General features: G+C 61.4%; 51 protein-coding genes and 5 tRNA genes (1 of these 56 running past the window's edge). 38 read left to right on the top strand and 18 right to left on the bottom strand.

Translation table 11 applies throughout. The features are described 5' to 3' along the window. The 3 genes from AAZU54_RS08075 to AAZU54_RS08065 form a co-directional block, all read right to left on the bottom strand. On the bottom strand, positions 1 to 2,844 hold the 5' portion of the coding sequence (locus AAZU54_RS08075; protein WP_434726944.1) for a dermonecrotic toxin domain-containing protein. Its footprint begins 1,638 nt before the window's first position; the window shows 2,844 of its 4,482 coding nt (coding positions 1-2,844); the start codon lies at positions 2,842 to 2,844; its stop codon lies off the left edge, out of view. Then, positions 2,798 to 3,196: a hypothetical protein gene (locus AAZU54_RS08070; protein ID WP_434726943.1), complete on the bottom strand. Its 399-nt coding sequence runs from the start codon at positions 3,194 to 3,196 to the stop codon at positions 2,798 to 2,800. Before AAZU54_RS08070 ends, AAZU54_RS08075 begins: the two co-directional genes overlap by 47 nt. 68 nt (positions 3,197 to 3,264) lie before the next feature. Further along, the gene (locus AAZU54_RS08065) at positions 3,265 to 5,070 is read right to left on the bottom strand and encodes a sigma-54-dependent Fis family transcriptional regulator (RefSeq protein WP_434726942.1); all 1,806 of its coding nucleotides are present in this window, start codon (positions 5,068 to 5,070) and stop codon (positions 3,265 to 3,267) included. Positions 5,071 to 5,304: 234 nt separating this feature from the next. On the opposite strand from AAZU54_RS08065, the gene AAZU54_RS08060 reads away from it, so the two are divergent. The 6 genes from AAZU54_RS08060 to AAZU54_RS08035 are packed head-to-tail and all read left to right on the top strand — an operon-like array spanning position 5,305 to position 11,218. Then, the gene (locus AAZU54_RS08060; protein WP_434726941.1) at positions 5,305 to 6,399 is read left to right on the top strand and encodes an ABC transporter ATP-binding protein; all 1,095 of its coding nucleotides are present in this window, start codon (positions 5,305 to 5,307) and stop codon (positions 6,397 to 6,399) included. Further along, entirely contained in the window at positions 6,399 to 7,496 is a 1,098-nt protein-coding gene (locus AAZU54_RS08055) for an ABC transporter ATP-binding protein (protein ID WP_186555017.1), read from the top strand. The genes AAZU54_RS08060 and AAZU54_RS08055 overlap by 1 nt, the downstream gene beginning before the upstream one ends. Then, positions 7,493 to 8,356, top strand: a complete 864-nt coding sequence (locus tag AAZU54_RS08050; RefSeq protein ID WP_186555016.1) for a carbohydrate ABC transporter permease — start codon at positions 7,493 to 7,495, stop codon at positions 8,354 to 8,356. Before AAZU54_RS08055 ends, AAZU54_RS08050 begins: the two co-directional genes overlap by 4 nt. A 4-nt stretch (positions 8,357 to 8,360) precedes the next feature. Further along, complete coding sequence (locus AAZU54_RS08045; protein ID WP_186555015.1) at positions 8,361 to 9,161, top strand: carbohydrate ABC transporter permease; 801 nt, start codon at positions 8,361 to 8,363, stop codon at positions 9,159 to 9,161. 12 nt (positions 9,162 to 9,173) lie between these two features. Then, the gene (locus AAZU54_RS08040; protein ID WP_186555014.1) at positions 9,174 to 9,446 is read left to right on the top strand and encodes a DUF2160 domain-containing protein; all 273 of its coding nucleotides are present in this window, start codon (positions 9,174 to 9,176) and stop codon (positions 9,444 to 9,446) included. Positions 9,447 to 9,481: 35 nt separating this feature from the next. Then, positions 9,482 to 11,218 (top strand): ABC transporter substrate-binding protein, encoded by a 1,737-nt coding sequence (locus tag AAZU54_RS08035; protein WP_186555013.1) that lies wholly within the window; start codon positions 9,482 to 9,484, stop codon positions 11,216 to 11,218. A gap of 142 nt (positions 11,219 to 11,360) precedes the next feature. On the opposite strand, the gene folD is transcribed toward AAZU54_RS08035, so the two are convergent. After that, on the bottom strand, positions 11,361 to 12,215 hold the full coding sequence (folD, locus tag AAZU54_RS08030; RefSeq protein ID WP_405128769.1) for a bifunctional methylenetetrahydrofolate dehydrogenase/methenyltetrahydrofolate cyclohydrolase FolD: 855 nt from the start codon (positions 12,213 to 12,215) through the stop codon (positions 11,361 to 11,363). 270 nt (positions 12,216 to 12,485) lie between these two features. Between folD and AAZU54_RS08025 the strand changes: the two genes are divergently transcribed. The 6 genes from AAZU54_RS08025 to AAZU54_RS08000 all read left to right on the top strand — a co-directional run bounded on the left by AAZU54_RS08025 (position 12,486) and on the right by AAZU54_RS08000 (position 14,146). Continuing rightward, positions 12,486 to 12,562: transfer RNA gene (locus AAZU54_RS08025), tRNA-Arg, on the top strand. A gap of 42 nt (positions 12,563 to 12,604) precedes the next feature. Beyond that, positions 12,605 to 12,680, top strand: a tRNA-His gene (locus AAZU54_RS08020). 57 nt (positions 12,681 to 12,737) lie between these two features. Next, positions 12,738 to 12,822, top strand: a tRNA-Leu gene (locus AAZU54_RS08015). A 43-nt stretch (positions 12,823 to 12,865) separates the two neighbouring features. Continuing rightward, a tRNA-His gene (locus AAZU54_RS08010) sits at positions 12,866 to 12,941 on the top strand. Between the two features lie 58 nt (positions 12,942 to 12,999). Next, a tRNA-Leu gene (locus tag AAZU54_RS08005) sits at positions 13,000 to 13,084 on the top strand. 282 nt (positions 13,085 to 13,366) lie between these two features. Next, the gene (locus tag AAZU54_RS08000) at positions 13,367 to 14,146 is read left to right on the top strand and encodes a class I SAM-dependent methyltransferase (protein WP_186555011.1); all 780 of its coding nucleotides are present in this window, start codon (positions 13,367 to 13,369) and stop codon (positions 14,144 to 14,146) included. Here the strand turns inward: AAZU54_RS08000 and AAZU54_RS07995 are convergent. Continuing rightward, positions 14,125 to 14,379 (bottom strand): hypothetical protein, encoded by a 255-nt coding sequence (locus AAZU54_RS07995; protein ID WP_434726940.1) that lies wholly within the window; start codon positions 14,377 to 14,379, stop codon positions 14,125 to 14,127. The genes AAZU54_RS08000 and AAZU54_RS07995 overlap by 22 nt on opposite strands. Positions 14,380 to 14,448: 69 nt before the next feature. Between AAZU54_RS07995 and AAZU54_RS07990 the strand changes: the two genes are divergently transcribed. From AAZU54_RS07990 to AAZU54_RS07955, 8 genes are all read left to right on the top strand, one after another. Further along, positions 14,449 to 14,997, top strand: a complete 549-nt coding sequence (locus AAZU54_RS07990; protein WP_312151376.1) for an alpha/beta hydrolase — start codon at positions 14,449 to 14,451, stop codon at positions 14,995 to 14,997. A gap of 98 nt (positions 14,998 to 15,095) precedes the next feature. Beyond that, positions 15,096 to 15,401: a DUF6388 family protein gene (locus tag AAZU54_RS07985; RefSeq protein WP_186555010.1), complete on the top strand. Its 306-nt coding sequence runs from the start codon at positions 15,096 to 15,098 to the stop codon at positions 15,399 to 15,401. 242 nt (positions 15,402 to 15,643) lie between these two features. Continuing rightward, on the top strand, positions 15,644 to 16,957 hold the full coding sequence (gene tig, locus AAZU54_RS07980; RefSeq protein ID WP_186555009.1) for a trigger factor: 1,314 nt from the start codon (positions 15,644 to 15,646) through the stop codon (positions 16,955 to 16,957). Between the two features lie 91 nt (positions 16,958 to 17,048). Next, the gene (gene clpP, locus AAZU54_RS07975) at positions 17,049 to 17,690 is read left to right on the top strand and encodes an ATP-dependent Clp endopeptidase proteolytic subunit ClpP (RefSeq protein WP_186555008.1); all 642 of its coding nucleotides are present in this window, start codon (positions 17,049 to 17,051) and stop codon (positions 17,688 to 17,690) included. Positions 17,691 to 17,798: 108 nt separating this feature from the next. Continuing rightward, positions 17,799 to 19,082 (top strand): ATP-dependent Clp protease ATP-binding subunit ClpX, encoded by a 1,284-nt coding sequence (gene clpX, locus AAZU54_RS07970; RefSeq protein ID WP_186555007.1) that lies wholly within the window; start codon positions 17,799 to 17,801, stop codon positions 19,080 to 19,082. A gap of 153 nt (positions 19,083 to 19,235) precedes the next feature. Next, complete coding sequence (gene lon / locus AAZU54_RS07965) at positions 19,236 to 21,632, top strand: endopeptidase La (protein ID WP_186555006.1); 2,397 nt, start codon at positions 19,236 to 19,238, stop codon at positions 21,630 to 21,632. A 154-nt stretch (positions 21,633 to 21,786) separates the two neighbouring features. Then, positions 21,787 to 22,059 (top strand): HU family DNA-binding protein, encoded by a 273-nt coding sequence (locus tag AAZU54_RS07960; protein ID WP_186555005.1) that lies wholly within the window; start codon positions 21,787 to 21,789, stop codon positions 22,057 to 22,059. A gap of 182 nt (positions 22,060 to 22,241) precedes the next feature. Beyond that, positions 22,242 to 24,113 (top strand): SurA N-terminal domain-containing protein, encoded by a 1,872-nt coding sequence (locus tag AAZU54_RS07955; protein ID WP_434726939.1) that lies wholly within the window; start codon positions 22,242 to 22,244, stop codon positions 24,111 to 24,113. A gap of 160 nt (positions 24,114 to 24,273) precedes the next feature. Here the strand turns inward: AAZU54_RS07955 and AAZU54_RS07950 are convergent, their stop codons facing one another. Beyond that, a complete protein-coding gene (locus AAZU54_RS07950; RefSeq protein WP_186555003.1) occupies positions 24,274 to 25,314 on the bottom strand; it encodes a patatin-like phospholipase family protein in 1,041 nt (346 codons plus the stop codon). Between the two features lie 154 nt (positions 25,315 to 25,468). Here AAZU54_RS07950 and AAZU54_RS07945 point away from each other — a divergent pair, with 154 nt between their 5' ends. The 3 genes from AAZU54_RS07945 to AAZU54_RS07935 all read left to right on the top strand — a co-directional run bounded on the left by AAZU54_RS07945 (position 25,469) and on the right by AAZU54_RS07935 (position 27,411). Further along, entirely contained in the window at positions 25,469 to 25,747 is a 279-nt protein-coding gene (locus AAZU54_RS07945; RefSeq protein WP_312152752.1) for a hypothetical protein, read from the top strand. Positions 25,748 to 25,761: 14 nt separating this feature from the next. Beyond that, entirely contained in the window at positions 25,762 to 26,529 is a 768-nt protein-coding gene (locus AAZU54_RS07940) for a CHAD domain-containing protein (RefSeq protein ID WP_312152750.1), read from the top strand. Positions 26,530 to 26,613: 84 nt separating this feature from the next. Further along, entirely contained in the window at positions 26,614 to 27,411 is a 798-nt protein-coding gene (locus AAZU54_RS07935; protein ID WP_312152748.1) for an acyl-CoA thioesterase, read from the top strand. On the opposite strand, the gene AAZU54_RS07930 is transcribed toward AAZU54_RS07935, so the two are convergent. The 3 genes from AAZU54_RS07930 to AAZU54_RS07920 all read right to left on the bottom strand — a co-directional run bounded on the left by AAZU54_RS07930 (position 27,408) and on the right by AAZU54_RS07920 (position 30,353). Then, positions 27,408 to 27,776 (bottom strand): Mpo1-like protein, encoded by a 369-nt coding sequence (locus AAZU54_RS07930; RefSeq protein ID WP_186555001.1) that lies wholly within the window; start codon positions 27,774 to 27,776, stop codon positions 27,408 to 27,410. The two genes, AAZU54_RS07935 and AAZU54_RS07930, sit on opposite strands and share 4 nt — an antisense overlap. Before the next feature lie 75 nt (positions 27,777 to 27,851). Next, positions 27,852 to 29,330: a methyl-accepting chemotaxis protein gene (locus AAZU54_RS07925; protein WP_434726938.1), complete on the bottom strand. Its 1,479-nt coding sequence runs from the start codon at positions 29,328 to 29,330 to the stop codon at positions 27,852 to 27,854. A 225-nt stretch (positions 29,331 to 29,555) separates the two neighbouring features. After that, on the bottom strand, positions 29,556 to 30,353 hold the full coding sequence (locus tag AAZU54_RS07920) for a TatD family hydrolase (protein ID WP_434726937.1): 798 nt from the start codon (positions 30,351 to 30,353) through the stop codon (positions 29,556 to 29,558). Between the two features lie 159 nt (positions 30,354 to 30,512). Here AAZU54_RS07920 and AAZU54_RS07915 point away from each other — a divergent pair, with 159 nt between their 5' ends. From AAZU54_RS07915 to greB, 4 genes are all read left to right on the top strand, one after another. Beyond that, positions 30,513 to 31,919 (top strand): transglycosylase SLT domain-containing protein, encoded by a 1,407-nt coding sequence (locus AAZU54_RS07915; protein ID WP_186554998.1) that lies wholly within the window; start codon positions 30,513 to 30,515, stop codon positions 31,917 to 31,919. A 114-nt stretch (positions 31,920 to 32,033) separates the two neighbouring features. Then, on the top strand, positions 32,034 to 32,471 hold the full coding sequence (locus AAZU54_RS07910) for a DoxX family protein (RefSeq protein ID WP_186554997.1): 438 nt from the start codon (positions 32,034 to 32,036) through the stop codon (positions 32,469 to 32,471). Between the two features lie 215 nt (positions 32,472 to 32,686). Beyond that, positions 32,687 to 32,995 carry a hypothetical protein gene (locus AAZU54_RS07905; protein ID WP_186554996.1) on the top strand — a complete coding sequence of 103 codons (309 nt, stop codon included), beginning with the start codon at positions 32,687 to 32,689 and terminating at the stop codon, positions 32,993 to 32,995. Between the two features lie 80 nt (positions 32,996 to 33,075). Further along, entirely contained in the window at positions 33,076 to 33,564 is a 489-nt protein-coding gene (gene greB, locus AAZU54_RS07900; protein WP_186554995.1) for a transcription elongation factor GreB, read from the top strand. 60 nt (positions 33,565 to 33,624) lie between these two features. On the opposite strand, the gene AAZU54_RS07895 is transcribed toward greB, so the two are convergent. Further along, positions 33,625 to 36,132: an ABC transporter permease gene (locus AAZU54_RS07895; protein WP_434726936.1), complete on the bottom strand. Its 2,508-nt coding sequence runs from the start codon at positions 36,130 to 36,132 to the stop codon at positions 33,625 to 33,627. After that, on the bottom strand, positions 36,132 to 36,815 hold the full coding sequence (locus tag AAZU54_RS07890; protein WP_186554993.1) for an ABC transporter ATP-binding protein: 684 nt from the start codon (positions 36,813 to 36,815) through the stop codon (positions 36,132 to 36,134). The genes AAZU54_RS07895 and AAZU54_RS07890 overlap by 1 nt, the downstream gene beginning before the upstream one ends. A 10-nt stretch (positions 36,816 to 36,825) precedes the next feature. Between AAZU54_RS07890 and AAZU54_RS07885 the strand changes: the two genes are divergently transcribed. The 3 genes from AAZU54_RS07885 to AAZU54_RS07875 all read left to right on the top strand — a co-directional run bounded on the left by AAZU54_RS07885 (position 36,826) and on the right by AAZU54_RS07875 (position 38,878). Continuing rightward, the gene (locus tag AAZU54_RS07885; RefSeq protein ID WP_186554992.1) at positions 36,826 to 37,431 is read left to right on the top strand and encodes an arylesterase; all 606 of its coding nucleotides are present in this window, start codon (positions 36,826 to 36,828) and stop codon (positions 37,429 to 37,431) included. 58 nt (positions 37,432 to 37,489) lie between these two features. Further along, a complete protein-coding gene (locus tag AAZU54_RS07880; RefSeq protein ID WP_186554991.1) occupies positions 37,490 to 37,771 on the top strand; it encodes a hypothetical protein in 282 nt (93 codons plus the stop codon). Positions 37,772 to 37,903: 132 nt separating this feature from the next. After that, the gene (locus tag AAZU54_RS07875) at positions 37,904 to 38,878 is read left to right on the top strand and encodes a L,D-transpeptidase family protein (protein ID WP_186554990.1); all 975 of its coding nucleotides are present in this window, start codon (positions 37,904 to 37,906) and stop codon (positions 38,876 to 38,878) included. A 133-nt stretch (positions 38,879 to 39,011) separates the two neighbouring features. Here AAZU54_RS07875 and oprI read toward each other — a convergent pair whose 3' ends face one another. Continuing rightward, the gene (oprI, locus tag AAZU54_RS07870) at positions 39,012 to 39,263 is read right to left on the bottom strand and encodes an outer membrane lipoprotei OprI (RefSeq protein ID WP_003259780.1); all 252 of its coding nucleotides are present in this window, start codon (positions 39,261 to 39,263) and stop codon (positions 39,012 to 39,014) included. Between the two features lie 503 nt (positions 39,264 to 39,766). Between oprI and AAZU54_RS07865 the strand changes: the two genes are divergently transcribed. Further along, positions 39,767 to 40,048 (top strand): GNAT family N-acetyltransferase, encoded by a 282-nt coding sequence (locus AAZU54_RS07865; protein WP_186554989.1) that lies wholly within the window; start codon positions 39,767 to 39,769, stop codon positions 40,046 to 40,048. A gap of 200 nt (positions 40,049 to 40,248) precedes the next feature. Here the strand turns inward: AAZU54_RS07865 and AAZU54_RS07860 are convergent, their stop codons facing one another. Beyond that, positions 40,249 to 41,325, bottom strand: coding sequence for a 3-deoxy-7-phosphoheptulonate synthase (locus tag AAZU54_RS07860; RefSeq protein WP_186554988.1), 1,077 nt, complete (start codon positions 41,323 to 41,325; stop codon positions 40,249 to 40,251). Positions 41,326 to 41,684: 359 nt separating this feature from the next. Between AAZU54_RS07860 and AAZU54_RS07855 the strand changes: the two genes are divergently transcribed. The 3 genes from AAZU54_RS07855 to cysB all read left to right on the top strand — a co-directional run bounded on the left by AAZU54_RS07855 (position 41,685) and on the right by cysB (position 44,337). Continuing rightward, complete coding sequence (locus AAZU54_RS07855) at positions 41,685 to 42,632, top strand: putative 2-dehydropantoate 2-reductase (protein ID WP_434726935.1); 948 nt, start codon at positions 41,685 to 41,687, stop codon at positions 42,630 to 42,632. A gap of 105 nt (positions 42,633 to 42,737) precedes the next feature. Then, positions 42,738 to 43,235: a universal stress protein gene (locus AAZU54_RS07850; RefSeq protein WP_186554986.1), complete on the top strand. Its 498-nt coding sequence runs from the start codon at positions 42,738 to 42,740 to the stop codon at positions 43,233 to 43,235. Positions 43,236 to 43,362: 127 nt separating this feature from the next. Further along, positions 43,363 to 44,337, top strand: coding sequence for an HTH-type transcriptional regulator CysB (gene cysB, locus AAZU54_RS07845; protein ID WP_186554985.1), 975 nt, complete (start codon positions 43,363 to 43,365; stop codon positions 44,335 to 44,337). Between the two features lie 56 nt (positions 44,338 to 44,393). Here the strand turns inward: cysB and AAZU54_RS07840 are convergent, their stop codons facing one another. From AAZU54_RS07840 to AAZU54_RS07820, 5 genes are all read right to left on the bottom strand, one after another. Beyond that, on the bottom strand, positions 44,394 to 45,128 hold the full coding sequence (locus AAZU54_RS07840) for a phosphoadenylyl-sulfate reductase (RefSeq protein ID WP_186554984.1): 735 nt from the start codon (positions 45,126 to 45,128) through the stop codon (positions 44,394 to 44,396). A gap of 213 nt (positions 45,129 to 45,341) precedes the next feature. Further along, complete coding sequence (pabB, locus tag AAZU54_RS07835) at positions 45,342 to 46,685, bottom strand: aminodeoxychorismate synthase component I (protein WP_186554983.1); 1,344 nt, start codon at positions 46,683 to 46,685, stop codon at positions 45,342 to 45,344. Positions 46,686 to 46,898: 213 nt separating this feature from the next. Continuing rightward, positions 46,899 to 47,879, bottom strand: coding sequence for an alpha-L-glutamate ligase-like protein (locus tag AAZU54_RS07830; RefSeq protein WP_186554982.1), 981 nt, complete (start codon positions 47,877 to 47,879; stop codon positions 46,899 to 46,901). Beyond that, on the bottom strand, positions 47,879 to 49,414 hold the full coding sequence (locus AAZU54_RS07825; RefSeq protein ID WP_186554981.1) for an inactive transglutaminase family protein: 1,536 nt from the start codon (positions 49,412 to 49,414) through the stop codon (positions 47,879 to 47,881). Before AAZU54_RS07825 ends, AAZU54_RS07830 begins: the two co-directional genes overlap by 1 nt. Before the next feature lie 5 nt (positions 49,415 to 49,419). Then, positions 49,420 to 49,956 carry an ATP-dependent zinc protease family protein gene (locus tag AAZU54_RS07820; protein WP_186554980.1) on the bottom strand — a complete coding sequence of 179 codons (537 nt, stop codon included), beginning with the start codon at positions 49,954 to 49,956 and terminating at the stop codon, positions 49,420 to 49,422. Between the two features lie 286 nt (positions 49,957 to 50,242). On the opposite strand from AAZU54_RS07820, the gene AAZU54_RS07815 reads away from it, so the two are divergent. From AAZU54_RS07815 to acnD, 4 genes are all read left to right on the top strand, one after another. Further along, the gene (locus AAZU54_RS07815) at positions 50,243 to 50,959 is read left to right on the top strand and encodes a GntR family transcriptional regulator (RefSeq protein ID WP_186554979.1); all 717 of its coding nucleotides are present in this window, start codon (positions 50,243 to 50,245) and stop codon (positions 50,957 to 50,959) included. After that, entirely contained in the window at positions 50,956 to 51,846 is an 891-nt protein-coding gene (gene prpB, locus AAZU54_RS07810; protein ID WP_186554978.1) for a methylisocitrate lyase, read from the top strand. Before AAZU54_RS07815 ends, prpB begins: the two co-directional genes overlap by 4 nt. A gap of 139 nt (positions 51,847 to 51,985) precedes the next feature. Next, positions 51,986 to 53,113: a bifunctional 2-methylcitrate synthase/citrate synthase gene (prpC, locus tag AAZU54_RS07805; RefSeq protein ID WP_405128764.1), complete on the top strand. Its 1,128-nt coding sequence runs from the start codon at positions 51,986 to 51,988 to the stop codon at positions 53,111 to 53,113. A 158-nt stretch (positions 53,114 to 53,271) separates the two neighbouring features. After that, on the top strand, positions 53,272 to 55,844 hold a 2,573-nt coding region (acnD, locus tag AAZU54_RS07800), incomplete at its 3' end, for a Fe/S-dependent 2-methylisocitrate dehydratase AcnD (protein WP_434726934.1).

Below are 55,844 nucleotides of genomic sequence, written 5' to 3'. Positions count from 1 at the left end.
CAACTGCGCTAGTCGTTGCAGCGCTGCAACCGGAAGATTTTCAGCGGCATCGGTCAGGTTCAGGCGCTGTAGCCGCGCCAGACGAGTCAGCACATTGACGTTTCGTTCGCCATCGAGCGGGAGGAAGTTCTCCGCGACATCTAATGCTTGCAACTCGCGCATCTGGGCGATGGGCTCAGGCAGCCAGCGCAGCATATTGGAGGAAATGTCCAGTAGCTGAACCCGCGGGAAGGCTTGCAGAAAGCCCTCCATGTTCATCGCTTCGCCGCTATGTGAACCGTTGACCATGAGCACCCTGACGTGTTCGAGTTGGCTTGGCAGGTTGGGTAGCGGGCCCAGGTGCTCTGCCTGCAGGATCAGCCCCACATCACCCGGCTGGCCCTCCCGGCGCCAGGCTTGGCGTATCCGCCGCGCAGCCTCGGTACGTGCGGCCCTTCTTTGCTCAAGCGCGCCTACTGCGATGCCCTCGGGATCGTTGATCCAGGTATCGAGCGTGCGGTTGAGCCGTTGCAGGTCGGTGCGTAGACGTTCCAGCAATCTGCTGAACGCGCCTGGGCTGTTGCCTGCTTCCTCGCGCAAGCGCTGACGTAACCATTCACGATCTTGCGGCTCGCGGCTGGGAAACAGCGCATCAAACGCTTGCTCATCAGTTGTCCAGCCTTGGCCGCGGCCGCTGAGTGAGTAACCGATACGGCGCTCTTGTGGCAGCCGCGTTGGTAGCCGGTACAAGGGGCGCACTGGCGCCAGCCCCAGTTGCCTGGCGGTATGCCGCCGATCTATCGAGGCCTTTTCGAACAACGCATCACGCAGGCGCAGCGGTTGATGAATCTCAAGTTTCATTGCGACCCGCTCGGTATCGGGCAGTGCGTTGAGAATCGCCTGGTAGATAGTCATCTTGCTGGCCAGGGCTTGGCCGCGTTCATCATAGGGTTGGTAGCCCTGCGCGCTGCGCACCAGGGTTTTGACCGGCCGGCCCTCGGCGCCGCAGGCCTTGAGCAGCGGGCCATGTGGGCTGCCTTGGCGCAGTTCGAGGCGCACATCGTTGGTCCAGCCGGGTAGTTGCTCAAGCGTGCCGAAGATCAACGCATCACGGTCCTGGGCTGGGCCGCTTTGTTGATAAAAGCGCTGCAAAGCGCGGTCGATGCGCGCTTCACGCAAATACACTCGGGCCGTTTCGGCGATCGACAAGGGCAGCCGGCCGCTCTGTTGCATCTGCGTGACGTCCTTGGCATCAGCCTTGGCCAGGATCTCAGCGCGGGCCCTTGAGCTTAGCGATGGGAAGTCGTGCGCCAGTGCGCTGGCGTCTGTCCAGCGGCTCTCAGGCCCCGCTGCACCCGTTGCATCCAGCGCTTGCAGGCTGTCGAGCAGCATGGCGGGCGCGGCTTGCTGATCGACCATCACGCGGCGTAGCGCCGCTTCGCTGTAGCCACTGCAGCGCAGCGCGCGCAACAGGGTTTCATCGCTCACCGCAGGCTCGCACCTGGCGATACGCCTGAGCAACTTGGCGGTATTCCAGGCCAAAGGTTGCTCGTGTTCAAACTGCCAGGGTATTTGGCCGTTACCGAGCATTCGCGGTTGATACCGATGGCCCTTGGCAGGCGCCAATTGCCAGCCACCTTCAGGGTTTTGCTCCACGGGCAATGCCTTGCCCTCGAGGCTTAGCCAGTGCTTGCCTTGCCAAAGGTGCAGGCCTTGGCCGTCGCTGGCGGTGCCGGCGGGCCATGGGGTTAGCTCGCTGAAAGGCTTGAGATCGCCGTGCCACAAGCGTGAACTTGATTTGCCGGCAAAGCTTGTCCAGTGCTCCAGCGGACCAGGCGGTTCGATTGCCGCATGTGCAGCCCCCAGCACAGCGAACTGCACCAGGCTATCGAACACCTCGAAGAGATGCTCGATGGCCGCATCCGTTTCACCTTCCTCGAGGGCGTGGACCCCTTCGAGAAATTCGTTGACGATCTGCGCGCCTCCTATCACCAACATGACTTGAGCAAGGCCTGGAAGGAACAAACTGACCACGTTCAGCACCGTCAGGCCGACGCCGAACCAACCCAGAATTCGCTCGCGTTGCGCCTGGGCGTCTAATTGCGCGGTCGGGACGGCGAGGGTGACGGCATCGTCAAGTGTGCTCTGAACCTGATTGCTGGCGCGGGCAGTGAAGCAGTTGCCGGGCCACTGAGTGAACGTCAGGCTCAGGCGGGCATTTTTGTCCAAGGTTTCCTGCCACAGCTCATGTGGGGCGGGAAACGCACGCTTGATCCAGCTGAACGACTGGCCTTTTTCCAGTACCGGTGGTGTGGGATGAAGGGTTGCGTAGGGATAGCGCGGATAGAGCCTCTGGCGCAGCCGGGCGATAAAAGTAGGGCGTTGCGCGTGGCTGACGTAACGCGTGAAGAATTGGCGAAAGTGGGTGTTCCATAGCCTTCGAGTCAGCGCGGCTCCAGCGGCCTGCAAGGAGGGATACTGGCGCACTGCGCCCTGCTGATCACCCGGTAAATAAAGAAGGCAGGGTTCGGTTTGCCCTTGGGGCTCGCGGCGCACCAGCAGCGGGCCGCTCAGAGGTACGCCTAAGACGCTCAAGTAGCCACATTGCAGGCGCGCCGAGCCGTGTACTGAAGGGATCTCGACCGCTCCTGCCAGGGCGGCTTCGCCCAGCGCTTGCCCCCGGCTGTCGAGCCGACCCTGCATCTGTGCGCAGCTGAGCTCGGCGGCAAAAGCGGCGTGGTCCTGGGCGCGCAACAGGCTGCGAAAAATGTCGTTGTCGACATGATCGCGCAGGTGGTTCAGATAGCGCTGGCCCAGGTCAAGGTTGCGGATGCCCTTGACGAACCTGCTCGTATCCAGCGCCATCGGCTGAAGGATAAAGCCAAATTGGCGTGTCCGGCTTCAGGTTTTGCAAAGCGGCCTCCAACCAGGACATCGATCGGTGATGGCCCGGGGTGCGATCGCTGAGTACTGCTTGGTCAACCTGGGGCAGCGTCTGGCCGGGATACCAGGACTTAAGAGCGTCGTGCAGCAGTGGCCGGCAGAAAGTCTCGACCGATTGGATAGAGGCCATGGCCTGCTCCAGCTTGCGGGTGGCCTTATGACTGAGCTGCAGACGGCTTTTCAGCGTGCTGCGCTGCGCAAGGGTGCTCTGTTGCAGCCAACTCGGCATTCGTTGATGGATCAAGGCAAGGTGATGAGGCAGTGCGTGAGACATGAGCTGCTCCTGGTGTGTGGAGCAGCGAGGCTAAGCAAACGCCAGTGCCGGGGTTGTGTATCCGGTTACTACCTGTGCCGGACAAGGCTTGAGTGGGCGGGCTCGACACCTTGCTCACGCAAGCGCTTGTATAAGGTGGTGCGGCTGATACCCAGGCTGCGGGCCAGCGAGGAGAGGTTGCCGTTAGCCGAGCGCAGCAGTTCAACCAGGCTGCCGGTTGCCGGCGCATTGCCTGGCAACGCGCAACTTTCTGAAGGACCAGAGTGTGGTTCAGCAAAACCTGGTGGTAGGTGTTCGATGCTGATCGCAGCGGTGCCAGCGAGTGCCAGTGCCACTTGCAGCACGCTGCTCAGTTGCCGCAGGTTGCCAGGCCAGGGGTGGTTGAGCAAAACCTCCATCACTTGGGCAGTCAGCTGCTGGGGTTGCCCAGCCTCGCAATAGCGGGCATGCAGTTGCTCGATCAACTGACGCTTATCGCTACGCTCGCGCAGCGCTGGCAGTGTCAGGCTCAGGCCAGCGATGCGATAGTAGAGGTCTTGGCGAAATGAGCCGTCGCGCACTTGCACGGCCAGGTCGCGATTACTCGCCGAAACCACCCTGATGTCCACCGCCACTGGCTCAGCGCTGCCCAGCGGTTGAATGCTGCGCGATTGCAGCACCCGCAGAAGACGAGCTTGGGTGGCCAGTGGCATGTCGCCGATCTCATCGAGAAACAGGATGCCCAGGTGGGCCTTGCGGATCAGTCCAGGGTTGCCTTTGTGGTGGGCACCGGTAAAGGCGCCTTTGTCATAACCGAACAGTTCCGACTCCACCAGCTCGGCTGGGATCGCTGCACAGTTGACCGCCACCAGTGGTTGCTGGGCACGGCTGCTGGCGCGGTGCAGGGCTTGCACGAAGACTTCTTTGCCGACGCCCGTTTCGCCCTGAACCAGCACCGGGATGTCCTTTTCCAGCAGTAGCCCAGCCTGGGCCAAGGCCTTCTCCACACGCGGGTCGTAGTTGCCGCTGCGCTGACCAGTGCGCGGCTTGCGTGGGGCGTGCCATTGGCAATGCAAGCGGTTGCGCCCGGTCGCTTGCAAGGCAAACGGCTGGCCCTCGGCTTGCGCCAGGATCTCGCGTAGCGGGATCTGGAAGAGCTGCTCCAGATTGTGCTGCAGCGGCACCCGGCCCAGCAGGCTATCGGCCCGGTGGTTGGCGGCCAGTACCCGACCGTGTTCGTCGAACAGCAGCAGGCCGGCCCATGAGCTGTCGAGGTTATCCGGACCACTGTTGAACAGCAGCTGGTGCAATTGATCGGCATGCCGGGCGAGGATCAGCCGGTTCTCCAGGCTCTGGCTCATCATGCGCACCAGGCCCAGGGTTTGAGCGGCGGGCAGATAACCATCGCTGGCCACATCGAGCACGCCAATCAGGCCTCGCTCGGCATCGAACAACGGCGCAGCGGCGCTGGCCATGTAGCGATTCTGGCGCAGGAAGTGCTCGTCCTGGCTGACATGAATGGCTTCGCCGCAGATCAGCGCGGTGCCCAGGGCATTGGTCCCCACGCCTTGCTCGCGCCAGCAGGCTCCAGGGCAGAAACCATGTTGTTGGCGCGGCTCGACAAAACGCTGCGTACCCCAGGTCTGCAGCAGGCAGCCAGCGGCATCGGCGAGCATGACCAGATAGCTGGAGTTGCCCAACAGGTGGCTGTATTGCGGCATGACCTCATCTCGGGTTACGCGCAGCAGGGCTTGCTGGCGTTCGAGCAGGGCGTTCAGTTGCACGGGGGTTAGGCAGTCGAAATCCGGCGCGCCGTGGGGCGCCAGGCCGTGCTCGCGGCAACGCGCCCAGGAGGCCTGGATCAATTGGGCATGGGTCGATGCGGATGCGGCCATGGGCCTGTCCTGTGTGATTGTTGTTTTGTGCCGACCGCAGTTCAGTGTTGTTCAGCGCTGTTCATTGTCAATGCCGGGTCTGTTCAGTTGTGCAGCGAAACTGTTCATTGGTGTTCAGTCGGCTTGTGCTGGCAACCAGCGTTGATGCCTCGCGGCTCGGTGATAGAGCCCTCGCCCCTGGCCTGGCACGGATCTGGCTCTGGTCTGCGCACAACAACGACAAAAGGCCACGCCATGTCCCTGGTGCTCGAGCAGGTCAGCCGCAGCGTCGACAACCAGCCTTGGATTGTCGATGCCAGCCTGCGTTTCGAACCCGGCTCGTTCAACGTGCTGTTGGGTCGCACCCTGGCCGGCAAGACCAGCCTGATGCGCCTCATGGCCGGGCTCGATCGGCCTGATCGTGGTCGGGTGCTGATCAATGGCCAAGACGTTACCGGCGTGCCGGTGCGTCAGCGCAACGTGTCGATGGTCTATCAGCAGTTCATCAATTACCCGACCCTGACGGTCTTCGAGAACATCGCCTCGCCCTTGCGCCAGGCACGTCTGGCGGAGGACGAAATTCGTCGGCGGGTGCAGGAAACGGCGCAGATGCTGCGCATCGAGGCGTATCTGCAGCGCTTGCCGTTGGAGCTGTCCGGCGGCCAGCAGCAGCGCACGGCGATGGCCCGTGCGCTGGTCAAGGACGCCTCGCTGATCCTGTTCGACGAGCCGTTGGTCAACCTCGACTACAAGTTGCGCGAGGGGCTGCGCCAGGAGTTGCGCGAGCTGTTCGCCGCACGCAACTGCATTGCCGTGTACGCCACCACCGAGCCGAACGAAGCGTTGGCCTTGGGCGGTACCACGACCCTGGTTGATCGAGGGCGGATTATCCAGAGTGCAGCCAGCGCCGAGGTCTACCACCACCCTTGTAACGAGCTGGCCGCCGAGCTGTTTTCCGAACCGCCGATCAATCTGGTGCCCGGGCAGATCGCCGGTAACGAAGTCAGCCTGGCCGGCGCGGTGCACTTTGCCCGCAACGCCGACCTGCGCCGGCTGGGCGATGGCCAGTACCGCTTCGGCGTGCGTCCCAGCCATATCACGCTAGTGCCGGCGCATGACGATGACCTGGAGTTGCCGGTGCTGGTGGAGTTGGCCGAAATCAGTGGCTCGGAAACCTTCCTGCATGTGCGCAACGAGCACTGGCGAATGATTCTGCACCTGCCCGGTGTGCACGAGTATCAGGTCGACACGGCCATTCGTGTGTTTGTCCCGACCCACAAGCTGTTCGTCTTCGACAGCGCCGGAGCACTGGTGCAGGCGCCTGGCCTGCGCGAAACGAGGAGCGCCTGATGGCCGAGATTCGTTTGCGCCAGTTGGCTCACAGCTACAGCCGCCAGCCACGCTCATCGGCCGACTATGCCTTGCATGAGCTGGAGCATGTCTGGGAGCAGGGTGGGGCCTATGCCTTGCTTGGGCCGTCGGGCTGCGGCAAGTCGACCTTGCTCAACATCATTTCCGGTTTGCTCAGCCCCTCCCAGGGCGAGGTGCTGTTCGACGGCAAACCGGTCAATGAACTGTCGCCGCAGCAGCGCAACATCGCCCAGGTGTTTCAGTTCCCGGTTGTCTACGACACCATGAGCGTGTTCGACAACCTGGCCTTTCCCCTGCGCAACCAGGGCCTGGACGAAACCCGGGTGCGCGCGCGGGTGGCGGAGATCGCCGAGGTGCTCGACCTGGCTGAGGTACTGAAAAAGAAAGCGCGCAACCTCAGCGCCGACGAGAAGCAGAAAGTTTCCATGGGGCGTGGCCTGGTGCGTGATGACGTCTCGGCGATCCTCTTCGACGAGCCGCTGACGGTGATCGACCCGCACCTGAAGTGGAAGCTGCGGCGCAAGCTCAAGCAGATCCATGAGCAGTTCAACATCACCATGATCTACGTCACCCATGATCAGCTGGAGGCCTCGACCTTCGCCGACAAGATTGCGGTGATGCATGGCGGACGGATCGTCCAGTTCGGCACCCCGCGTGAGCTGTTCGAGCGCCCGCGGCACACCTTTGTCGGCTACTTCATCGGTAGCCCCGGGATGAACCTGATCGAGGTGCGCGCGCAGGCCGATGGGGTGGGTTTTGGCGACGTCCACCTAACGCTGCCAGCAGGCTTGCGCGAGCGTCTGGCGGAGCAGCCGGGCGGGCGCCTGCAGGTGGGTATCAGGCCGGAATTCGTGCAGGTTTGGGAGCGGCCGCTGGACGATACCTTCGAGGCGCTTGTGGTGGATGTGGAGGATTTGGGCACCTACCGCATTGTCACGCTCGATTTGGCCGGCACCCCGCTCAAGGCGCGTATGCCAGAAGATCGGCCGGTGCCACAGGGACGCGCCTGGGTCAGCTTGCCGAGCCAGTGGTTGATGCTCTATGTCGATGATCTGCTGCTGGAGCTGGCGCCATGAACAAGGTGCCGAACAACAAGGCCTGGTGGTTGGTGCTGCCGGTGTTCCTGCTGGTCGCGTTCAGCGCGGTGATCCCGATGATGACCGTGGTCAACTATTCGCTGCAGGACATCTTCGATCAGTCCAATCGCTACTTCGTCGGCACCGACTGGTATCGCCAGGTGCTGCGAGATCCGGCCCTGCACGACGCGCTGTTGCGTCAGTTCATCTATTCCGGTTGCGTGCTGCTGATCGAGATCCCGCTGGGCATCGCCATCGCCCTGACCATGCCGACCAAAGGCCGCATGGCCTCGGTGTGCCTGATCGTGATGGCCATCCCGCTGCTGATTCCATGGAACGTGGTGGGCACCATCTGGCAGATCTTCGGCCGTGCCGATATCGGCCTGCTCGGGGCTACCCTGGCGCAGTTGGGGGTCAACTACAACTATGCCGGTAACCCCTTCGATGCCTGGGTCACGGTGCTGGTGATGGATGTCTGGCACTGGACTTCACTGGTCGCGCTGCTGTGCTACTCGGGCCTGCGCGCGATCCCCGATGTGTATTACCAGGCTGCGCGCATCGACCGCGCCTCGGCCTGGGCGGTGTTTCGGCATATCCAATTGCCCAAGCTGAAGAATGTGCTGCTGATCGCGGTAATGCTGCGTTTCATGGACAGCTTCATGATCTACACCGAGCCTTTCGTGCTCACCGGCGGCGGCCCCGGCAATGCCACCACCTTCCTCAGTCAGACCCTGACGCGCATGGCCGTGGGGCAGTTCGACCTAGGCCCGGCAGCGGCGTTCTCGCTGGTGTATTTCCTGATCATCCTGCTGGTGTCGTGGCTGTTCTACACGGCCATGACCCATGCCGACAAGGACTAGGCCGATGACCCTGCGCAAGACAGTGCCCTTGCTGCTGTACTTCTTCTTCCTGCTGGTGCCGATCTATTGGCTGCTGAACATGTCGTTCAAGCCCAACAGCGAGATCCTCGGCGGCCTGACCTTGTGGCCAGAGGCATTCACCCTGGATAACTACAAGGTGATCTTCACTGACCCCAGCTGGTACACCGGCTACCTCAACTCGCTGTACTACGTGTGCCTGAATACCCTGATCTCGCTGGCAGTGGCGCTGCCGGCTGCGTATGCCTTCTCGCGCTACCGCTTTCTCGGCGACCGGCACCTGTTCTTCTGGCTGTTGACCAACCGCATGGCACCACCGGCGGTGTTCTTGCTGCCGTTCTTCCAGCTGTATTCCTCGATCGGCCTGTTCGACACCCATATCGCCGTGGCCCTGGCGCACTGCCTGTTCAACGTGCCGCTGGCGGTGTGGATCCTGGAAGGCTTCATGTCCGGCGTGCCCAAGGAAATCGACGAAACCGCCTACATCGACGGTTATAGCTTCCCGCGTTTTTTTGTGAAGATTTTCATCCCGCTGATCGGCTCGGGGATCGGTGTGACGGCGTTTTTCTGCTTCATGTTTTCTTGGGTCGAATTGCTGCTGGCGCGCACCTTGACCTCGGTCAACGCCAAGCCGATCGCCGCGGTGATGACTCGCACCGTGTCGGCCTCGGGCATCGACTGGGGGGTGCTAGCCGCCGCCGGGGTGCTGACGATCCTGCCAGGCATGCTGGTGATCTGGTTTGTCCGTAACCATGTGGCCAAGGGCTTCGCCTTGGGCCGGGTGTAGGAGGGCGACGCGATGGAGTGGATGGCCTGGACCTTGCCCACTGCGCTGTTTTTCATCGCAGTGGGCCTGATGCTGTTGGGCATGACCGTGCTTGAGCTGCGCCGGCCGTGCATCGAGCGGCGTGGTTTTCTGCCGATTGTCACCACCCGTGGCGACCGGCTGTTCATCGGTTTGCTGGCCAGTGCCTACCTGCACCTATTGATAATTGGGGTCAGCGACTGGCCGTTGTGGGTGGCCTCGCTGTTGTCGCTGGCTTGGCTGGTGCTGGTGCTGCGCTGGGGATGACTGGCGCCGTGGAATAACTCAATCGGGAGATCACAATGTTCGATAACGACAACAAGCGGCGACATTTGACCCTGGCCGCGGTACTTGTGCTAGGGCTGCAGGGCAACGCCTGGGCCGATCAGTACGAGGACGCGGCGAAGAAATGGATCGACAGCGAATTCAAGCCCTCGACCCTGACCCCGCAGCAGCAGATGGACGAACTCAAGTGGTTTATCAAAGCCGCCGAATCGTTCCGTGGGATGAAGATCAACGTGGTTTCGGAAACCATCACCACCCACGAGTACGAGTCCAAGGTACTGGCCAAGGCCTTCAGTGAGATCACTGGGATTGCGCTGACCCACGACCTGCTGCAAGAAGGCGATGTGGTGGAAAAGCTGCAGACCCAGATGCAGTCGGACAAGAATATTTATGACGGCTGGGTCAACGACTCCGACTTGATCGGTACCCATTTTCGCTACGGCAAGGTCGAATCGATTACCGACATGATGGCCAACGAAGGCAAGGCCTACACCTCGCCGACCCTGGATCTGCAAGACTTCATCGGCATCTCGTTCACCACAGCGCCAGACGGCAAGGTCTACCAACTGCCCGACCAGCAGTTCGCCAACTTGTACTGGTTCCGCGCTGACTGGTTCGATCGCCCCGAGCTCAAGGCCAAGTTCAAGGAGAAGTACGGCTACGAACTGGGTGTGCCGGTGAACTGGTCGGCCTACGAGGACATCGCCAAGTTCTTCACCGAGGACGTCAAGGAGATCGACGGCAAGCGCGTCTATGGCCACATGGACTACGGCAAGAAAGACCCATCGTTGGGCTGGCGCTTCACTGACGCCTGGTTCTCCATGGCCGGCGGCGGCGACAAGGGCCTGCCCAATGGCCTGCCGGTGGACGAGTGGGGGATACGCGTTGAGGACTGTCATCCGGTTGGTTCCAGCGTTACTCGGGGTGGCGACACCAACGGCCCAGCGGCGGTCTATGCGACCCAGAAATATGTCGACTGGATGCGAGCCTATGCGCCCAAGGAAGCCCAGGGCATGACCTTCTCCGAGGCAGGCCCGGTGCCTGCGCAAGGCAACATCGCTCAGCAGATCTTCTGGTACACCGCGTTTACCGCGGACATGACCAAGCCCGGCCTGCCGGTAGTCAACGCCGACGGTACGCCGAAGTGGCGCATGGCGCCTTCGCCGAAGGGGCCGTACTGGGAGGAGGGGATGAAGCTCGGTTACCAGGACACAGGCTCCTGGACGTTCTTCAAATCCACTCCCGAGAAGCAGCGCTTGGCGGCCTGGCTGTATGCGCAGTTCGTCACTTCCAAGACCGTATCGTTGAAAAAGACCATCGTCGGCCTGACGCCAATTCGTGAGTCGGACATCAATTCCCAGGCCATGACCGAGCTTGCGCCCAAACTTGGCGGCTTGGTGGAGTTCTACCGCAGCCCGGCCCGGGTGCAGTGGACGCCGACCGGCACCAACGTCCCGGATTACCCGCGCCTGGCCCAGTTGTGGTGGAGCCATATCGCCGAAGTGGCCAGTGGCGAGAAGACTCCGCAGCAGGCGCTCGATGGCCTGGCCCGCGATCAGGACCGCATGCTTGAACGGCTTGAACGCTCCAAGGCGCAGGCGACCTGTGCGCCCAAGCTCAATCCGGAGAAAGATGCCCAGTATTGGTTCGACCAGCCGGGTGCACCCAAGCCTAAGCTTGAGAACGAGAAGCCCAAGGGCGAGACGGTGAGCTACAGCGAGTTGCTCAAGTCGTGGGAGGCGGCGCGTAAGTGACTTGAGGGTGATGCTGTACGTGCCAAGGCGCAGAGCGTTCTGCGTGGGAGCGGGCTTGCCCCGCGATGAGGCCGGTGAGGGCTGCATGAAATTCAGTGCATAAAAAAACGGCACCTGCTAAAGGTGCCGTTCTCTATTCAACTCACTTATGCAGCTCTTCGGCGGCAAACAGTGTGTTCTCCAGCAAGCACGCCCGGGTCATCGGGCCCACGCCGCCCGGTACCGGGGTGATCCAGCCTGCGCGGGGCAGGGCAGTCTCATAGACCACGTCGCCCACCAGCTTGCCGTCTTCCTGGCGGTTGATGCCGACGTCGATGACGATGGCGCCTTGCTTGATCCACTCACCCTTGACCAGGCCTGGCTTGCCAGCAGCCACCACCACCAGGTCGGCGCGGCCGACGTGGCCGGCCAGGTCCTTGGTAAAGCGGTGGGTGACGGTCACGGTGCAGCCGGCCAGCAGCAGTTCCATGGCCATTGGCCGGCCAACGATGTTCGAAGCGCCCACTACGACCGCGTTCATCCCATACAGATCCTGCCCGGTGCTTTCCAGCAAGGTCATGATGCCTTTGGGCGTGCACGGGCGCAGCAGCGGGATACGTTGGGCCAGACGACCGACGTTATAAGGATGGAAGCCATCGACGTCTTTGTCCGGACGGATGCGCTCGAGCAGCAGCGAGGCGTCCAGGTGTGCCGGCAGCGGCAGTTGCAGCAGGATGCCGTCGACCGCTGCATCGTCATTGAGGTGATCGATCAGCTCGGTCAGGGCTTGCTGCGTGGTATCGCTAGGCAGGTCGAAGGCCTGGGAAATGAAGCCGACCTCCTCGCAGTCCTTGCGCTTGTGCGATACATAGACTTGGGAAGCGGGATCGGTGCCGACCAGGATCACCGCCAGGCCTGGCGTACGCAGGCCTTGCTGGCGACGCTCCACGACACGTTGAGCGATCTGCTGGCGCAGGCGGGCGGCGATCGCCTTGCCATCGATAAGGTGTGCAGTCATAGACGCGTGATTAACCATCGAGAAAGGAACATATAGAAGCGCGCATTCTCGCACGACACGGCGCGAGGGCAAAGGCGGGTGGTCGGGCAAATCCCCTAACCCCTTCAATAATTTAAATTTTTTAGAGAAAGAGGTTGACGCTTTTGCAGCTCGTCTATAACATTCGGCGCACTTGTCGGGCACAGCCTAGCACTGGTTGGCTAAGTCGGGCAGAATGAGTGGTTTAACAGCTTGACTGATAAGCCTCATTCGGTCAGGCGGCATGCTTATGCGCCCGTAGCTCAGCTGGATAGAGCATCCGCCTTCTAAGCGGATGGTCGCAGGTTCGAGTCCTGCCGGGTGCGCCATTAGGCGGCATAGGCACGCAAGTGAAGTTGTAGCGCGATATGGTGGGCGTAGCTCAGTTGGTAGAGCGCCGGATTGTGATTCCGGTTGTCGTGGGTTCGATTCCCATCGTCCACCCCATATTCTGCAAAGGCGCCTTGATTGTTGGATCTGGCGCCTTTGTTTTAAGTGTTACACGCGGACGTGGTGAAATTGGTAGACACACTGGATTTAGGTTCCAGCGGCGCAAGCTGTAAGAGTTCGAGTCTCTTCGTCCGCACCATGTTTCTGTAAGCTTCAATGCAACACTGCAACACCGCAATATGGTGGGCGTAGCTCAGTTGGTAGAGCGCCGGATTGTGATTCCGGTTGTCGTGGGTTCGATTCCCATCGTCCACCCCATATTTTTCGAAGGCGCCTTGATTGTATAATCAGGCGCCTTTTGTTTTATCTGCTTCACGCGGACGTGGTGAAATTGGTAGACACACTGGATTTAGGTTCCAGCGGCGCAAGCTGTAAGAGTTCGAGTCTCTTCGTCCGCACCATTCCCCTGCTTTCAACGGCCATCGAGCGCGTGTGAGGGCTCTAAAAAAATGCCGCCATGTGCGGCATTTTTTTTGTTCTGGCAGTGTCCTGTTCAGTGTTTTTTTTGGCGTTACCGTCATTCGCCTGGCGCTAGCGATTATGGGTGCGCAAGGCTGCAGGCCTGATCGTGCCTGGCTTTTCGGCTGTTCTATGAGTTTGCTTGGGTTGGTCGGATTCTTGCTTGCGAATGTCACCTCGCCAGCCTGCCGGCTGCGTCCCTCGTGTAAAAAAAGGAACTGACCATGAAAGTCTGCAGCGCGACCCGAGAAAACTTTTACAGCCTGCTTGGCGCGGTATTTCAAGCGTTGGACAAGCGTCCGGTGGTGGCGGAGTTGGGTGTGTTGCGCGGGGAGAATGCGTTGAAGCTGCGCGCAGCCCTGGCGCCAGAGCGCATGGTTTTGATCGATAGCTGGAGCAAGGCCTCCAACGAGGCCTACAGTCCATTCGAGGAGCTGCCGTCGTGGGTCAGCCCGGTCGATGCCTATGAGTACTACTATGGTGGCTCATTGCACGATGAATCGACCTGGGACAGGCTCTACGACGAGTGCGCAGCGAAGTTTGTCGATATGCCCGAGGTGACGATGATTCGCTCCGATACCATTGGTGGGATCGAGAAGGTTCGCCAGCAAACCGGTATCCAGCAGTTCGACCTGGTCTATGTCGATGCCAATCACCAGTATGAATACGTGCTGCGCGACATGATGCGCTATCAGGAGTTCCTGGGTGAAGATGGCATCATGATGCTCAATGACTGCTGTCACAGTGAGAACGGCACCAAGCAGAATCTGGGCGTACTCGAGGCGCTGGGTAGCTTCCTCAAGCGTTCAGACTTCATTCCTGTGGCAATGACCAACACCGATTGGTCGGATGTGATCCTGGTGCGCCGTAACTCGATGCTGGTACAGCTTGTCGATATGGCACTGGCCAACTCTGATGTGCCCTATGTCGAAATCCCACATCAACTGATCACGGCGGCGCGTGTGGTGTATGGCGCGCAGCGTCACAATATCAGCTTCGTGTGAAGGAGGAGTGGCGTGCGCTGACAGGCTGCTCTGGTGGTCGGTTGTCGGTGCTGCTTGCCTGCCTCTTGTTGGTGGCTTGCCAATCGCCTCGTGAGGCGCTTGAAGCGCTTGCTGGCGAGCACCGGCGCACGGTCGAGGTGCTGGCCACTGCGGATTTTCCACTGGTCATAAGCGCTCCAGTCGGCGCGCTGCGCCCGGGTGCGTTGCGGGTCTATCTCGAGGGGGACGGGCATGCCTGGGCGACCTCCTCGCAGCCTAGCCTTGACCCTAGTCCGCGTAGGCTGTTGCTGGCTGGTTTGGCCATGGATGATCCGTTGCCTTCGGTGTATCTGGCCAGGCCGTGCCAGTTCGTCAGTGGTGAGCGGTGTGCGCCCGCGCTTTGGACTTCTGAGCGGTTTTCCGAGTCGGTGCTTCTAGCGCTTGAGCAGGCGCTCGATCAATTGAAAAAACGTTACGGCAACCAGTCGTTCGAGTTGGTCGGCTATTCCGGAGGAGGGGCGCTGGCATTGTTGTTGGCGGGGCGCCGTAGCGATGTACTGCAAGTGCAGACGCTGGCCGGTAATCTCAGCCCCGCCGAGTGGACGCGCGCGCTGCAACTGACGCCGCTTACGGGGTCGCTTGAGCCGCTGCACTACCGTCAATACCTGGCGCGGATTGCTCAGCGCCACCTGCTCGGAGGCGATGATCGTCAGGTGCCTGGGCAGGTAGCGGCGGTCTATAAAGGTCAATTGGGTGTAGCCAGCTGCGCTCAATTCGTCACTTTGCCAGGCGTCGGCCATGAGCAGGGTTGGGCGCAGGCTTGGCAGCAATGGCGCGGTCGTCCATTAGGGTGTTCTAGCGAACGCCAATAGCTGTCAGTCATCCTGCCCTCTGGTGGCGGCCTTATAAAAGCTGATAGATTTCAGTCGGTTGAAACTCCGGTCGACAAGCCGGTAGAGGAATTGCCCCAATGATTGCAAAAGAAGCCCGCCAAGCCGTGGCGCTAGAGCGTTTCGCCCAAGCCAATCCGCAGATGCTCGAGGAGATTCGCGAGCTGGATCCGCGCGAGCAGGCCCAGCAGATTGAATGGGCGTTCGAAGACGCAGCGCAGGAGCAGGGTATAGAACCCTGGGAGTTGACCCTGCAACTGATCGCCGAGAGCCCTGAACAGCTGCAAGCGATGCGTCTGGAGGTCCATCGCGAGGTGGCCGAGGCGCTGGGTATGGAGTGGCAAGAGTACTGCGCGTTCAACGAGATCGATCCCGAGCAGGGGTGATGGTCGCTTGGCCGGGTAGTTGTTTGACAAGGTTTTTCAACTGCGTGCCCCAAGCGGTGGCGTGCAGCCCTTAACGGATAGGGCCTGGCGGCTGATCGCGCAGGTCCTTGAATGAAATCGATCGGCGTGGTTTCCCGTCGTCCCGAGTGGGGTGACTTCTGGTGCGTGAGTCACTAGAATGCTTGCCCTTGATTCTGGAGTCGGGCTATCGCCGGCTAACGTCTGTGCAACGAGGAATATCCATGCAAGTTTCGGTTGAAAACACTTCCGCTCTCGAGCGCCGCATGACCATCGCCGTTCCGGCCGAGCGCGTCGAGACCGAAGTCAACAAGCGTCTGCAACAGACTGCCCGTCGCGCCAAGGTTCCAGGCTTCCGGCCTGGCAAGGTGCCAATGAGCGTCATCCGTCAGCGTTACGAAGACGCTGCCCGCCAGGAAGCGTTCGGTGACCTGGTCCAGTCGTCCTTCTACGAAGCCGTAGTCGAGCAGAAGCTGAACCCGGCTGGCGCCCCAGCTGTTGAGCCTAAGTCCTTCGAAAAAGGCAAGGACCTGGAATTCGTTGCCATCTTCGAAGTATTCCCAGAGTTCACCGTTGCAGGTTTCGAGTCGATCAACGTCGAGCGCCTGAGCGCCGAAGTGGCTGACGCTGACCTGGACAACATGCTGGAAGTCCTGCGCAAGCAGAACACCCGTTTCGAAACCGTTGAGCGCGCTGCGCAAAACGATGACCAAGTCAACATCGACTTCGTTGGCAAGGTCGACGGTGAAGTATTCGCCGGTGGTTCGGCCAAGGGCACCCAGCTGGTATTGGGTTCCGGCCGCATGATCCCAGGCTTCGAAGATGGCCTGGTTGGCGCCAAGGCTGGCGAAGAGCGCGTTGTTAACGTGACCTTCCCAGAGGACTACCAGAACCTCGACCTGGCGGGTAAAGCCGCCGAGTTCACCATCACTGTCAACAGCGTTTCCGCGCCTCAGCTGCCTGAGTTGAACGAAGAGTTCTTCGCTCAGTTCGGCATCAAAGAGTCGACCCTGGAAGGCTTCCGCAACGAAGTTCGCAAGAACATGGAGCGTGAGCTGCGCCAGGCGATCAAGACCAAGGTGAAAAACCAGGTCATGGACGGTCTGCTGGCCGCCAACCCGATCGAAGTGCCAAAAGCGCTGCTGGAAAACGAAGTCAACCGTCTGCGCGTACAAGCTGTTCAGCAGTTCGGTGGCAACATCAAGCCTGACCAACTGCCGGCCGAACTGTTCGAAGAGCAGGCCAAGCGTCGCGTTGTCCTGGGTCTGATCGTTGCTGAAGTGGTCAAGCAATTCGACCTCAAGCCTGACGAAGGCAAGGTTCGCGAGATGATCGAAGAAATGGCTTCGGCTTACCAAGAGCCAGAGCAGGTCATCAGCTGGTACTACAAGAACGACCAGCAACTGAACGAAGTGCGTTCGGTTGTGCTGGAAGAGCAAGTTGTAGATACTGTCTTGCAGAAAGCGACTGTGACCGACAAATCGGTCTCGTACGAAGACGCAGTCAAACCAGCCCAGGCGCCTGCCGAAGCTGAGTAAGCTGCCCCTCTCGTAGGAAGCCCCCACAAGCCAGCCTTCGCGCTGGCTTGTGCGTATTCAAGCCATGACTATTTGGGAGTGAGTGCAGGACATGTCCCGCAATTCTTATATTCAGCAGAGCTCTGACATCCAGGCCGCAGGCGGCTTGGTCCCGATGGTTATCGAGCAGTCCGCCCGTGGCGAACGCGCCTATGACATCTACTCGCGCCTGTTGAAGGAGCGAGTGATCTTCCTGGTAGGTCCGGTAGAAGACTACATGGCCAACCTGGTCGTGGCGCAACTGCTGTTCCTGGAAGCGGAAAACCCGGACAAGGATATCCATCTCTACATCAACTCACCGGGCGGTTCGGTGACTGCTGGTATGTCGATCTACGACACCATGCAGTTCATCAAGCCGGACGTCTCCACCATCTGCATCGGCCAAGCCTGCAGCATGGGCGCCTTCCTGTTGACCGCGGGTGCCAAAGGCAAGCGTCACTGCCTGCCGAACTCGCGCGTCATGATCCACCAGCCGCTCGGCGGCTTCCAGGGTCAGGCGACCGACATCCAGATCCACGCCCAGGAGATCCTCAGCATCAAGGGTCGTCTGAACGAGCTGCTGGCCTACCACACCGGCCAGGACCTCGAGACTATCCAGCGTGATACTGAGCGCGACAACTTCATGAGCGCCCAGCGCGCGGCCGAGTACGGCCTGATCGACTCGGTATACGACAAGCGGCAACTGGTCTCCTGATCCCAGGGGCCAGAGCGGGTAGGCGCCGAAAGCGCCTACCTGCGGACTTGAAAAAGCCCGCAATTGCCTTCATCTTGTGTTTCAAGCCTACCGGATTGGATCGATCGAATGACTGACACCCGTAACGGCGAGGACAGCGGCAAATTGCTCTATTGCTCCTTCTGCGGCAAAAGCCAGCACGAAGTGCGCAAATTGATTGCCGGGCCCTCGGTATTTATCTGCGACGAGTGCGTCGACCTGTGCAACGACATCATCCGCGAGGAGGTGCAGGAAGCCCAGGCCGAGAGCAACGCGCACAAACTGCCTTCGCCGAAAGAAATCAGCGGCATCCTGGACCAGTACGTCATTGGTCAGGAGCGCGCCAAGAAGGTGCTGTCCGTAGCGGTGTACAACCACTACAAGCGCCTGAACCAGCGTGACAAGAAGGGCGACGAAGTCGAACTGGGCAAAAGCAACATCCTGCTCATCGGGCCTACTGGCTCGGGCAAGACCCTGCTCGCCGAAACCCTTGCACGCCTGTTGAACGTACCGTTCACCATTGCTGACGCCACCACCCTGACCGAAGCGGGTTATGTCGGTGAGGACGTTGAGAACATCATTCAGAAACTGCTGCAAAAGTGCGACTACGACGTAGAAAAAGCCCAGATGGGCATTGTCTACATCGACGAGATCGACAAGATTTCGCGCAAGTCGGACAACCCGTCGATCACCCGTGACGTTTCGGGCGAGGGCGTGCAGCAGGCGCTGTTGAAGCTGATCGAAGGCACCGTGGCCTCCGTGCCGCCGCAAGGTGGCCGTAAGCACCCGCAACAGGAATTCCTGCAGGTTGATACCCGCAATATCCTGTTCATCTGCGGTGGCGCATTCTCGGGGCTGGAGAAAGTCATCCAGAACCGTTCCACCAAAGGTGGCATCGGCTTCAGTGCTGAAGTGCGCAGTAAGGAAGAAGGCAAGAAGGTCGGTGAATCCCTGCGTGAAGTCGAGCCTGACGATCTGGTCAAGTTCGGTCTGATCCCGGAATTCGTTGGTCGTCTGCCAGTGCTGGCGACGCTCGACGAACTGGATGAGGCTGCGCTGATGCAGATCCTCACCGAGCCGAAGAACGCGCTGACCAAGCAATATGGCAAGCTGTTCGAAATGGAAGGCGTGGACCTTGAGTTCCGCAGCGACGCGCTCAAGGCCGTTGCTCGCAAGGCTCTGGAGCGCAAGACTGGCGCCCGTGGCCTGCGTTCGATCCTCGAAGGCGTGCTGCTCGACACCATGTATGAAATTCCTTCGCAGAAGGAAGTCAGCAAGGTGGTGATCGACGAGAGCGTCATTGAAGGTAGCTCGCAACCGCTGCTCATCTACGAGAACAGCGAGCCGCAAGCCAAAGCCGCGCCAGACGCCTGATTCAGGTATTTGTTGCGTAAACAGAAGGGGCCTACGGGCCCCTTTCTGCTTTTCCTGCTTAAGCGCTTGTAATTTCGCAGGGCTGCCCCCACATTAGGTCCAAGCATCATTTCCACCGGTTTCCGGCCATAAGGCCGCTGTAGAGGCGAAATCATGAAGACCACCCTCGACTTGCCTCTTTTGCCATTGCGCGATGTCGTCGTCTATCCGCACATGGTTATCCCGCTGTTCGTGGGGCGCGAAAAATCCATCGAGGCCCTCGAGGCCGCGATGACGGGCGAAAAGCAGATCCTGCTGCTGGCCCAGAAGAATCCAGCCGATGATGATCCAGGTGAAGACGCCCTGTATCGCGTGGGCACCATAGCCACTGTCCTGCAGCTGCTGAAACTGCCCGACGGTACCGTCAAGGTGCTGGTCGAGGGTGAGCAGCGCGGCGCGGTCGAGCGTTTCACTGAAGTCGATGGGCACGTACGTGCCGAAGTCAGCCTGATCGATGAAATCGACGCACCTGAACGTGAGTCGGAAGTCTTCGTGCGCAGCCTGCTGTCGCAGTTCGAGCAATACGTGCAGTTGGGCAAGAAGGTGCCAGCCGAAGTGCTGTCCTCGCTCAACAGCATCGAAGAGCCTGGGCGCCTGGTCGATACCATGGCCGCGCACATGGCGCTGAAGATCGAGCAGAAGCAGGAGATCCTCGAGATCGTCGACCTGCAGACACGTGTCGAACACGTGCTGGCCCTGCTGGACGCGGAAATCGACCTGTTGCAGGTTGAGAAGCGTATCCGTGGTCGGGTCAAGAAGCAGATGGAGCGCAGCCAGCGCGAGTACTACCTGAATGAGCAGATGAAGGCCATTCAGAAAGAGCTCGGCGATGGCGATGAAGGTCACAATGAGGTCGAGGAGCTGAAAAAGCGTATCGACGCCGCTGGCCTGCCCAAAGACGCCCTGGCCAAGGCCCAGGCCGAGCTGAACAAGCTCAAGCAAATGTCGCCGATGTCGGCTGAGGCCACCGTGGTCCGCTCCTACCTGGACTGGCTTGTACAGGTGCCGTGGAAGGCGCAGAGCAAGGTCCGTCTCGATCTGACCAAGGCCGAGGAAATTCTCGACGCCGACCACTACGGCCTGGAGGAGGTCAAGGAGCGCATCCTTGAGTACCTCGCCGTGCAAAAACGGGTGAAGAAGATCCGTGGTCCGGTGCTGTGCCTGGTCGGTCCTCCGGGTGTCGGCAAGACCTCGCTGGCCGAGTCGATCGCCGCTGCGACCAACCGCAAGTTCGTGCGCATGGCCCTTGGTGGGGTGCGTGACGAGGCTGAGATCCGTGGCCACCGCCGCACCTACATCGGCTCCATGCCCGGTCGTCTGATTCAGAAAATGACCAAGGTGGGTGTACGCAATCCGCTGTTCTTGCTCGATGAAATCGACAAGATGGGCAGCGACATGCGTGGTGACCCGGCATCGGCGCTGCTGGAAGTGCTCGACCCCGAGCAGAACCACAATTTCAACGATCACTACCTGGAGGTCGACTACGACCTGTCGGATGTGATGTTCCTGTGCACCTCCAACTCGATGAACATCCCGCCGGCGCTGCTTGACCGGATGGAAGTGATCCGCCTGCCGGGTTACACCGAGGACGAGAAGATCAACATCGCGGTCAAGTACCTGGTGCCCAAGCAGGTCAAGGCCAACGGTTTGAAGAAGGATGAGCTTGAGGTCGACGTCAGTGCGATCCGCGACATCATTCGCTACTACACCCGTGAAGCTGGCGTGCGTGGCCTGGAGCGGCAAATTGCCAAGGTTTGCCGCAAGGTGGTCAAGGAACACACCGGGCAGAAACTGGTGAAGGTCAAGGTCACTGGCGAGCAGCTCGAACAGCTGCTGGGTGTGCGCAAGTTCCGCTACGGCCTGGCCGAGCAGCAGGACCAGATTGGCCAGGTTACCGGCCTTGCCTGGACCCAGGTGGGCGGCGAACTGCTGACCATCGAGGCGGTGGTCATCCCGGGCAAAGGCCAGTTGATCAAGACCGGTTCGCTGGGCGATGTGATGGTTGAATCGATCACTGCCGCGCAGACCGTAGTGCGTAGCCGTGCCCGCAGCCTGGGGATTGCCGCCGATTTCCACGAGAAGCGTGACGTGCACATCCACATGCCCGAGGGCGCCACGCCCAAGGACGGCCCGAGTGCCGGTATCGGCATGTGCACTGCACTGGTCTCGGCCCTGACCCAGATCCCGGTGCGGGCAGATGTCGCGATGACCGGCGAAATCACCCTGCGCGGGCAGGTTCTGGCCATTGGTGGTTTGAAGGAAAAACTGCTTGCAGCGCACCGTGGTGGGATCAAGACCGTGATCATTCCAGAGGAGAATGTTCGCGATCTGAAGGAGATTCCGGAAAATATCAAACAGGATCTTCAGATCAAACCGGTCAAATGGATTGACGAAGTCCTCCAAATTGCGCTGCAATACGCCCCGGAGCCCTTGCCAGATGTGGCTCCTGAGATTGTCGCGAAGGATGACAAGCGCGACAGCGATGCCAAGGAAAGAATCAGCACGCACTAATCCGTTTCTCGCTGGGGGGCTTTCCTTGACAGTTTTTTCGGGCCCTTGTTATAAAGCGGCACGCCAGTGTCAACAGGCCACCCAGCGCTAGTTTCATACGCTTTTCATTACATACTTAGAAACAAACTCAAATAGAGATATAAGGGGACTTAGAGTGAACAAGTCGGAACTGATTGACGCTATCGCCGCATCTGCTGATATTTCGAAAGCCACCGCCGGCAAGGCGCTGGACGCCGTAATCGAATCCGTCACCGGCGCCCTGAAGCAAGGTGATGACGTGGTACTGGTAGGCTTCGGTACTTTCTCCGTCAAGGATCGCGCTGAGCGCACCGGCCGCAACCCGCAAACCGGTAAGGCGATCAAGATCGAAGCTGCCAAGGTTCCAGGTTTCAAAGCTGGTAAAGGCCTGAAAGACGCCGTCAACTAAGACGTCTCTTTCAGCCGGTCCGGGCGCCGCCAGGGCCGACCGCGTGACGGCGGGACGCAAACGTTCCCGCCCGACACGCTCGCTTCGAGAAGGCGCATCTTCGGATGCGCCTTTCTTCTATCAGGACTCTACCCACGCTCCGCGGTTGACGACGCAGTGGTACAACCGTTTCTGGGGGACGCATGCTGCAGAATATCCGGGACAATTCACAAGGTTGGATTGCCAAGTCCATCATCGGCCTTATCGTCGTGTTGATGGCGTTGACTGGCTTCGAGGCCATTTTCCAGGCCGCCAGCCATAGCCAGGACGCCGCCAAGGTGAACGGCCAGACCATCAGCCAGAACGAGCTGAGCCAGGCCGTCGACATGCAGCGCCGCCAGCTGTTGCAACAGCTGGGCAAGGATTTCGATCCTGCTCTGCTGGATGAGAAGATGTTGCGCGAAGCCGCGCTCAAGGGGCTGATCGATCGCAAACTGCTGTTGCAGGGTGCCGAAGACGCCAAGTTCGCATTCTCCGAGGCTGCACTGGACCAAGTGATCCTGCAGACGCCGGAGTTCCAGGTTGACGGCAAGTTCGACGCCAACCGCTTCGACCAGGTCATCCGCCAGATGGGCTACGGTCGCATGCAGTTCCGTGACATGCTCGCCGAAGAAATGCTCATCGGCCAGCTGCGCACCGGGCTTGCCGGTAGCAGCTTCGTCACCGACAAGCAGGTCGATGCGTTTGCCCGTCTGGAAAAGCAGACCCGTGATTTCGCTTCGCTGACCTTCAAGGCCAACCCGGCTGCGGTCAACGTCAGCGACGACGAGGTCAAGGCCCATTACGAGCAGCACGCCAAAGAGTTCATGACGCCTGATCAGGTGGTCATCGACTACATCGAGCTGAAGAAGTCGGCGTTCTTCGACCAGGTCAAGGTCAACGAGGACGAGCTCAAGGCGCTGTACGAGAAAGAAATCGCCAACCTGTCCGAGCAACGCCATGCCGCGCACATCCTCATCGATGTCAACGACAAGGTCAGCGAAGCCCAGGCCAAGGCGCGTATCGAAGAGATCCAGCAACGTCTGGCCAAGGGTGAAGACTTCGCCAATCTGGCCAAGGAGTTCTCCCAGGATCCAGGTTCCGCCACCACCGGTGGTGACCTCGGCTTCGCAGGGCCTGGCGTTTACGACCCAGCCTTCGAAGATGCGCTGTACAAGCTGAACCAGGACCAGGTCTCCGCGCCAGTGCGCACCGAGTACGGCTATCACCTGATCAAGCTGCTGGGCGTCGAGGCACCTGAAGTGCCGAGCTTTGCCAGCCTGAAAGACAAGCTGACGCGTGAGCTCAAGACCCAGCAGGTCGAACAGCGCTTCGTCGAAGTGACCAAGGAACTCGAAGATGCTGCCTTCGAAGCCTCCGACCTGGCCCAGCCGGCCCAGGACCTGGGCTTGAAAGTACAGACCTCGGCGCCATTCGGTCGTGAAGGTGGCGAAGGCATCACCGCCAACCGTGCGGTAGTGCAGGCGGCCTTCAGCGAAGAAGTGATCGATGAAGGTTCCAACAGCAACGCCATCGAGCTCGACCCGGAAACCGTGATCGTGCTGCGCGCCAAGGAACACCGCAAGCCAGAGCAACTGCCTTTGGAAGCGGTGGCCAAGAATATCCGCGAGCACCTGGCCAAAGAGAAGGCGACCGCCGAACTCAAAGCCAAGGCTGACAAGCTGATCGCAGGTCTGCGTGATGGTTCGATCGCTGCCGGCACCGCCCACGAAGGTCAGAGCTGGAAGGTCCAGGAAGCGGTCACCCGCGGCCAGGACGGCATCGATCCGGTCGAACTGCAAGCGGTGTTCCGCCTGGCCAAGCCAGCCGCCAAGGACAAGCCGGAATACGGCAGTGTGGTCCTGGCCGATGGCAGCCTGGTGGTAGTGCAGCTCAAAGGCGTCAACGAAGGCGCTGCGGCCACCGACGAGGAGAAGCAGCAGATCCGTCGCTACCTCGCCTCGCGTGCAGGCCAGCAGGACTTTGCCGCCTACCGCAAGCAGCTGGAAGCCAATGCCGATATCACGCGCTACTGAGTGATCATTGGATAAGCAAACAGGCCGCTTTTGCGGCCTGTTTGCTTTACGCGATCTGAAGTACCCATGCCGACCTCATCGCGGGGCTAGCCCAGAGCCATCCCATGGCTAGCTCAGCGACCTCGTGGGAGCGGGCTTGCCCCGCGATGCTCAGCTTGCATCAACGCCGTGTCCCTTCGTAGTTATCCAGCGTATCGCGTGCAATCTCCCGTCCCAGCGCGATCAACTCCGGCGCCTTGTAGAACTCGAAGAACTGGCACACCCGCTTGGGCACGTTGATCAGTACATCCGGCGGGTAGCCGGCGATCTTGTACTGAGCCAGCGAGGTCTGCATCACTTCAAAACTTTGGTTGATCAGGTCCAGCAACGACGCAGGTCCGACATTGTCGATGATGAACGAGCCGGTCGCCGACTTCGGCGCGCCGCTGCTTTCCGGCGCCGCCGCCGGTTGCTGGCCTTCAGGTTCGGCCGAGTCACTGAGCCAGGGGTTGGGCGGCGCCATGCCCTCGGCAGTGATCTCCTGTTCGATGCGGATCATCTGCTCGGCCGGCTTGCGTCGAAACGGCAGGCGCGAGCCTACCGAGTTGATCAAGGAATCAAAGCGTTTCTTGAACGCTGCAGGGCGCTCGATTACGGGCAGTTGGTACTGCTTCTGGTTGGTGGCGTTGAGGTTGACCGCGATGATCAGGTCGCAGTGGCTGGACACCACTGGCACGATCGGCAACGGGTTGAGGATGCCGCCGTCCACCAGCATGCGATTGCCTTGCACCACGGGCGTGAACAGACTGGGGATCGCCGCCGAAGCGCGCATGGCCTGATGCAGGCAACCTTCCTGGAACCAGATTTCCTGTTGGTTGGTCAGGTCGGTGGCTACCGCGGTATAGGGGATGCGCAGCTGCTCGATGTTGATCTCGCCCACGATCTTGCGGATCTGGCCAAACACCTTATCGCCGCGAATGGCGCCAAGGCGAAAGCTCACGTCGACCAAGCGCAACACATCCAAATAATCCAGGCTTTCGATCCAGTGTCGGTATTCGTCGAGCTTGCCAGCGGCGTAGATGCCACCGACCACGGCGCCCATGGAGCAGCCGGCGATGCAGGCGATGTCATAGCCGCGTCGCTCGATTTCTTCGATCACACCAATGTGGGCATAGCCCCGTGCACCACCTGATCCCAGCACCAACGCGACACGTTTGCTCATAGAATTCCCCCGCAGCTGTGCAACCATGGTCCAACAATGCACCCATTGCACCCTGTGCTTCAATGGACGCCGCGCTGAGCTACGCTGAACAGGGCACTTTTCCCTAGCCTGAGCGTCGAACGGCCACTGACTTTTCACCTTTGGAGTATTACCGATGAAAGCCTGGATCTGCCTTCCACTGATCGTCCTGGCCCTGGCTGGCTGCGCGGGCAAGACGGCCTACCGTGACAGCTGCGCGACCCAGCTGGATGCCGCCTGGAAGGAGCTTGACCTGGCCAAGGCCGAGGGCTTTGCCGGGACTGTCAGCTACTCCAAGGCGTTATCGCTGCTGACCGGTGCCAAGACCCAGCAGCAGTTCGAAGGGTTCGAGGGCTGCACCAAGAAAGCCGAGAAGGCGCGTTTCTACATCCGTGAGTCGCGCGCGGGTCGTTGACCAAGGAGCCTTGAATGTCTGCCATGCTCGATCATGTCGTCGCGCAACTATTGACCTTGCAGGTACGCCTGCTGGCCTGCCGCGAGCGCTTGGCAGGCGATGTCGACAGCGAGGCGCTGCATGACCTGCGCACCACCACCCGGCGCTTGCGCAGCCTGCTCAGGCCGTTGCGCGGCCTGCCAGGGGTCGAGCAGCTGGAAGATGCCGCTGGGGCCCTGGGCGATCTGACTACGCCACTGCGCGATCGTGAGGTGCTGGCCGACCAGTTGCTCAAACGCGGTTACCAGCAGGCCGGTCAAGCGCGTTTACAGGGCAGGGCGCGCACCTTCGCCAGCGTGGCCGGAAGCGCTCAGCTCACGCGCATGCTGGCGATTGTCGATGCCTTCCCGCTGTTTCTACGTGCGGCCGATCGGGAAGGGCTCGCCGGTGGGCTCAAGCGGCGCATCGACAAACGCCTGACCAAGCAATGGCGCAAGCTGGAACAGGGGCTGAAGGATCCGGCCCATGACCGCCATCGGCTGCGGCTGCTGATCAAACGGGTGCGCTATGGCGACGAAGCCTACCCGCAACTCGATCACGCTGGGCGCAAGCTGCAGCGGTTGCTCAAGCGCGCCCAGGGCGACCTGGGCGACTGGCATGACCGCGTTCAGTGGCTGTCGCAGGTGCCGACGCATGCCGATCTTGCGTCGTGCAAGGCAGCCTGGGAACAAGAGCTGCAGCAGGCTGAGCAGCAGTCTGATGTCACCCTGCAGAAGCTGCAGGATGCCTTGGCGCGACGATAGCCCGCGGGAATGGCCGATATGCGGGCTGCTGTGTGCAGGTTCGCTGGCTAACATCGGAGTTTTCCTGCAAAGGCCGAGGGCATCATGAATTTCACCCAATTGCTGACTGCAGTGCGCGAGCACCCCGAATCGGTGTGCGTGCCCGCCAACTGGGCTCAGGGGCGGGCAGCGTTTGGCGGTCTGATGGCCGCGCTGGTGTACCAAGCCATGCGCTCGAAGCTAACCGACGAGCGCCTGGTTCGCTCCCTGGCCATCACCTTCGTCGGGCCTGCTGCGCCGGACGTGCCGATCAGTTTCGAGGTCGAGCTGCTGCGTGAGGGCAAGGCCGTCAGCACCCTGCTTGGCCGTGCGGTGCAAGACGGCCAGGTGGTGACGCTGGTGCAGGGGAGTTTCGGTGCGGGACGAGCCTCAGAGGTCGAGGTGACGGCGCTGCCCGCCGTAGAGATGAAAGCGCTCGAGCAGAGCGCGCCCGAGCTGCCTTATATCAAGGGCATCACACCGGAGTTCATGCGCCACGTAGCGTTGCGCTGGGCTATCGGCGGGTTGCCTTTTACCGGCAACGCTTCGCGGCAAATGGGCGGCTGGGTGCGCCTGCGCGATGTTGAGCAGGGGCCGGTCAACGAATCGCATCTGCTGGCCCTGGTGGATGCCTGGCCGCCGAGCTTGATGCCGTTTCTCAAGCAGCCCGCTGCGGGCAGCACGTTGACCTGGACCATCGAATTCGTCCAGCCGACACCGACCCTGTCGACCCTCGACTGGTGCCGCTATTGCGTCGAGACCGAACACGCCAAGGATGGCTACGGCCACGCCTCGGCTGCGCTGTGGACCGCCGAGGGTGAGTTACTGGCGCTAAGCCGGCAAACGGTCACGGTGTTCGCTTAACGCCGGTGCTTGTGCCGTTCGCGCCAGGCCCGCCACCAGGCGCCGCTCAAGAGGAAGCGGGGAAAGGTGATGAATTGCTCGGTGAGCAGGCGCTGCACGGCGTCCTTGCGATTGGCGAAAGGCTCTGGCTGCTCGGCTTCCAGGCGATGCCCTTGGCGTTGTAGCCCAAGCCCGGCGATCAGGGCGATGATGCCGACAGCGATCTGCCCCAGATCCAGGCCGAACAGCCCGGACAGCACCAGCAAGGCGCCGAGGATGAACAGCGGCACGGCAATCAGGTGCAGTACCAGATTGGCCGGGTGGCGATGATTGTGGTGGTAGCCGCGCCATTGCCAGGCGGGCAGGTTGGGCAGGCGTTTGCTCATGGACAATTCCTCAGGGTCATGTCCAAAGCTTAGTGCGGCCCCCGCGAGGGGGCCAATCGAGGCTGGCTATGATGACTATAGCTTGAGCTGGCCAATGGCCTTGCTGAGCTCTCCGGCGAGGGTCGCCAGTTCGCTGCTGGTGGTCGCCGAACCGACCGTCTGCTGCACGGTTTGCTCGGTCACATCGCGAATGCTCACCACTGCCCGATTCATCTCTTCGGCGACCTGGCTCTGTTGCTCGGCGGCCACCGCGATCTGGGTATTGCTCTCACGCATCTGGGCTACGGCGCTGGTGATTTCCGCCAGCGACTCGCCAGCCTCCTGGGCCTGCTTGACGCAGTCGTCGGCCTTGTACGAGCTCTCCTGCATGAACTCCACCGCATCACGCGTGCCCGATTGCAACGCAGCGACCATGCCGGTGATTTCATCGGTGGAGGTTTGCACGCGCTTGGCCAGGTTGCGCACCTCGTCGGCGACCACCGCGAAGCCGCGACCGAGGTCGCCCGCCCGCGCGGCTTCAATCGCAGCATTGAGCGCCAGCAGATTGGTCTGCTCGGCAATACTGTGAATCACCCCAACCACGCCATTGATCTTCTGGCTGTCTTCGGCCAACTGGCGGATCATTTCGGCGGTCTGTTGCACGCCGCTGGACAGGCCGGAAATCGAATCCTGCACCCGGCTGACCACAACCTGGCCGCTGCCTGCCAAACTATCGGCGGTTTGCGAGAGGTCACGGGTGGCGCCGGCGTGCTGGGCGATATGATGCACGGTGGCCGACATCTCGTTGATCGCTGTCGCCGCCTGATCGGTCTCGCTCTGTTGGCCGATCATGCCGTGGCGCACCTCGTTCATGCTCGCCGCCAGGCGCGCCGCGCCGGAGTCGAGCTGCGCAGCGGTGCGGGCGACAGTGCTGACCACCCGGTGATAGGTCGACTGCATGGCATTGAAGGCGCCGGCCATCTGCCCGACCTCGTCGCCACAAGCCAGTGGCACCCGCGCCGACAGGTCGCCAGTCTTCTCCACATGCAGCATCACATCCTTGAGGGTGTTGAGCTGGCTGAGCAGGAAGCGAATCAACAATTGCGAGGCACAGAGCATCGCCAGCATCAGGATGGCGACGCACACCGCATAGTTGCCGAAACGGTCGAAGAACACCTGGCGCAGGCTCGGTGACTGGGCCAGTACCGCCAGCTGCTGATCGCCCTGGCGTACAACCTGGGCGCCGCGCAGTGGATTGTCGCCAAGGATCCACGCGCTGGGCAGCTCGACCCAGCCTTGGGCATCCTTGGGCAGCAGCAGGGGTTCGCCGGCAACGCTCGGTGTTTGCCCTGGCTGCCAGCTGATCACGTTGCTTTGCTTGGGCAGTTGCTGTGCGCTGGGCCAGGCTGCCAGCAGCTGCGACTGGGCTTGCGCTTGTGCGCGTGCGCCCTCGGCCCGGGCCTGTTGCTCCAGGTGCACGGCATACAGCACCAGCAACAGGGTTGTGACGAAGGCCACCGCATTGACGGCCCAGAACTTGTACTTCAGGGAAATATTGCTAAGCCAGGCACCCATCGTAGGTCTTCTCTGAGTTGAGCGGAAACAGTATTGGCAAGGTGCCATCATTGTGTCCGAGCGGCTCAGTATGGGTCTTGATGTGCGTCAAGAAAGCTCAGGGGGAATCAGTCATTTGCGCCGTGCTCTTTTCGCGGGCAAGCCCGCTGCCACAGGGTCAGCGCAGGATGTGAAGTCAGCGCTAAATCTGGGAGCGGGCTTGCCTGCGAAAACAACGACTTGATTTCAAGGCAAATCGAAGAACTGCCGGGCGCATTCGCTAGTATGCCGAGCCGTGTGCTCTGGCGCTTCGCCCCGATGCAAGGCCACCTCGTCTAGCACCTGGGGCAAGAACGCCGGTTCGTTGCGGCCATTTTTTGGTTTGGGCCGCAAGCTGCGTGGCAACAGATAGGGCGCGTCACTTTCCAGCATCAGTCGCCCTTGGGCAATATTGCCCACCAGCGGATGCAGATGAGTACCGCGGCGCTCATCGCAGATCCAGCCGGTGATGCCGATGTGCAGGTCCATGTCCAGATAGGCGAACAGCGCCTCACGCTCACCGGTGAAACAATGCACCACGGCGGCCGGCAGGTGATCGCGATAGTCCTTGAGAATGGCCAGCAGGCGCTCGCTGGCGTCACGCTCATGCAGGAATACCGGCAGCTGCAGTTCAGCGGCCAGGCTCAGTTGCGCCTCTAGGGCTTTTTCCTGCAGCGGGCGAGGGGAGAAGTCGCGGTTGAAGTCCAGGCCGCATTCGCCCACGGCCTTGACTCGAGGTTGTTCGAGCAACTGGCGCAAGCGACGTTCACTGGCGTCATCCCAGCTCTTGGCGTCGTGCGGGTGGACACCTGCGGTCGAGAACAGCCGCTGCCCGTGCTCATCGAGTTGCTGGCACAGCTCCAGGGCCTGTTCGCTGACCGCAAGGCTGGTGCCGGTCACGACCATTTGCACCACGCCCGCTTGCACGGCCCGTTCGACGATATCCGCCTGTTGGTCGTGGAAGCTGCTGTTGGTCAGGTTGACGCCGATATCGATCAGTTGCATGGTGCTACCTCGTGCCGCGGGCCGGCCAGCATAGCAAAAACCGGGTATTTCAGGAAAAAGCCAAGAACTTCAAGCTGTTGCCATGGTCTTCTAGCGTCATTTGTCACGGACGCACCGGCCTTGATGGTTTCAGCCCACAGCCCTCGGACACGTTTTCGCATGCAGCGACCCTTGCTGACCCTACTGCTGATGATTGGCTTGCTCCTGCCTGGGGCGGCCAGCGCACGCTTGCCAGGGCCGCAGCAGACTGCAACCAGCAATCAGCCTCGTGATTTGGCCCAGGTGCGCGCAACCAAGGTGCTGCGGGTGCTGGTCAATCAGAGCCGCAATAGCTCTGGCGAGGTCAAGGGCGAGCCGGTCGGTATCGAATATCACCGGCTCAGGGCGCTGGAGCACTACCTCAATGGCCGCGAAAGGGAAGGGCAGCTGATCCAGGTCAAACTGATTCCGCGGGCCAAGGAGCAGTTACTCGGCGCCTTGGCCCGAGGTGAAGGTGATCTCGCCGCTCCCGGCGAACTACTCGATCCGGGCCTGGTGCGCGGTGTCAGCACCAGCGCCCCGGTGCTCGACCAGGTGCCATTGCTGCTGGTCGGGCGCAAGGGCGAACGCAGTTTTAGCCGGGTCGAGCAGCTGTCCGGGCGGACCGTCGCGCTGACCACCGCCAGTGCTGCCGGAGCGCTGATCCAGGACATCAACGAGCAGTTGGCGCTGCGCAAACGCGCGCCGATCAAGATCGAGTGGGTCGATCCGACCTTGGCCATCGAGGACGTGTTGGAGATGGTCCAGGCCGGCATCTATCACCTGACAGTGGTGGAGCGGCCCATTGCCCAGCGTTGGGCGCGCGTGATGCCGCGGCTGCGTGTTGACACTCGCTTGAAGCTCGGCGAACCCCAGGCCATGCGTTGGTATGTCGGTCGCGATGCGCATCTGTTGCTGGCCACGGTCGACCGCTTCCTGGCGGGTTACCGCGCCCCAGACAACCAGGACGCCGCGTTCGAGCGCATTTATCGGCGTCAGTACCGGGTGCACAACCCATTGGCGCGCAAAGATCGCCAGCAATTGCAGACGCTGCGGGCGGTGCTGCAAAAGCATGGGCAGGCGCAACAGATCGACTGGCTCAACCTGGCTGCGCTGGCGTTCAAGGAGTCCACCCTCAATCCCGCCGCACGAGGTATGGGCGGCGCTCATGGATTGATGCAGATCACGCCGTCGGCCGCGCAACGGGTCGGGGTCAGTAACACCACCACCGTCGATGGCAATGTCCAGGCCAGCGCCCGCTACCTGGCGTTGATTCGGCGCAAGTTCTTCGCCAGCCCCAAGCTTAACGAGCGCGAGCGCATGGCGTTCATCCTGGCGGCTTACAACCTGGGCCCGGAACGGGTGCAGGCGATGCGTGCCGAAGCGCGTCGGCGCGGGCTCAATGGCAACCAGTGGTTTTTCCAGACCGAACGCATCGCCATGGAGCAGGTGGGCATGGGGCCGGTCAATTTCGTCAACAGCGTCAACAAGTACTTCCTGGCCTTCAATCGTGAGCGGGCTGCGCTAGAGCGTGTGGCAAAGCGTTAATAAATCGAAATATCCGATATTAATCACGCATATTATGCGATTTTACTATTGGTTAATTTGATTAAGATGGCGCCCATCCCAACACAACATTGCGTGCCCTAAGGAAGACTTGAAATGAACTCCAACACCCTCAACTCGCTGTTCGTCACCCGTGCTGGCGCTGGCTTGAGCGTTATCCGCATCCTGGTCGGTCTGATCTTCATGGCCCACGGCGCACAGAAATTGTTCGGCCTGTTCGGTGGCTACGGCCTGGAAGGCACCGGGCAGTGGATGGAAAGCATCGGCCTGGCCCCGGGTTACCTGATGGCCCTGTTGTCGGGTAGCGCCGAGTTCTTCGGTGGTCTGGCACTGCTGATTGGCCTGCTGGTGCGCCCAGCTGCTCTGGCACTGACGGTGACCCTGGTGGTGGCGATCTTCTCGGTGCACATCGGCAACGGCCTGTTCATGTCCAACAACGGCTACGAGTTCGCCCTGGCGCTGATGGCAGGCACCGTGGCCGTGCTGATCGAAGGTGCCGGTCGCTTCTCCCTGGACCGCCTGATCGCCCGCTGACACAACGCTGTAAAGCGCATCCCTCAAGCTGCGAGTAAAGTCTACTTGCAGCTTGTCGTTTCACTCTCTAGGATACCGCTTGCGCCGATTTAAACAGCTACTTGCGGGGCGCAGGAGAGGCCCCCAGCCGGGTCATCCGAAATACCGCTAAAGCGCTGGTTCGGTGACGCCTCCCACCGCTGCCCAGCGGGATTTGCGAGGCGGAGAAATACTCCATGAGTTGTCCACGTACCAGTGTCTGCCTGACCCCCCTGCCTGCCAGCCAGGCTTCTCGCACACCGCGCATCCTGCTCGGTGGCCAGCATCAGCCTACCTTGTTGCGTCACCTCGATGGTTTCTCGCGACGCAAGGGCCAAGCCCGCGCTTTCCTCATCCAGTTCGCTGAAACCTGCGGCTTGCTCGAACAGTACGGCAGCGATCGCTTTGACCTCGCGGTGATCCAGTCGCCGGCAGCCGAAGACGCAGCCGAGGTTATCGGCCATCTCACCCGCATCGCCCGCCAAGGCCTGATTACCCGTCGTTGAGTAGCATGTCAGCGCCGGGCGTTTTTGGTTAAGCTCGGCCTCACTACGTCGGCACGCACAGGCGTTGAGGAGAATGCCGTTTGAGCACCAACATCATCACCACCGAAGGTCATCAGGCGCTCAAGCAAGAGCTCGACCATCTGTGGCGGGTCTACCGGCCGGAAATTACCCAGAAGGTTGCCTGGGCAGCGTCGCTGGGCGATCGCAGTGAAAACGCCGATTATCAGTACAACAAGAAGCTCTTGCGCGAGATTGATCGTCGCGTACGTTACCTGCGCAAGCGTCTTGAAGATGTCAAAGTGGTTGCCTATTCCCCGGAACAGGAAGGCAAGGTGTTTTTTGGCGCTTGGGTGGAAATCGAAAACGATGATGGCGAGACCCTGAAGTTTCGCATCGTCGGTTATGACGAGATCTATGGGCGCAACGACTACATTTCGATCGATTCGCCCATGGCCCGCGCGTTGCTCAAGAAGGAGGAGGGTGACGAGGTGGTGGTCAAGACGCCGACGGGGGATGCTACCTGGTATGTCAACAGCATCAGTTATCCGGCTGTACAGGCGGATGCCTGAATAACTGAAGCTTCCAAGACTGGGGCCACAAAGCAGCCCCAGTTCACATTTGCGTTGAGCTCAAGTGTCGCGCAAAACCGCCAAAGGACTGGCATTGAGCGCACGCCGGGTGCCAAACACCCCGGCACCCGCCACCAGCAATGCACCCACCAGCGGCAATGCCAGCAGCCATGGATGCGGACTCCACGGCAGGTCGAACGCATAGCGATACAGCGCCCAGCTGATCAGCTCGCAACCCAGCGCCGCCAGCACGCCGCTGGCCGCCCCCAGTAAGCCGAACTCGATGCGCCGGGTCCTGACCAGCAAGGGCCTGGGCGCACCCAGCGCGCGCAGCAAGGCGCCTTGGTGAATGCGCTCATCCAAGGTTGCCTGCAGCCCGGCGAACAGCACTGCCAGGCCCGCCGCCAACACGAACAACAGCACATACTCCACCGCCAAGGTCACCTGCGCCAGGATGCTGCGCAACTGCTCGAGCAGCGCGTCGACCTGAAGAATGGTCGCGGCCGGGAACGCCCGGGACAGGGCGACCACTTCCTGATCGTGACCCGCTGCCAGGTAGAAGCTGGTCAGGTAGGTGGTGGGCAAGCCCTGCAGGGTGCCGGGTTGGAAAATCATGTAGAAGTTGGGCTGGAAACTGTCCCAGTGCACCGAGCGCAAGCTGCTGACCCGTGCCTGGCGTTGCTGACCACCGATATCGAAATTGAGCAGGTCGCCCAGCTTCAGATGCAGGCTGGCAGCAAGCTCCGCTTCTACCGAAACACCAGGGATGCCATCGCTTGCTGGGGTGGGCTGCCACCAATCACCTGAGGTCAAGGCATTGCCCTGGGGCAGCTCGGCGGCCCAGGTCAGGCTGAGATCGCGTTGCACGGCGCGTTCACCGGTGGACTCCTTGCTCACCAGCTGGCGCACTGGCTCGTCGTTGATGTGCGTCAGCCGACCCGGTATCACCGGATACAACGGCGCCGAAGTGGCGTTGACCTCGCGTAAGTGCTGGATAAAGGCATCGCGCTCATCCGGCAGGATGTTCAAGGCGAAGTGATTGGGGGCATCTTTGGGCAGTTGCGCTTGCCAGGTATCCAACAGCTCGGCGCGCAGCAATGCGACCAGGCCCATGGCCAGTAGGATGAGGCCAAACGCCAGCGCTTGGCCGGCTGCAGCCAGCGGGTGACGCAGCAATTGGCCTAGCCCCAGCCGCCAAGTCAGGGGCGCGCCCGCCAGTAACCGGCGCAGGCTACGCAACCCGAGCAGGAGCAGGCCACCCAGTAACAGCGCAGCGATCAACCCGCCGCCGAGCAGGGCAAAGGTCAGCAGCAGATCCAGGCTCAGGCGCCACATGATCAGGCCCAGGGCAAATAGGGCAGCGCCATACACCAGCCAGCTGCTGGGCGGTACCGGCAGCAGGTCGCGGCGCAACACACGCAGCGGCGGCACGCGGCCCAGTGCCGCCAACGGCGGCAGGGCAAAACCTGCGAGGGCGACCAGGCCCGTGCCGATGCCAGCCAGCGCCGGGGTGATGCCACCGGGTGGAATGACGCTGGGCATCAGCCCGTGCAGCAGGCGAAACAGGCCCAGCTGTGCCAGCCAGCCGACCAGGGCCCCGACCACTGCTGCCACCAGGCCTAGCGCTGCCAGTTGCACGCAGTACAGGCCCAGGGCCTGGCGGCGAGACAAGCCCAGGCAGCGCAGCAGGGCGCTGGCGTCCAGGCGCCGGGCCGCGTAGCGGCTGGCCGAGAGCGCCACGGCAACGCCTGCCAACAGCACCGCCACCAGGCTGGCCATGTTCAAGTAGCGCTCAGCCTTGCCCAGCGCGCCGCCGATTTGCCGATTGCCATCGCGGGTATCGAGCAGGCGCTGGTTGGCGGCCAGATCCTTGTCGATGGCCTGGCGATACTGGCTCAATGTTTGCGGCTCGCCTCGCCATAGCTCGCGATAGCTGACCCGGCTGCCTGGCTGGATCACGCCGGTGCTTTGCAGGTCGTCGAGGTTCATCAGCACCCGCGGGGTGAGGCTGTAGAAGTTGTTGGCGCGGTCTGGTTCGTAGGTCAGCACGCGGGTCATGCGCAAGCGCTTCATGCCGACATCGATGCTATCGCCTATCGACAAACCCAGCGCCGCCAGCAGACGTGGCTCGACCCAGACCTCACCGGCTGCTGGGCCGCCCCCGGGCGCTTCCTGCGCATAGGGCGCTGCCGCGCTGCGTAATTTTCCCCGCAGCGGGTAGGCAGTGTCGGCGGCCTTGATGCTGGAGAGCTGGATGCCGCTATCGCCCCCGACCACGCTGGTAAATTCCACCACCCGTGCATGGCGCAAACCCAGCGCCGTGCCGGCGTCGATCTGCTCCTGGCGAGCTGGCGAGCTGCCCTGCAGGACCAGATCTGCGCCGAGAAACTCGCTGGCGCGCAGCTGCATGGCGCCGTTCAGGCGTGCGCCGAAATAGCCGATGGCGGTGCTGGCCGCCACGGCCACCAGCAGGGCGAAGAACAGCACGCGTACTTCACTGGCACGGGCGTCGCGCCAGAGCTGGCGCAGGGCCAAGGCGCACAGGCGCAGAAACGGCAATCGAGTCATCACGGCTCCAGGGGCGCCACCAGGCGCCCAGCGTCCAGGCGGATCAGGCGCCGGCAGCGCTTGGCCAGGCGTTCGTCATGGGTGACCAGAACCAAGGTGGTGCCGCGCTCCTTGTTCAGTTCGAACAACAGGTCGCTGATGCGCTCGCCGGTGTGGCTGTCCAGGTTGCCGGTAGGCTCGTCGGCGAACAGCACCGCTGGCTGCGCGGCGAACGCTCGGGCAATCGCCACCCGTTGCTGCTCACCGCCTGACAGCTGGCGCGGGGTATGGGTCAGGCGTTTGCCCAGACCAACCCGTTCGAGCAGGCTGCGCGCATGCTCGCGGGCATCGCGGCGGCCATCGAGCTCCAGCGGCAGCATGACGTTTTCCAGTGCATTGAGGCTGTCGAGCAATTGGAACGACTGGAACACGAAGCCGACATGCTCGGCGCGCACCCGCGCCCGTTGATCTTCATCCAGCGGCCCCAGGTCGTGACCGGCCAGGATCACCGTGCCGGCGCTAGGGCGGTCCAGGCCTGCGAGCAAGCCCAGCAGGGTCGATTTGCCCGAGCCCGAAGCGCCGACGATGGCCAGGCTGTCGCCTTGGTTCAGATCGAGGGAGAGTGCGTGGAGGATGGTCAGGTCGCCTTCCGCGCTGGGAACCACTTTGCTAAGGTGCTGCGCAACGAGAATGCTTGGGCCCATGGAGAATCCGATGCGAGTGTGGTGGTTGAGTGCCGGTCTGGCCCTGTATTGCCTGGCCCAGAGCGCGGCGGCGGGAACACTGCTGGTCGTCGGCGATAGTATCAGCGCCGGTTTTGGCCTGGATACCCGCCAGGGGTGGGTTTCCCTGTTGCAGCAACGGCTGCAGCAGGAAGGCTCCAGCGATCAGGTGGTCAATGCTTCGATCAGTGGTGACACCAGTGCAGGTGGCCAGGCGCGGCTGCCGGCGCTGCTTGCAGAGCATAAGCCGAGCCTGGTGATCATCGAGCTGGGCGGCAACGATGGGCTGCGTGGACAGCCGCCAGAGCAATTGCAACAAAATCTTGCTTCGATGATAGACCGCTCCCAGGCGGCAGGGGCCAAGGTGGTCCTGTTGGGCATGCGCCTGCCGCCCAATTACGGGGTGCGCTATACCACTGCCTTTGCCCAGGTCTATGAGCAGTTGGCGACACAGAAAAAAGTGCCATGGGTGCCGTTTTTCCTCGAGGGGGTTGGCGGTGTGCCGCAGATGATGCAGGCCGATGGCATTCACCCAGCCCAGGGCGCCCAGCAGCAACTGCTGGAAAATGCCTGGCCGGTGATAAAACCCTTGCTGTGACGCTTTTAACGGGGGCTGCTTTCGGATAATGTTGCGCCCCCCGTTTCGAGACCCCCCAATGCCGCGCCCTGCCTGGTCCCTGTATGCCTATCAACTGATCGAGCCCGATGAGCAGCTCGACCTGTTCGCGTGTCAGGAAGTCCGCGTCCACCTGGTAGCCCGCCAACTTGAGCTGGGCGCGCCGGTCGACCGCACCTTATGCGGCGGTCTGTTGCCAGCGCAGCCACGGTGGTCGATGGTGCCGCGCGCGATCAATCGCGACAGCCGCCTGTGCACGCTGTGCAAGGCGATCTTAGATGCCCAGCGCCGTGGCACTCGACCGGTATGGCCGCAACTCTAGATGGCAAGTGCCGGCCGGAACTAAGACTGCCTTTCATCATCTGAAACGCATGCAACTGCCCGATGCCTCCCGCTTGTGCCGGGGCGGGTGTACAATCGATCCTCTTGACCCACCTTTCGAAGGATTTACCGGATGTTGCCGCGCTTTCCCGCCGTCACCCGTAGCCTGTCCCTGGCCGCCCTGCTGGTAGCGGGCCCTGCCTGCGCGCTGGAGCTGCCACTGCCGCCACCCGGTGAGGACGTCGTCGGCCAGGTCCAGACGATCAAGGCCAAGTACGAAGACACCTTCGCTGACATCGGCACCGCCAATGATCTGGGCTATCTGGAGATGATCGCCGCCAACCCGGGCGTCGATCCATGGTTGCCCGGCGCGGGTACTGAAATCATCCTGCCGACACGCTACGTGCTGCCTCCGGGGCCACGCGAAGGCATCGTCATCAACCTGGCCGAATATCGTCTGTACTACTTCCCGAAAGGGCAGAACGTAGTGCATACCTTCCCGCTGGGCATCGGCCGTGAAGGCTGGGGCTCGCCGATTGCCAATACCAAGATTACCGCCAAGACGCCGAACCCGACCTGGACGCCGCCTGCTTCGATCCGCGCCGAGCATGCCGCCGATGGCGACATCTTGCCGACCGTAGTGCCCGCTGGCCCGGACAACCCGCTGGGGCCGTTCAAGTTCACCCTGGGTGTGCCTGGGTACTTGATCCACGGCTCCAACAAGAAGTTCGGTATTGGTATGCGCACCAGCCATGGTTGCTTCCGCATGCTCAACAATAACGTCCTGGAACTTTCCAAGATGGTCCCGGTAGGTACGCCAGTGCGCATCATCAACGAGCCGTACAAGTTCGGTATCAGTGCCGGCAAGGTCTACCTTGAGGCGCATACACCGCTGGATGATCATGGCGATCCGTCGGTGGTCGACAAGCACACTGCAGTTATCAATGCCTTGCTCAAGCGTGAAGACCTGGCCAATAACCTGCGGATGAACTGGGACATGGTGCGCGACGTGGTTGCCGCTGAAGATGGCATGCCGGTGGAAATTGCCGTTCCCGTCACCGGTGGTGCGGCACCGATGGTCTCGAGCATTCCGCCTGAACTTCAGTAAGTCGTAAGTCGCTGTGCCGCGATCAGGGCCTGCCTTAGTGCAGGCCTTTTTCGTTTTTGCCGCAGGCGTTTTCATCGGCAATAAAAAAGCCGACCCACAAGTGGGTCGGCTTCATAACAATCCGTGAGGATTATTACTTGCGGCTGGCTTTGTCCAGCATACGCAGAGCGCGCTCGTTGGCTTCGTCAGCGGTTTGCTGAGCCTTCTGAGCGGCAGCCAGAGCGTCGTCAGCCTTACGGTAGGCTTCATCGGCACGGGCTTGGGCGCGAGCTGCTGCGTCTTCGGTAGCAGTCAGGCGAGCTTCGGTTTCTTTGGAGACGCTGCTGCAACCGGTAGCCAGAACTGCGGCCAGAGCCAGAGCAGAGAATTTCAGAACGTTGTTCATCGTGTTCCCCTTCAAGGACTTTCTATTAAATAGCCATCTCTCGGAAAAGAGAAACTGGCCGGCGTACATAGTACCCATTACTTGTAGTAAGTAAACTGACTGAGCGCAAGAACTGCAAAAAAAATGTGCACTGCTGGGTCGCTGACACCTTTGTAGCGCTTTTGTGAACAACCTGTTCAGGGTTCGCAAGCGATTGTACTAGCGGAACTTTTTGTTGAACTAAAGGTGACTTGTACTGTCCTTGTGCGTCTTAGCAGTACAACATCCGCGTGCTGTTGCGAGTCCACCGTCAGGTCCGCGCAACTGGGTTTAACGGCGAATTTTTGCCGTCTGCCACCTTGAGCATTCCTGCCGGCGGCGCCTACTATTTGTGGGTGCCCAGGGTACAGAACGACCCAGTCACCTTGCTGTCCAAGGGGGCATGAGGGGGCGTAGAAGATTCCGCGCCGGATACATCATCGGTTAAGGTAAAGGTCTGCCGAGAAGACCTGCGAGGAGTAGTGATGAGCGAAGCGCTGACCATCCACCATGACCAGGCCGGTCATCAGTTCGAGACCAACGTGGACGGTCATCGTGCCTACCTGACGTACATGGACCTGGGCAAGCAGACGCTGGATATCTATCGCACCTTCGTGCCCAACGCCCTGCGCGGCCGCGGCATTGCCGCAGCGCTGACCGAACAGGCCCTGCAGTACGCCGACCAGATGGGCTACACGGTCATCCCGTCGTGCTCGTACGTCGAGCGCTACATGGAGCGCCAGCAGCGCCATTCCAGCAAAGCCTGACGTTCGGGGCTGATCGAAACACACAAAAATTCCGGGCATTGCCCGTAATGCTGTTCACTTAAGATTTTGGGGCCGCCTTGCGGCCCTTCGCGGACAAGCCCGCTCCCACAGGTATCGCGCCGCCCTCAAGTTAAGCGCTATCCCTGTGGGAGCGGGCTTGCCCGCGAAGGGCTGCAACGCAGCCCCACAACAGACGACACTCAGCCGCGTTGGCGTTTGGGCAGAACGTCCTTGAGCTTGTCGCGCATGCTGCGCACGGACTTTTCGGTGGCGGCCCAATCGATACAGGCGTCGGTGACCGATACGCCGTATTGCAGATCGGCAAGATCCTTGGGAATCGACTGGCAGCCCCAGTTCAAGTGGCTCTCGACCATCAGGCCGATGATCGACTGGTTGCCTTCGAGGATTTGGTTGGCGACGTTGTCCATCACCAGCGGCTGCAGGGCCGGGTCCTTGTTGGAATTGGCGTGGCTGCAGTCGACCATGATGTTGGCCTTGATCTTGGCCTTGGCCAGGTCTTGCTCGCACAGGGCAACGCTGACCGAATCATAGTTGGGCTTGCCGTTGCCGCCGCGCAGTACCACGTGGCCATAGGCATTACCCTTGGTGGTGACGATGGACACGCCACCTTCCTGGTTGATCCCCAGGAAACGGTGTGGCTTGGATACCGACTGCAGGGCGTTGATCGCCACGGTCAGGCCGCCATCGGTGCCGTTCTTGAAGCCGACCGCCGAGGACAGGCCCGAGGCCATCTCTCGGTGGGTCTGCGATTCGGTGGTGCGAGCGCCGATCGCCGACCAGCTGATCAGGTCCTGCAGATACTGCGGTGAGATCGGGTCAAGTGCTTCGGTGGCGGTTGGCAGGCCCATTTCGGCCAGGTCCAGCAGCAATTGGCGACCGATGTGCAGGCCGTCCTGGATCTTGAACGAGTCATCCAGGTACGGGTCGTTGATCAGGCCTTTCCAGCCGACGGTGGTACGCGGTTTTTCGAAGTACACGCGCATTACCAGGTACAGGGTGTCGGCGACTTCCGCGGCCAGTACCTTGAGGCGCTCGGCGTATTCGTGAGCGGCCTTGATGTCATGGATCGAGCAGGGGCCGATCACGACGAACAGTCGATGGTCCTTGCCGTCGAGAATGTTGCGCACCACTTCGCGGCCGGCAGTCACGGTCTGCAGGGCCTGGGCGCTGAGAGGAATTTCCTTCTTGAGCTGATCGGGGGTGATCAAGGTCTCGTTGGAGGCAACGTTTAGGTCATCGATCGGTAAATCAGCCATCGTGTTACTCGTCAGGTCACGGGTGCCGGCCGCCAGCAATCCCCGTGCGGCCTAGCAGCAGATTGTTCGCAACGGGGAGGCCGAACCTTAGCGCGTTACAGGGGGCGCGACAATGGGCTGGGCCCCGTCGGCGTGGGGTTTTTGGCCATCAGAGGGGATTTTTGTTTCTACGCGCTTGAAGCTACCTTCCGAGAGTGCCTGAGTGTTTGAGCCTGTAGGAGCGGGCTTGTCCCGCGATGAGGCCAGAACTGACACTAGAAAATGCTGCTCTGACTTCAATCGCGCATTACAGTTGGGCCACATCGGCCTGACTTGTAAGCATCAGGCGAACCAGCAGCTGGATCGAAAAGGAGTAGTGCATGGAGTCTCGCAGTACGCGTATCGGGATCATCGGCAGTGGGGCCATCGGCGGGTTCTACGGGCTGATGCTGGCCCGCGCAGGCTTTGAGGTGCACTTTCTGTTGCGCAGCGAGTACGAGGCGGTGCGCGAGCAGGGGCTGAGCTTGCAAAGCGCGGTGCATGGTCAAGTGCATATGCAGGTCAACGCCTATGCCTCGGCCGCCGACATGCCGTTGTGCGACTGGTTGCTGGTGGGCGCCAAGGCTACCAGCAATGCCGAGCTTGCGCCGCTGATCGACCAGGCTGCCGCGCCTGAGTCCAGGGTGGTGCTATTGCAAAATGGCCTGGGCGTTGAAGATCAGTTGCGCCCTGCGTTGCGCCCAGATATGCACTTGCTCGGCGGCTTGTGCTTTATATGTGTCAACCGCGAGGCCCCCGGAGTGATTCGTCACCAGGCGCTGGGCGCGGTCAACCTTGGCTATCACAGCGGCCCGGCCGCAGGTGCAGCGCTGGCCATCGTCGAGGAGGGCGCCGCGCTGTTCCATGCCGCGGGGATCGACTCGCAGGCCATGGAAAACCTCGACCAGGCCCGCTGGCAAAAGCTGGTGTGGAACGTGCCCTACAACGGTCTGTCGGTACTCTTGCAAGCCAGTACCACGCCGTTGATGGCTGACGCCGACAGCAGGCTGCTAATCCAGCAACTGATGGCCGAAGTGGTGCAGGGCGCTCAGGCCTGCGGCCTGGTGCTGCCGCAGGGCTATGCCGAGCACTTGTTGCGCATTACCGAGCAGATGCCTGACTACTGGCCCAGCATGTATCACGACCACGCCCAGCAGCGTCCGCTCGAACTCCAGGCGATCTACGCCGAGCCCCTGGCGCGGGCACGCGCCGCAGGCTGCCACCTGGTGCGCATGGAAATGCTCTACCAATCGCTGGCCTTCATCGATCGACGCAATCGCCAGGCCTGACTGAGCCTCAAGGCCTGCAGGGCAGCACGCCGGACGGCGCAGCGCCCGGCTACGGCGCTGCTAAGCTGAACCTTGCTCTGCCGTAGCGGCAGTCGAGGAGGTCGAATGATTCGTTCCATGCTGTATGCCACCGACCTCGGTGTATACGCGCCTGTTGTCATGCAGCACGCCCTGGCCTTGGCGCGCACCTTCAATGCAGAGCTGTACGTGATCCACGCGGTCGAACCGATGGGCCAGTTCGCCGAATCGTTGTTGCAGAGTTATCTGGACGAACAGACCCTGGACCAGTTGCACAGCCAGGGGGTGAACACAGTGATGGCCAATATCGAGCAGAGGGTCCTGGAAAATTTTCGCGATGAGCTGGGCGAGGAAGCGGATCTGGCTGTGATCCGTGCCGTGCGCGTGCGCCAGGGCGATCCTGCGCAGGTGATCCTCGATCAGGCGCAACGGCTGAGTGTCGATCTGTTGATCTTCGGCAGCCATACCCAAGGTGCAGGGGTAGATGTGCCGATTGGTAGGACGGCAGTGCGGCTCTTGCAGCTGTCACCGGTGCCGGTCTACATGGTGCCGTTGGCGCAGCATTTGGGGCGTAGGAAAGCATGAAGATGGCAGTAGGTCATTTCCCCTTGGCGTAACAAAATAGTTCTAGATTTATTTCCAGAACCACTAATATAGTTATATATCGTCGCTGCCAGCTGCCGGTGACCTACCGCTGAACCGAGGGAAACCTATGAAGCTCCAACAACTGCGCTACATCTGGGAAGTGGCGCACCACGACCTCAACGTCTCCGCGACAGCGCAGAGCCTCTATACCTCCCAGCCGGGGATCAGCAAGCAGATCCGCCTGCTCGAGGATGAGTTGGGTGTCGAAGTCTTCGCCCGCAGCGGCAAGCACCTGACCCGCGTCACCCCGGCCGGCGAGCGCATCATCAACACCGCTGGCGAGATCCTGCGCAAGGTTGAAAGCATCAAGCAGATCGCCCAGGAATTCTCCAATGAGAAGAAGGGCACCCTGTCGATCGCCACCACCCACACCCAGGCACGCTATGCCTTGCCGCCGGTGATCAGCAGCTTCATCAAGCAGTACCCGGAAGTGTCCCTGCACATGCATCAGGGCTCGCCCATGCAAATCGCCGAAATGGCGGCTGACGGCACTGTCGACTTTGCCATCGCCACTGAAGCCCTGGAGCTGTTCGGCGATCTGATCATGATGCCGTGCTACCGCTGGAACCGTTGCGTGGTGGTACCCCAGGGCCACCCACTGGCCAAGCTGCCGAAGCTGACCCTCGAAGCGCTCGCCGAATACCCGATCGTCACCTACGTGTTCGGCTTCACTGGCCGTTCCAAGTTGGACGAGGCGTTCAACCATCGTGGCCTTACGCCAAAAGTGGTGTTCACCGCCGCTGACGCTGACGTGATCAAGACCTATGTGCGCCTGGGCCTGGGTGTGGGCATCGTGGCCGGTATGGCGGTAGATGCCAAGCTTGATAGCGATCTGGTCGCCCTGGATGCCAGCGAGCTGTTCGAAGCCAGCGTGACCAAGATCGGCTTCCGCCGTGGCACCTTCCTGCGTGGTTTCATGTGCGACTTCATCGAGAAATTCGCGCCGCACCTGACCCGTGAAGTCATGGCCAAGGCTATCCAATGCCATAACAAGCAAGAGCTTGAAGAGCTTTTCCACGGCGTCGAGTTGCCGTTCCACTGATCGACAGGCATAAAAAAACCGGCTGATTGGCCGGTTTTTTTATGCCTGCTACAAGGTCAGGCCTTGGAGATCAGGTTGCCGGCATGCAGCCCGCATTCCTTCTGCGTGGACTCTTCCCACCACCAGCGGCCTTCGCGCTCATGCTGGTTAGGCAGCACTGGGCGGGTGCAAGGCTCGCAGCCGATACTGATGAAGCCGCGTTCATGCAGGCTGTTGTAGGGCAGTTCAAGCATGCGGATATAGCCCCACACTTCGGCGCTGGTCATCTGCGCCAGGGGGTTGAACTTGTACAGCGTGCGTTCAGCAGTGGAGAACGCCGAGTCGATTTCCAGCGCGGCAACCTGGCTGCGGGTGCCAGGGCTCTGGTCGCGACGTTGGCCTGTGGCCCAGGCGCTGACGGTGGACAGCTTACGCCGCAGCGGCTCGATCTTGCGGATGCCGCAGCATTCGCCATGGCCATCCTTGTAGAAACTGAACAGGCCCTTGTCCTTGACGAATGGATCCAGCTTGGCCCGGTCCGGGCTGAGGATCTCGATCGGCAGGTTGTACTGCTCGCGGACCTGATCGATAAAACGATAGGTCTCCGGGTGCAGACGGCCGGTATCGAGGCTGAAGACCTTGACCTGTTTGTTCAGTTTCCAGGCCATATCCACCAGCACCACATCCTCGGCGCCGCTGAATGAGATCCACAGGTCGTCGCCAAAGTGTTCGAAGGCGAGCTTGAGAATGTCCTGCGGGGACTTGTTGGCGTAGGTCGCGGCCAGGGCGGCGACGTCGAAGGCTTGGCTCATCAGGCGGTTTCCATCGTGTGTATGGCGCTGTGCGCTCGTAATAGGCAGATGGTAACAAAAAATGGCGGGGTAGACGTTCTGCCATGGCGTAATCGGTTCGAGAACGGTGTTGTCCTTTTCGCGGGCAAGCCCGCTCCCACAGGGATAGCGCTGATCTGAAAATATGCGCGGTTCCTGTGGGAGCGGGCTTGCCCGCGAAAAGGGCGACACGGATCAGAGGCTTTGCAGCGTCTGCATCAACACCCGCACCTTGGCGATCGACTCCTCATACTCCGCCTCCCACTGCGAATCGGCCACCACTGCGCCGCCACCCCAGCAACAGGCCTGACCGTCCTTGATCAGCAGGCTGCGAATGGCGATGGAGCTGTCCATTTCCCCGCGCACATCGATGTACAACAGCGAGCCGCAGTACAACGCCCGGCGAGTCGGCTCCAGCTCGTCGATGATCTGCATGGCGCGGATCTTCGGTGCGCCGGTGATCGAGCCGCCGGGGAAGCTGTCGCCGATCAGGTCCAGAGCGTCTTTGCCGCTGGCCAGCTGCCCGGTGATGCTGCTGACCAGGTGATGGACATTGGGGTAGCTCTCCAGGCTGAACAGCTCGGGAACCTTGACGGTGCCGATCTCGCAGGTGCGTCCTAGATCATTGCGCAGCAGGTCGACGATCATCAGGTTTTCCGAGCGGTCCTTGGCGCTGGCGAGCAGTTCGGCAGCGTTGCGCGCATCTTGCTGCGGGTCGCTGGAGCGCGGGCGGGTGCCTTTGATCGGGCGGGTTTCTACCTGGCCTTGGCTTACGCGAACAAAGCGCTCGGGGGAAAAACTCAGCAGCGCGCTGCCGTCGGCCAACTGCTGATAGCCGGAGAACGGGGTCGGGCAAGCCTTGCGCAGGGCCTGGTAGGCGTGCCACGGATCTCCCTGGCAGGCAGCGCGGAAACGCTGGGTGAGGTTGATCTGGTAGCAGTCGCCGGCCTGAATGTAGTGCTGGACCTGATCGAAAGCCTGGCGATAGTGGGCTGGTTCAAGGTCGCCACGCATGGGCGCAAGCAGCTGGAAGTCGGTGCTTTGATCAACGGCAGGTGCCTCGAACAGGCTGATCAGCCGCTGCTGCTCGCTCGCTGGCAAGCTGGGGTGAAACACCAGTTGCGTGGTGCCCAGCAGGTGGTCGCTGACCAGCGCCCAGGCATACAGGCCCAGCTGTGCATCCGGCAGGCCCAGATCGTCCACGGCCATGCTGGGCAGCTGTTCCAGGCGCCGACCGAAGTCGTAGCTCAGGTAACCGATCAGGCCGCCGGCAAAGGGCAGCTCAAGGTTGTCAGGGAGATCGGCGTGCCCCAGCTCGGCCAAGCCATCGCGCAGGCGCTGTAAGTAAGCCCGGCCATCTTCGTCAGGCTCTGCCTGCAAATGTGCCACCGGCCAGGCGCTGAGCAGGTCGAAACGGCCACGTTCGGCTCCAGGGCGGGCGCTGTCGAGCAGGATCGCGCCGGGCGCCTGGCGCAGTCGGGCGAAATAGGCGGCAGGGTCGGGCTGGTAGGGCAGGGGGTGGAGCGTACAGGTCGGCATGCGAATGGGCGGCGATGAAGGCGAGGAGGGGATTGTAATGGTCTGTAGGAAAAGGGCCTAGCACTGGGCGCGACATTCAAGCTTGTGTTTGGGTCCGCTTCGCGGCCCTTCGAGGGCGAGCCCGCTCCCACAGGGATAGCGCTGATCTGAAAATATGCGCGGTTCCTGTGGGAGCGGGCTCGCCCGCGAAGCGGACCCCAACGGGCTAAGCCATTAGCGCGAAGGCACGTGCCCAAACAGCCCTTGGGCCACGCGCACACGCTGGTCGGCGTCTTCGCTAAGGCCATCTTTGGCCAGCGCTTCCAGATGCGCCTCGATGGCGTGGGTGCGCTGGGTCAAGCCGCAATCGTTGGCAATCTGAATATTCAAGCCCGGACGCGCATTCAGCTCAAGGATCAACGGCCCCTTGTCCTGGTCCAGCACCATGTCCACACCGATATAGCCCAGGCCACACAATTCATAGCAGCCAGCGGCCAGCTTCATGAAGCCGTCCCAGTTTGGCAGTTGCACGCCGTCCACCGCGTTGGTGGTGTCCGGGTGCTTGCTGATGATGTTGTTCAGCCAGGTGCCGCGCAGGGTCACGCCAGTGGCCAGGTCGACACCGACGCCAATGGCGCCCTGGTGCAGGTTGGCCTTGCCGCCCGACTGGCGGGTCGGCAGGCGCAGCATGGCCATGACCGGGTAGCCCATCAGTACGATGATGCGGATATCCGGCACGCCTTCGTAGCTGATGCTCTTGAAGATCTGGTCCGGGGTCACCCGGTATTCGATCAGCGCCCGGTCGCGGTGGCCGCCCAACGAGTACAGGCCAGTGAGGATGCTCGAGACCTGGTGCTCGATCTCCTCGTGGCTGATGATCTTGCCCGACACCGTGCGGTAGCGATCCTCAAAGCGGTCGGCGATCACCAGGATGCCGTCACCGCCAGCGCCTTGCGCCGGCTTGATGACGAAATCGCTGCGCCCGCCGATGATCTCGTGCAGCTTGTCGATCTGCTTCTCTGTCTCGATGATGCCGTACATCTCCGGCACATGGATGCCGGCCTTGATCGCACGCTCCTTGGTGATGATCTTGTCGTCGACGATCGGGTACAAATTGCGCTTGTTGTACTTCAGGACATAGTCCGCGTTGCGCCGGTTGATACCCATGATGCCCCGGGCCTCCAGGGCTTTCCACGTCTTGATCAGTCCGAACATCAGGCGTCAGCCTTTTTTACGAAAGCCTTGAAGCGAACGAGCTCGGTCAGGCGGTAGCCGCGGTAGCGACCCATCGCCAGCATGAAGCCCACCAGAATCAGCAGTACCGCCGGGAAGGTGAAGACGAAGTACACCAGCTCCGGCACCATCATCAGCAGGTGCGCCAGGGAGGCTGCGAACAGGGTGCCGATCGCCACTTTCATGGCATGGCCACCACCGCGTTCTTCCCAAGTGATCGACAGGCGTTCGATGGTCATGGTCAGGATCACCATCGGGAACAGCGCAACCGACAGGCCGCGTTCCAGGCCCAGCTTGTGGCTGAACAGGCTGATCGCGGCGATCAGCACCACGACGAAGGTCAGCACCACCGACAGCCGCGGCAGCATCTGCAGCTTCAGGTGCTCAAGGTAGGAGCGCAGCGACAGGCCCAGCGCGGTGATCACGGTAAACAGCATGATGCCAAAGCCCAGCTGGGTCTCGCGGAAGGCCAGGGCGATCAGTACCGGGGTGAAGGTACCCAGGGTCTGGATGCCGATCAGGTTGCGCAGCACCAGGATCACCAGCACGCCGATCGGGATCATCACCATGATCATGAAGGTCTGCTGGGTTTGCAGCGGCAGGCCGTACAGCGAATATTCGAGAAAATCGGCGTCGGTGTTCTCGTCGGTCAGCTTGGCCAGGCGGATGGCGTTCATCTCGCTGTTGTTCATGCTGAAGGTGACGTTGGCTTTCTTGCCGCCATCGACAGTGATCAGGTTGTCATCACCGGTCCACCACAGCAGGCGATCGCTGGGCAGGCCCTGCTCGCCGGTATCTGGGTTGAAGTACAGCCAGTCATTGCCGTTGAAGCTGCGCAGCCACAGTTCCGGCGTCTGCGGAGTGTCGGCGACCAGGCGGATGGTGTGGACTTTTTCCATTGGCACGTGGGCGATCGACAGCAGCAGGTCGATGACCTTGGCCTTGTTCAGCGCCGAAGTATCGCCAGCCAGCAGCAGCTTGACGTTGTCATCGTTAAGGTTATTGACCCGCTTGATGGTCTCGCTGACAAAGGTCTCGACGTCGGCCGAGTGCTGGCGAATCGGCGCCATCAGGGCTTCGGCGGCGATCTTCTCGGGGCCTTCCACGGCCAGGCTGTCACGGAAGGTCGGGCCTTTGATGGTGGTTTTTTCGTTGCTGTAGCGCTTGGTCAACACCAGGCGGTAGTAAAGCGTCTGGTTGCCGCTGGCGCGACGGGCCGACCAGGTCACCTTGCGGTTGCCGTCGGCGCGGTTGACGCTCACCCCATAGTTGTTGGAGATGAAGCTCTCGTTGAGGCTGACGTAGTCACGGCTCAAGGGCGGCACGAACATCTGTACCTTGACCGGATCCTTGGCACTGGCGACGAACTCGACCTTGGCGTCGATGTTCCACAAGTCGTCGGTTTCATCCTCGGTCACCGGGATGCCGAGGAAGAAGATCTGATAGGCCGTAACCGCCACGCCCAGCAGCACCAGCACGGTGATGAGGACTTTCAGGTGAAGGGTAAGAGAGCGCATCGGGATTACTCTGCTTTAGGAGCGTCGGTGGCACAGGCAGGTTTGCCGGCCGCGTATTTGAGGCTTGGGTCGACCAGCGCATCGAAGTCTTTCAAGGCCTCCGAGCCGATCAGCAGCGGGAACTGGAAGGCGCTGCGGTCGGTGAGGTTGACTTCGATGGTGCGCAGGGTCTGGCCCATGCAAATGTTCAGTTCGATCACCGGGCGGGCGGTGTAGGCCTTGCCTTCTTCAGCGTCATAGTCGCCAGCGCGGCGCTTGATCTTGCTGACCCGGGCCAATGGCCGTTCGATCGGGTGCGAATGCGCGGCGTCGATGGCCAGGTAGAAACGTACCCAGCTCTCGCCGTTGCGCTTGAAGCGCTTGATGTCGCGGGCGCTGAGCGAGGCGGTCTTGGCACCGGTATCGAGCTTGGCCGCGACCTCAAGGTCCAGGTCGTTCAAGCGCGCATATTCGTTGAGCCCGTACACGGACTTTTGAGCCGCTTGGCCAAGGGCCGGCAGCAGGGCAAGGCAGAGCAACATTAAAACGGGTGTAAGTCTCATAAATCCTGGCGCGGTGCTGTGCTGGGTTCAGGGCAAGGCGACTGGCCAAGCATCCTCGTTAATCTGTCAACAATATGAATTGCCGTACAGACAGACTACTCATTCTCCCTCGGGAAGCGCGGCATTCTATCACGCCGACGTCTTGACGCCAGCGCGCCGCGATCTGACAGCGAATCGGCTGAGTAAGTTCGTTCTTAGACGATTGTCGACAATGTTCATTTTGTCTTTGACTGTGAGGTTCTGTTTCGCTAGTTTTGGCCATAGAGAAACCCAAGGTGTCGACAATATGCTGGACGTAACTCAGGCGCCCGCCACGCTGGCCGAAGAAACGGAAACCCTTTCCGAGAACGTCTTCCGGCGCATCCAGGCGGCCATCGTCAAAGGCGACATCGCCCCGGGCAGCAAGATCTCCGAGCCTGAGCTGGCGCGCACCTACGGCATCAGCCGCGGCCCACTGCGCGAAGCCATCCACCGCCTGGAAGGCCAGCGCCTGCTGGTGCGAGTGCCGCACGTCGGCGCGCGAGTGGTGTCGCTTAGCCACGCCGAGCTGATCGAGCTGTACGAGATCCGCGAATCCCTCGAAGGCATGGCGTGCCGCCTGGCTGCCGAGCGTATGAGCGTAGCCGAGATCGATGAGTTGCGCCGGGTGCTCGACACCCATGAGCGCGATGCCGCGTTCCAGGCCGGGGTTGGCTATTACCAGCAGGAAGGCGACTTCGACTTCCATTACCGGATCATCCAGGGCAGCGGCAACCAGACCCTGGTCAAGATGCTCTGCGGCGAGCTGTATCAGTTGGTGCGCATGTACCGCATCCAGTTTTCCGCCACGCCCAACCGCCCGCACCAGGCATTCGCCGAGCACCACCGCATTCTCGATGCCATCGCCGACCGAGACGGCGAGCTGGCAGAACTGCTGATGCGCCGCCACATCGGCGCATCCAAACGCAATATCGCGCGCCACTATCAAGGCGCTGACAACAATAGCCCACGAGGTGAGTCATGACTGTGAAGAGCACGCCCGGCCAACGTTTCCGCGATGCGGTGGCTGCCGAACATCCGTTGCAGGTGGTTGGCGCGATCAACGCCAACCACGCCTTGCTGGCCAAGCGCGCCGGCTTCAAGGCCATCTACCTCTCCGGTGGCGGCGTCGCTGCCGGCTCCCTGGGCCTGCCGGACCTGGGCATCAGCGGGTTGGATGACGTGCTCACCGACGTGCGGCGCATCACCGATGTGTGCGACGTGCCGCTGCTGGTCGATGTCGACACCGGCTTTGGCGCCTCGGCCTTCAACGTGGCGCGGACCGTGCGCTCGATGAACAAGTTCGGCGCGGCAGCGATTCATATCGAAGACCAGGTTGGCGCCAAGCGTTGCGGCCACCGGCCAAACAAGGAAATCGTCTCCCAGCAGGAGATGGTCGATCGCATCAAGGCGGCGGTAGACGCTCGCCTGGATGACAGCTTCGTGATCATGGCGCGTACCGACGCCTTGGCCGTGGAAGGCCTGAACGCTGCCCTGGACCGCGCAGCGGCGTGTGTCGAGGCCGGCGCCGACATGATCTTCCCTGAAGCGATCACTGAATTGCACATGTACAAGACCTTCGCCGACCGGGTCAAAGCGCCAATCCTGGCCAACATCACCGAGTTCGGCGCCACCCCGCTGTACACCACCGACGAGTTGGCCTCGGTCGACGTCTCGCTGGTGCTGTACCCGCTGTCGGCGTTCCGCGCGATGAACAAGGCGGCGGAAAACGTCTACACCGCGCTGCGCCGCGATGGTACGCAGAAAAACGTCATCGACACCATGCAGACTCGCATGGAGCTCTACGATGCCATCGGTTACCACGCCTTCGAGCAGAGCCTCGATGCGTTGTTTGCCCAGAAGAAGGGCTGAGCTGAGTTAGAACGAAGCCAATGATTCGCCTGTGCCGGCGCTATCGCGGGGCAAGCCCGCTCCCACGCTCTGGTGGGCTGGCACAGGCACCCTTGATTAGCCAGAAATTCCATAACAAGTTCAATAAAGGAGAAACACCATGGCCGAAGCAAAAGTACTCAGCGGCGCAGGCCTGCGTGGTCAGGTGGCCGGCCAGACCGCACTGTCGACTGTAGGCCAGGCCGGTGCCGGCCTGACCTACCGCGGTTATGACGTCCGTGACCTGGCCAAAGATGCCGAATTCGAGGAAGTGGCGTACCTGCTGCTCTATGGCGAGCTGCCCAGCCAAGCCGAACTGGACGAGTACAAGACCAAGCTCAAGGGCCAGCGTGACCTGCCCCAGGCACTCAAGGAAGTGCTCGAGCGCATCCCCGTCACTGCCCACCCGATGGACGTCATGCGCACCGGCTGCTCGGTACTCGGCACCCTGGAACCGGAGCTGACCTTCGACACCCAGCGCGACAAGACTGACCGCCTGCTAGCGGTATTCCCAGCGATCATGTGCTACTGGTACCGCTTCACGCATCACGGCGTGCGCATCAACTGCACCAGCGATGAAGACACCCTGGGCGGACACTTCCTGCACCTGCTGCACGGCAAGAAACCGAGCGCGCTGCATGTCAAAGTGATGAACGTGTCTCTGATCCTCTACGCCGAGCACGAATTCAACGCCTCGACCTTCACCGCCCGGGTGTGCGCCTCGACCCTGTCGGACCTGTACTCCTGCGTCACCGCCGCCATCGGCTCGCTGCGCGGCCCGCTGCACGGCGGCGCCAACGAAGCGGCGATGGAGCTGATCGAACGCTTCCAGAGCCCGCAGCAGGCCACTGCCGAGCTGCTGAAGATGCTCGAGCGCAAAGACAAGATCATGGGCTTTGGCCATGCGATCTACAAAGAGTCCGACCCGCGCAACGAAGTGATCAAGGGCTGGGCCAAGCAGCTTGCCGATGAAGCCGGCGACAGCGTGCTGTACCCCGTCTCCGAAGCGATCGACAAGACCATGTGGGAGCAAAAACGCCTGTTCCCCAACGCCGACTTCTACCATGCCTCGGCGTATCACTTCATGGGCATCCCGACCAAGCTGTTCACCCCGATTTTCGTCTGCTCGCGCCTGACCGGCTGGGCGGCGCATGTCTTCGAGCAGCGTGCCAACAACCGCATCATCCGTCCGAGCGCCGAGTACGTCGGCGTTGAACAGCGCCAGTTCGTGCCCATCGCACAGCGCTGAATAGAAATAGAGAGGCAACCCGTTTCTCCTGTGGGAGCGGGCTTGCCCGCGAATGCGTCCGACTGGGCAACTGATGTGCACCTGCTGACGTATTCGCGGGCAAGCCCGCTCCCACAGGGACGGTGGAGCTTTCCGAATCCTGTGACCGAGCCTGAATGATGAACACTGCATACCGCAAAGCCCTGCCAGGCACCCCCCTGGACTACTTCGACGCCCGCGCAGCTGTCGAGGCCCTCAAACCCGGTGCCTACGACGGCCTGCCGTACACCTCCCGCGTGCTCGCCGAGAACCTGGTGCGCCGCTGCGATCCGGCCACCCTCGATGCCTCGCTCAGCCAGCTGATCGAGCGCAAGCGCGACCTCGACTTCCCGTGGTTCCCGGCGCGGGTGGTGTGCCACGACATCCTCGGCCAAACCGCCCTGGTCGACCTGGCTGGCCTGCGCGATGCCATCGCCGACAAAGGCGGCGACCCGGCCCAGGTCAACCCGGTAGTGCCGGTGCAACTGATCGTCGACCACTCGCTGGCGGTCGAATGCGGCGGTTTCGATCCGCAGGCATTCGACAAGAACCGCGCCATTGAAGACCGTCGCAACGAAGACCGTTTCCACTTCATCAACTGGACCAAAAAGGCCTTCAAGAACGTCGACGTGATCCAACCGGGCAACGGCATCATGCACCAGATCAACCTGGAGAAGATGTCGCCGGTGATCCACAGTGATCGCGGCGTGGCCTACCCAGACACCTGCGTCGGCACTGACAGCCACACCCCGCACGTCGATGCCTTGGGCGTGATCGCCATCGGTGTCGGTGGCCTGGAAGCCGAGAACGTCATGCTCGGCCGCGCGTCGTGGATGCGCCTGCCGGAAATCGTCGGCGTCGAGCTGACCGGCAAGCTGCAGCCGAACATCACCGCCACCGACCTGGTATTGGCCCTGACCGAGTTCCTGCGTAAGCAGAAAGTGGTGGGCGCCTACCTCGAATTCCATGGTGAGGGCGCCCGCGCCCTGACCCTGGGCGATCGCGCCACCATCTCCAACATGGCGCCGGAGTATGGCGCCACGGCGGCGATGTTCGCCATCGACCAGCAGACCATCGACTACCTGCGCCTGACCGGCCGTGAAGAGCAGCAGGTCCAGCTGGTCGAAACCTACGCCAAGGTTGCAGGCCTGTGGGCCGACAGCCTGGTCAACGCCGAATACGAGCGGGTGCTCAGCTTTGACCTGTCGAGTGTCGTGCGCAACATGGCCGGCCCATCCAACCCGCACGCCCGTGTCGCTACCAGCGAGCTGACGGCCAAGGGCATCGCTGGCGCCTGGCAAGAGCTGCCGGGGCAGATGCCTGATGGCGCGGTGATCATCGCCGCCATCACCAGTTGCACCAATACCAGCAACCCGCGCAACGTCATTGCTGCAGGCCTGCTGGCGCGTAATGCCAACAAGCTCGGCCTGACCCGCAAACCGTGGGTGAAGTCCTCGCTGGCGCCAGGCTCCAAGGCGGTCAAGTTGTACCTGGAAGAAGCTGGCCTGGAGCAGGAGCTGGAGCAACTGGGCTTTGGCATCGTCGCCTTCGCTTGCACCACCTGCAACGGCATGTCTGGCGCGCTGGACCCGAAGATCCAGCAAGAAATCATCGACCGCGACCTGTACGCCACCGCGGTGCTGTCGGGCAACCGCAACTTCGACGGGCGGATTCACCCGTACGCCAGGCAGGCATTCCTCGCCTCGCCACCGCTGGTAGTGGCCTATGCCATCGCCGGCACCATCCGCTTCGACATCGAGAAGGATGTGCTGGGCGTGGTCGACGGTAAACAGATTCGCCTCAAGGACATCTGGCCGAGCGACGAAGAGATCGACGCGGTGGTGCGTGCTGCGGTCAAGCCGGAGCAGTTCCGCAAGGTGTATATCCCGATGTTCGCCATTGAAGAAGACAAGGGGCCGAAAGTCGCGCCGCTGTATGAGTGGCGCGAGATGAGCACCTATATCCGTCGCCCGCCGTATTGGGAGGGCGCCCTGGCTGGCGAGCGTACCCTGCGCGGCATGCGCCCGCTGGCGGTACTGCCGGACAACATCACTACAGACCACCTGTCGCCGTCCAACGCGATCATGCTCGACAGCGCGGCGGGTGAGTACCTGGCGAAGATGGGCCTGCCTGAGGAGGACTTCAACTCCTATGCCACCCACCGCGGCGATCACTTGACCGCCCAGCGCGCCACCTTCGCCAACCCCAAGCTGTTCAACGAGATGGTGCGCAAGGAAGACGGCAGCGTGCAGCAAGGTTCGCTGGCGCGGATCGAGCCAGAAGGCAAGGTGACCCGTATGTGGGAGGCGATCGAGACCTACATGCAGCGTAAACAACCGCTGATCATCGTTGCCGGTGCCGACTACGGCCAAGGCTCGTCGCGCGATTGGGCGGCCAAGGGCGTGCGCCTGGCAGGGGTTGAAGCGATTGTCGCCGAAGGCTTCGAGCGCATTCACCGCACCAACCTGGTAGGCATGGGCGTGTTGCCGCTGGAGTTCAAGCCGGGTACCGACCGCAAGACCCTGCAGCTCGATGGCAGCGAGAGCTACGACGTGTTGGGCGAGCGTACGCCGCGGGCGACCTTGACCTTGGTGGTCACCCGCCGTAATGGCGAGCGGCTCGAGGTGCCGGTGACGTGCCGGTTGGATACCGCTGAAGAAGTGTCGATCTACGAGGCGGGTGGGGTGCTGCAGCGCTTTGCCCAGGACTTCCT

Source organism: Pseudomonas sp. Je.1.5.c, from assembly GCF_051129895.1.
Lineage (GTDB): Bacteria > Pseudomonadota > Gammaproteobacteria > Pseudomonadales > Pseudomonadaceae > Aquipseudomonas > Aquipseudomonas urmiensis.
Note: the sequence above shows the minus strand (reverse complement) of the source record. Positions and strands in the feature narration are given on the sequence as shown.

Coding starts and splice junctions, on each gene's coding strand:
- AAZU54_RS07830 (WP_186554982.1), bottom strand. CDS start 47,879: ATGTTCGGACTGATCAAGACGTGGAAAGCCCTGGAGGCCCGGGGCATC.
- AAZU54_RS07855 (WP_434726935.1), top strand. CDS start 41,685: ATGGAGTCTCGCAGTACGCGTATCGGGATCATCGGCAGTGGGGCCATC.
- tig (WP_186555009.1), top strand. CDS start 15,644: ATGCAAGTTTCGGTTGAAAACACTTCCGCTCTCGAGCGCCGCATGACC.
- AAZU54_RS07875 (WP_186554990.1), top strand. CDS start 37,904: ATGTTGCCGCGCTTTCCCGCCGTCACCCGTAGCCTGTCCCTGGCCGCC.
- clpX (WP_186555007.1), top strand. CDS start 17,799: ATGACTGACACCCGTAACGGCGAGGACAGCGGCAAATTGCTCTATTGC.
- AAZU54_RS08040 (WP_186555014.1), top strand. CDS start 9,174: ATGGAGTGGATGGCCTGGACCTTGCCCACTGCGCTGTTTTTCATCGCA.
- AAZU54_RS07885 (WP_186554992.1), top strand. CDS start 36,826: ATGCGAGTGTGGTGGTTGAGTGCCGGTCTGGCCCTGTATTGCCTGGCC.
- AAZU54_RS07955 (WP_434726939.1), top strand. CDS start 22,242: ATGCTGCAGAATATCCGGGACAATTCACAAGGTTGGATTGCCAAGTCC.
- AAZU54_RS08060 (WP_434726941.1), top strand. CDS start 5,305: ATGTCCCTGGTGCTCGAGCAGGTCAGCCGCAGCGTCGACAACCAGCCT.
- pabB (WP_186554983.1), bottom strand. CDS start 46,685: ATGCCGACCTGTACGCTCCACCCCCTGCCCTACCAGCCCGACCCTGCC.
- AAZU54_RS07990 (WP_312151376.1), top strand. CDS start 14,449: ATGGATGATCCGTTGCCTTCGGTGTATCTGGCCAGGCCGTGCCAGTTC.
- AAZU54_RS07945 (WP_312152752.1), top strand. CDS start 25,469: ATGAAAGCCTGGATCTGCCTTCCACTGATCGTCCTGGCCCTGGCTGGC.
- cysB (WP_186554985.1), top strand. CDS start 43,363: ATGAAGCTCCAACAACTGCGCTACATCTGGGAAGTGGCGCACCACGAC.
- AAZU54_RS07935 (WP_312152748.1), top strand. CDS start 26,614: ATGAATTTCACCCAATTGCTGACTGCAGTGCGCGAGCACCCCGAATCG.
- AAZU54_RS07930 (WP_186555001.1), bottom strand. CDS start 27,776: ATGAGCAAACGCCTGCCCAACCTGCCCGCCTGGCAATGGCGCGGCTAC.
- oprI (WP_003259780.1), bottom strand. CDS start 39,263: ATGAACAACGTTCTGAAATTCTCTGCTCTGGCTCTGGCCGCAGTTCTG.
- AAZU54_RS08045 (WP_186555015.1), top strand. CDS start 8,361: ATGACCCTGCGCAAGACAGTGCCCTTGCTGCTGTACTTCTTCTTCCTG.
- AAZU54_RS07860 (WP_186554988.1), bottom strand. CDS start 41,325: ATGGCTGATTTACCGATCGATGACCTAAACGTTGCCTCCAACGAGACC.
- lon (WP_186555006.1), top strand. CDS start 19,236: ATGAAGACCACCCTCGACTTGCCTCTTTTGCCATTGCGCGATGTCGTC.
- AAZU54_RS07880 (WP_186554991.1), top strand. CDS start 37,490: ATGCCGCGCCCTGCCTGGTCCCTGTATGCCTATCAACTGATCGAGCCC.
- AAZU54_RS07850 (WP_186554986.1), top strand. CDS start 42,738: ATGATTCGTTCCATGCTGTATGCCACCGACCTCGGTGTATACGCGCCT.
- AAZU54_RS07950 (WP_186555003.1), bottom strand. CDS start 25,314: ATGAGCAAACGTGTCGCGTTGGTGCTGGGATCAGGTGGTGCACGGGGC.
- prpB (WP_186554978.1), top strand. CDS start 50,956: ATGACTGTGAAGAGCACGCCCGGCCAACGTTTCCGCGATGCGGTGGCT.
- AAZU54_RS08070 (WP_434726943.1), bottom strand. CDS start 3,196: ATGTCTCACGCACTGCCTCATCACCTTGCCTTGATCCATCAACGAATG.
- AAZU54_RS07890 (WP_186554993.1), bottom strand. CDS start 36,815: ATGGGCCCAAGCATTCTCGTTGCGCAGCACCTTAGCAAAGTGGTTCCC.
- AAZU54_RS08055 (WP_186555017.1), top strand. CDS start 6,399: ATGGCCGAGATTCGTTTGCGCCAGTTGGCTCACAGCTACAGCCGCCAG.
- AAZU54_RS07905 (WP_186554996.1), top strand. CDS start 32,687: ATGAGTTGTCCACGTACCAGTGTCTGCCTGACCCCCCTGCCTGCCAGC.
- AAZU54_RS07865 (WP_186554989.1), top strand. CDS start 39,767: ATGAGCGAAGCGCTGACCATCCACCATGACCAGGCCGGTCATCAGTTC.
- AAZU54_RS07920 (WP_434726937.1), bottom strand. CDS start 30,353: ATGCAACTGATCGATATCGGCGTCAACCTGACCAACAGCAGCTTCCAC.
- AAZU54_RS07815 (WP_186554979.1), top strand. CDS start 50,243: ATGCTGGACGTAACTCAGGCGCCCGCCACGCTGGCCGAAGAAACGGAA.
- AAZU54_RS08035 (WP_186555013.1), top strand. CDS start 9,482: ATGTTCGATAACGACAACAAGCGGCGACATTTGACCCTGGCCGCGGTA.
- AAZU54_RS07910 (WP_186554997.1), top strand. CDS start 32,034: ATGAACTCCAACACCCTCAACTCGCTGTTCGTCACCCGTGCTGGCGCT.
- clpP (WP_186555008.1), top strand. CDS start 17,049: ATGTCCCGCAATTCTTATATTCAGCAGAGCTCTGACATCCAGGCCGCA.
- AAZU54_RS07925 (WP_434726938.1), bottom strand. CDS start 29,330: ATGGGTGCCTGGCTTAGCAATATTTCCCTGAAGTACAAGTTCTGGGCC.
- AAZU54_RS08000 (WP_186555011.1), top strand. CDS start 13,367: ATGAAAGTCTGCAGCGCGACCCGAGAAAACTTTTACAGCCTGCTTGGC.
- AAZU54_RS07995 (WP_434726940.1), bottom strand. CDS start 14,379: ATGCCCGTCCCCCTCGAGATAGACCCGCAACGCACCCGGGCGCAGCGC.
- AAZU54_RS07825 (WP_186554981.1), bottom strand. CDS start 49,414: ATGCGCTCTCTTACCCTTCACCTGAAAGTCCTCATCACCGTGCTGGTG.
- folD (WP_405128769.1), bottom strand. CDS start 12,215: ATGACTGCACACCTTATCGATGGCAAGGCGATCGCCGCCCGCCTGCGC.
- AAZU54_RS08065 (WP_434726942.1), bottom strand. CDS start 5,070: ATGGCCGCATCCGCATCGACCCATGCCCAATTGATCCAGGCCTCCTGG.
- AAZU54_RS07915 (WP_186554998.1), top strand. CDS start 30,513: ATGCAGCGACCCTTGCTGACCCTACTGCTGATGATTGGCTTGCTCCTG.
- prpC (WP_405128764.1), top strand. CDS start 51,986: ATGGCCGAAGCAAAAGTACTCAGCGGCGCAGGCCTGCGTGGTCAGGTG.
- AAZU54_RS08050 (WP_186555016.1), top strand. CDS start 7,493: ATGAACAAGGTGCCGAACAACAAGGCCTGGTGGTTGGTGCTGCCGGTG.
- AAZU54_RS07840 (WP_186554984.1), bottom strand. CDS start 45,128: ATGAGCCAAGCCTTCGACGTCGCCGCCCTGGCCGCGACCTACGCCAAC.
- AAZU54_RS07820 (WP_186554980.1), bottom strand. CDS start 49,956: ATGAGACTTACACCCGTTTTAATGTTGCTCTGCCTTGCCCTGCTGCCG.
- AAZU54_RS07985 (WP_186555010.1), top strand. CDS start 15,096: ATGATTGCAAAAGAAGCCCGCCAAGCCGTGGCGCTAGAGCGTTTCGCC.
- AAZU54_RS07895 (WP_434726936.1), bottom strand. CDS start 36,132: ATGACTCGATTGCCGTTTCTGCGCCTGTGCGCCTTGGCCCTGCGCCAG.
- AAZU54_RS07940 (WP_312152750.1), top strand. CDS start 25,762: ATGTCTGCCATGCTCGATCATGTCGTCGCGCAACTATTGACCTTGCAG.